This window comes from Leeuwenhoekiella aestuarii (assembly GCF_004104055.1).
GTDB lineage: Bacteria > Bacteroidota > Bacteroidia > Flavobacteriales > Flavobacteriaceae > Leeuwenhoekiella > Leeuwenhoekiella aestuarii.
In genome coordinates, this window is sequence record NZ_QOVJ01000007.1 from 57,672 (window position 1) to 115,342 (window position 57,671).

Sequence of the window (57,671 nt, forward strand, 5' to 3'; positions counted from 1 at the left end):
AATACAAAAAAAGGGAGCTTTTTAAAAGAAACCAAAGTATCAGGCAATCCTGAATTCACCTTAGATACAGATACAAATGTTTTAAATGTTTCCGATTTTATACTAACACTAGATGAAGAGCAATTTAGGGTGAGTTCTAGCTTTGATTTAATAGAACCTTCCTACCACCTTAGTCTTTCGAACGACAAGCTTCAATTTGATTCTTTACACAAATTTCTTTCTGATAGCATTGCAACAAAGATAGCGCCGTATGCAATCAAAAAACCTATTAAAACAAGTCTCACCCTAGATGGGTTATTTCAATTTAGAAATACACCAGAGATCAATGCCGATTTTAAAAGCACAGATAATACGGTAAGTTTTAGCGATAATTATACGCTCTCAAATACCAATTTTGAAGGATACTTAACGAATAAGATATATGAGTCTGATAGTCTTCAGAGCTTAAAAGGCACTAAAAAAGATATTAAAATAGTTTTCAATAAGGTCACTGGTAATCTCAAAGGGATGACTTTAAGCTTAGACAATAGTTATTATCAATCTACACCTGAGTATCATAATTATGTCGTAGCAAATCTTAATTTAGCTGGTAAAAACGAATCGATCGCCCAAGTATTAAACAATGAAAATTTTGATTTTAAAGGCGGAGATTTTACTTTAAATGCTAAGCTTAGTGGAGATATTGATCATCCTGAAAATCTATTCAACTTTGCAGAAGGAAACTTTTTACTCAACAATAGTCAGGTTGTTCTCAAGAAAAATGGATTGCAATTACCCGTAAAAACCATCAAGCTTAGTTTAGATAATAAAAAGTCATTTTTAGAAGAGCTAAACATTGAACTTGAAAGAAGTGAGAATCTCGTTTTTAAAGGGCATCTCAATAATATATCTTCTTTGATCTCAAATTATCCAGTGGAACCCACAAGTAGTTTTGTGGAGTTAAAATCTGAATATTTGAATGTAGATGAACTCATTGCTACAGCTAAAGAAATGATTCCGGAATCTGATAAAAGCAAGGACGACCGTAAAACCATAAATGAGGTCCTCACGACTATTTTTAATAAATTTCATCCCCGATTTAAGCTCAACTTAGACAATGTTGTTTACAACTCAATTCAGTATCAAAATGTAAGTTCAAATATAGAATTGACAAGTACTGAGAACATTAGCATTAATGATTTTCACATCAATTATCAAGGATCTGAAACCGAATTAAATGGAAGTCTAGTTATTCCTAAAACAGATAATGCTAAAAGCCAACCTATTCATCTTAACGTTATAGCAAAGTCTCAGGGTTCACTTGCTGTTTTTCAAGACTTATTTGAGATAAAATTAGTGAATATCAATGCCGGTAACTTTGAATTTTCTGGAAGTGTAGCCGGAAATATTCAAAAATTCAATCAACTTCTGGATAATGCCAAGGGTACTTTAAAGCTAAAAAATGCAAACTTCTACTATCCTAGTGCTGGGTTTGATATCGACTTTGATTCGTTATCAGTAAAGATTGCAAATTCTAATATCATTTTAGATCAGGTAGAACTAGAAGTGGGAAGCTTGCATCCTTTTATTTTAAATGGAAATATTAAAAATTTCACCAATATCCTTTTAGACAATAATAATGCAAGAGGCAGTGTATATCTAAATGTGAAAGCTCCTTTTGTAGACGGTGATCAGTGGATGGAAATGGTAAATTCTTTAAGTAAAAAAGATGCTCCTTCTCCTAAGCCTAAATCAAGAGAATTATCAAAAGCCTTTAAAGATATAAACAGATTACAACCTCAGGTTTCTTTAAATATTGATTCTTTAAAATACAAGGGATTGATTACTAAAAACGTTGATGCTTTAGTCTATTTTCTGAACGATTCTGTTTTAAAATTAGATCATCTTAAGGTCAATTATAAAAAATCTCAGGCACACTTAAATGGAACTATTCATTCTTTAAAGAAGATAAAAAATACAAAAGAAAATCCCTTTGATTTAAAATTTGAGGCTAGAGCTTCGGGAAATACTACCGATCTCAATGATTATTTAAAAACAATCAACTTCATATTTGAGTCTGGTGAATTTGATTTTAAAGGTGATTATCAAGGAGAAGCTTCAGACTTAGCTATTTTCAATACAGATGCAAGGGGAAGTTTAAAACTGGTAGATTCTAAAGTTAATTTTCCGTTAGCAGATATTCAGATACCTATAGATAGTCTTCGCTTAGAGATCAATAACGATTTTGCTAATCTTGAAACTTTAAATGTAAACCTGCCCGGTAAAAGTGCATTGCGTGTTTCTGGATCTATTAATAATTTCTCTGATTTCATCAATAATTCAATAGAAAATGAAGAACACATTTCAACTTTTAATATCAGTTCTCCCTATCTCAACACTGCAGATCTTGTGACTCTTTTTGATACGAGTAAAAAAAATAAAGACACGTTAACTAAAAAACCCTTAAAGATTCAAAACCTGAAGGATATTCTGAATACCATTAATGACTCCTATTATCCACAGGGAAGCATTTCAATTGATACACTCATTCATAAGAATTTAAGGCTGACAAATTTTGACACTTACCTCCTTTTTGACAATAAAGAAAATCTGAAAATTCAAAAAAGCAATATTGACTTCTATGAGGGTAAATTACATATTGAAGCTGTTGCCAATATATCTGAACCCAATAATTTACCAGTAAATCTTACTATTGATGCAACTGATATAGATATTAAAAAGTTTGCTGAAGGTCTTGAGTATTTTGGGAATAAAAACTTAGAGAACATAGATAAACTGGGTGGAATAATAAACGTGAATCTTCTTGCAACAGGAGTACTCAATAATGATGGAACGCTAAATCCTAATAGTCTAAATGGTGAACTGCAGTTGAATATTCAAAACCTCTCGCTGCATAACTACAAGCCTTTGATGGAAAGTGTTGTTTTACTTAAAGAAGATCGCTTTAAAGAATTAGAGTTTAGACCTATTACTCAAACTTTTAAAGTGGTAAACGGTGAAGTAATTATTCCACGTACTGAAATTCAATCTTCTGCAGTTCAGGTTTTTGCTGAAGGAACAATCAAACTGGATGACTATGTCAATATTTGGTTTTCTGTGCCTTGGAAGAATTTAAAGTTAAATGACGGACTTTCATTACCGAAAAAGACCACTTTTGATGATGCTGGAGCTAAATTCTACATCAACCTCCTTCAAGATCAAGAGAGTGTGAAAAAACGTAAACAAAAACTTCACTTCAAAATCAAATTGTGGAATAGCAACTTGAAAAACTCTGAAAAAGAATGATATACTAGTTCTAGTACTAATTGATTTTAGCTGATAAAAAAAGCCTCAATAAAATTGAGGCCCCTTTGCCTGTTTAATAGTAAAATAACACACTTATAATTAACATTTAAACAGGTATTTTTATTTTTCGCTAGTTCATTCTGTATCTAGTATTATGGTAGTTACCGAACGTGATGGAATTCTTAACTCTTCTTGATTAAAGAGTTGCATTTTTTCAAGATCAGAATCCTCTGATGTCACATAACTTTCAACAGTAAAAGGTTTTACTTCTTCCTCAAAGTTAATGTTGATTATTTTGTTTTCTAAAGCAGAATTTATAAAAACAAGTACTGTTTTTGAATCATCAGGACTTTTATATGCTGAATAAACGAAATCTTCATTAAGTATATCTTGATCAAATCCTTTAAGGGCTACTCGTTTATATCCCGGTCTGATGAACCTGCTGTAATTACCTAAAGCCCATAACATTTTACTTTCATAAAAATTGCCGTCATATTTGTTCTTGTCAATATAAACCAAACCGTCTTTGTAGTCATAAGCAGAAATAGCGGTCCACCAGTGCCAGGCACTTGCGTTTGCAAAAACGAGATCACTATGAATCACCTGAGCCATATACAATGCTGAATCCATTCCTAAGTCTCTACCATTTCCATTTATTTCACCATTATTATCACCCAGAATACAGTATTCACTCATCCAAAAATGTAAGTCTGAAACATCTGCAATTGCATCACCCAAATCTTGACGTTGCTTCACCATATTTTTAAAAGGTGAAGTTGTAAAGTAGCTGTGTGCCGAAACTGCTGGATTCACGTGTGCCAGATGTCCCAAGTAATTTTCTGAAGAATTATCAAAAAATGAATTAATAACATCTCCTCTACCCGTTTTATTTCCAGATTCTGTTAGATAGTTAATTTGAGCCGTTTCTGCGATATCTATAAATGTATTATCTAAATTTCTGCTTTCTAATTCATAATCTAAAGCACGTACTAAATCTGAAATCTCATGATTCCAAAATGGAGTACCCTCCTGACCACCGTCTGCCCAGTCCCATTGTGGCTCGTTAACCGGACTTATATAATTTACTTCTAAACCATTTTTCTCTAATTGTTGAGCTACGTCTGCCAAGTACTTAGCAAAGTCACTATAATTCTTAGCTCGTAGATTAGATCTGTTTTTGTTACTGGTATAGGCCTTATTATTACGTGTAAATTTAACCGGCGGACTATTAGAAAAAAGCAAAAGATCTTTAACTCCTCTTTGTTTTGCAGCATTTGCAAACCACACTTGTCCTTGATGCTTATCCCAATCATAAGTATCACCTTCTCCGTAAAAAGATTCAGCTCTTCTCCACTCATCTTTTATACCACTTTCATCACCCTGTTCTGCGCTTCCTGCACCTAGGTTAAACCTCCAGAGACTCAAGCCTATTCCTTTAGGGTTACCAGAATTATCATTTTCTGTACTAAAAAGCAGATCTGCAATTTTCTCCCGTTTATACAAGGGCCAGTTTCTACCCACAAACTGTACAGACCAGGCATCAGATGCCCCAAAATTGTCTATATGCTGAAAGGTTGTTTTAGAATCTAAATATAGATTGATAGCAGTACTTTCACTTTGATCAAGGTTAAGGGATTTTTCCTTCCAGCTTATTAAAAATGTAGCGCTTGCTATAGATGCAAGAACAACTAAAGAAATGAATACTTTTAATTTCAAAATAATTCTTTTAATGAATCTTTTATAAAACTAATAGGTCTATTAAACATATTGATTTTTATCTTTAACAATTTTCACTATTTCGATTGAGTAAATTCGTGTACAATTTGTCTAAAATTGCGGTGTTAATTGTTCAACCTTATTAATATTGATGAATAGCTGGGATATTTTTATAAATTGGTTACAAATTACACACTATATAATATCATTTTTACATGAAAAGAACTTTAAGATTTATTCTATTTCTTTTTATAACAACGGTTGTATACTCTCAAAATGAAAAAGCAAATCTTAATGATCTCCATTTTCATTTAATAAATTCTCAAAATGGTCTTTCTAACAATGTCATAAATGACATTACACAAGATTCTCTTGGCTTTATTTGGATAGCAACTTATGATGGTCTAAACCGGTATGATGGTTCTCAATTTTTAAAATTCAGAAAAAATCTTGAAGATGATATAAATGGAGTTTCTAATAATTATATTCAGGAATTATTACTACTTCAAAATCAAAAATTACTCATTGCCACAGATGCCGGACTCAATGTTTACGATCTCAAATCAGAAACCTTTCATATATTTTCTACTGAAGAAGGTCTACTAGATAATAGTATTAGCGCCTTAGCTTTAGATAATAATCATAATCCTGTTATAGGTACGTATCGCGGTGGTGTACAAATCGCTTCAGATAATTTTACTTTCAACGAAATCAGATTTAAAGGTACTAAGAATCAGTTATCATCTAATGAAATTTCAGCTATTGAATCTCAGGGAAAATCTATTTATTGGGTAGGTACTTATCATAAAGGTCTCAATAAAGTAACTGTAACTGGTAATCAAGTAAAAACAGAAACTATTCAGCATCCTAAACTAAGTAATTCTACGATTACCGAACTGTATTTGGATTCTGAACAGAATTTATGGATTGCCAGTACAAATGGTTTGTTTGTAATACAACCCAATGGTGAGTTGTTATATTTAAACAAAGCAACAACTAAAAGTCAAGGCTTAAGTGATAGCAATGTACTAGCGATTCTTGACGATAACAAAGGAAAGCTTTACATAGGTACGCGCGATGGCGGTCTTAATATTCTTGAAAAAAAGACACTGCTAGATCAATCTTTACCATTAAGCATTAATTGGTTTTTACCTAAAGAAGATGGCTCTAGTGTTTACGACCGATCAATTACCAGCCTTTTTATTGACAAGCATAACGCACTTTGGATGGGCACTCCTACCGGTATAAACTATGTAGATTTAATGGGTGAGCCGGCTAAAAGGGTTCAAGAAACCGACGCTCAAAATTCTATAAGCAACAACAGGGTAAGTGCTCTCGCACTAAAGTCTGAAAATCAAATCTGGATAGGTACAGATGGTGAAGGTCTGGATCTCTATGACCTGAAGGAAGGTAAAATAGCTCATTACAGAACAATTGCTGGAAACCGAAACAGTTTAAGTAATAATAATGTTTTGACTCTATTACCTGAAAATAATGATATTATCTGGGTAGGAACCTATCAAGGAGGTATTAATAAAATAAATTATAAAACAGGCGAAGTCAAACATTACTTAGAAGGGTCGCAGCAAAATGGTAGTGATGTCAGAACTATTTTTAAATCAGAGAATAATACAATTTGGGTAGGTACAAACCGAGGAGGTCTTTTTAAATACAATAGATCGGCAGATGCCTTTGAGTTTGTGGATAGTTTAGGAAAGTTAGATATTAGAGGTATTGATGAGCGTGAAGGCCATTTATGGCTAGCAACCTTTGGTTCTGGGTTAATTAAATTCAATAAGTCTAATGGCGAAGCAGAATACATCAATAGTAACAATGTAGAGGGTTTAAACACCGATATTTTTTTTGCAATCAAAATTAAAGCAGACGATAACATCTTATTAGGAACACGTTACAACGGTTTAAAACTTTATGATCCAATAAAAAACACTGTCGAAACTTATGGAGAAAAAGATGGGCTAAGTAATAATTCTATAAATAACCTGCTCATTGAAGATGATAAATATGTTTGGATTAGCACCTACAACGGGATTGACCGCTACAATCTAGGAACCGGTACATTTAGTGATTTTAACTTTTTAAGCAATATTCAAAATGAAGGTTTAGGTTCTATTTTAAGCAATGGCAATGGAAAAATTTTTATAGGAGGTTTAGAAGGATTACAAATTATCAATACTGCTGAATTAGATCGTCTGCAACAGAAAAAAGACATCGTTCTAAAACGACTTTCTGTTTTAAATAAACCAATATTACCTGGATGTAAAACCATACTAAAAAATGCGTTGCCATACGAAAATGAAATAGCACTCAGTTATTTTCAAAATTCATTTTCGTTCTATTTTACAGCTTTGCAATATCCTGTAAATAAAAACATTTTGTATTCTTATAAATTAGAAAATTATAATGATTACTGGATAGATACTCAAGAAGGTATAGCCAACTTCACAGACGTACCTCCGGGAGATTACAACCTTCAAATCAAAACCAAATCAGGTGCTGGAACAGAAACAACAAAGAATCTAGCGATCTATATCTCTCCTCCATTTTGGAAAACATCTCTAGCTTATATTTTCTATCTATTAGCATTTTGTACGATAATCTATTTAATATTTCGATATTATTCTGAACGGTTAAAACTCAAAAACAAATTGATTCTTGAACAAGAACAAAGACGTTTAGAACATAATTTAAATGAAGAACGATTACGCTTTTTTACCGCTTTTTCTCACGAATTAAAAACTCCTTTGACATTAATTCTGGCTCCTCTTGATAACTTATTGAGTGAAGCACACAGCAGAAGCCTTAAAAAACAGCTCAAACTCATTAACCGAAATGCTAAAAAACTCTCTGGAGCGATTGATAAACTATTAGAGTTTAGAAAATCTGAAGAAGGACTGAGCAAACTTATTATAGGAGCTCACAATATTTCCTATCATTTAAAGAAATGGGTTAAGAGTTACGCTCCACTTGCTATAGACAAGAATATCAAACTTAAAACCGACATCGAAAAAAGCACAACTCTTTTTGAAGTGGATATCGAAAAATTAAAGGTTATAATTAATAATCTACTTTCAAATGCTATAAAATACTGTTCTCCTAATTGTGAAGTTACTGTATGCTTCTATATTAATAAAGAGACCTTAGATATAACAGTAAGTGATAACGGTGCCGGTATAGCAGCTCAGGAATTACAGGATATTTTCAATTGGTATTATAGATCTGAAACCAGTATTCAAAAAAATGGGACAGGTATAGGTCTTGCCCTTTCTAAACGCTTTGCTGAGTTGCACAATGGTAAACTCACAGTTACAAGCATTCCTAACAAAAAAACCACATTTTCACTAGAAATACCTAAAGTTGTTTCTCAAGAAACTGTTACAGTAAGTGCTATTGCTTTAGAAGAAAATCACACCTATCAGACTTCAGAACTTAAACCAGATATAGACCACTCTGACCTACAGAAAGACAACAATAAATCTATCAATGCTTCTGAAGATAGACCCCTACTCTTAATAATAGATGACAACCCGGATATTCTTGATTTTTTAGATCAAATTTTAAAAACTGATTTTGATCTTATATTCGCTGAAGATGGTGAGAAAGGCATACAGAAGGCTACTAAGTTTATACCAGATCTAATAGTCTCAGATGTGATGATGCCTAAAAAGACAGGTATAGATCTGTGCAGAGCCTTGAAATGCAATTTACCTACAAGCCATATCCCTATAATTCTTCTTACTGCAAAAGGCAATTCTGAAAGTTTAAAGACCGGATATGAAGAAGGTGCAGATGATTATATAGCTAAACCATTTCAACCTCAACTATTAAAAACGCGCATCATAAATCTCATACGTAATCGTAAAGCGGTTCAACGTTTTATAAATAGTAAGCAAACCCCAGAAAAAGAAGAAGAAAAAACTTCTCCAGCTCTTAATAGAGAAAAAGAGTTTTTATCAAAACTAGATGCTATAATAAATGAAAATATAGGAGGTGATACTGAAAGCGTTTTTGATATTGCTCGCGATCTGGGAATGAGTCGTACTTCACTGTATAGAAAACTAAAGTCAATTACCGGTTATAGTATAAACGAATATATAAGAAACTTAAAGCTTGAGAAAGCCGCTGATTATATAGAAAATCACGGGTACTCTGTATCACAAGCAGCTTATGAAGTAGGCTTTAATAGCCCCAAGTATTTCAGGAAAATTTTTAAAGAAATGTACGGCAAACTACCTTCTGAGTTTAAGTCATAAAAAAAGGCGGTCAAAAGACCGCCTATTGATTAGAATATCTATAAAATTATTATTCTGCAACAACAATATCCCAAGATCTAACATTGCAAAAACGTCCTGGATCACCATCTGCCTGAGTGGTAATTTGACCTACTGTAATATTCATTGCTTCATCTACTGTAAAATTGAGTGTATAAGTATATTCACTTCCTAATGCAGTGTTGATTCTTTTATAAACCAGAACATCTTCAGAAGTATCTACATTAGAAACATCAGGCAAAGCTTCTCCTTTTGCAACAACAAAATAAGACCCACCTTCATCATCCAAGCTGTGATTTGTATCTCTTATAAGCACATTGAGTTTATATGATGCCGGTTCTACTGTAACACTTTGGTAAATTTTACCGTTGGTTATTGCTGGTGCACCCCAACCTGATTCAACATTAAATATATTTCCATTCCATTCATCCCAGCCTCCTTGACCGTTATGAATTTTAATGGGATCTGTAGTTGTCCAATCTTCAAGTACTCCCCATCTACCATCACGTGACTTAGCTTTAAAAGGAATTGATGCATTTGCTAGGATAGGTTTGGGTACAGGTTTAAAATCTACATATTCTGTATAAAAGGTATCTAATGCCTTTTCTTCTGGAAGAAAAAGGGTTCTATATTTATAAATAGATTTTGGCTTAAAATCTTCAACGATACCTGCTTCATTCTCAATAGGTATAAATATCGTCTTTTGCTCGTCTTCATTACTAGTATAAAGAATTTCGGTTCCTATAACACCCGTAGTCAAATCCATACTGGCATAGTTTACGGTTAAACTATCTCTTATAAGATTATTAGATATAACCGGACGGTTGAACAATGAATTTTGATATCTATCACCATAAACCTCGGCAGGTGCGAAAACAGCTATTGACGGATTATTTTTGCTATCAAAAGTTCGTACTTCAAAATTGTAAACATTTTCAGGCAGATTGTCTATTATTACAGAAACTGTATCAATACCTTCACCCCTAGTTATAGGTAAGACCACAGAGTCCTTTTTAATGTTCCAATATATACGTACCTCTGTAACTTTAGGATCAGCTATAATAAGCCCCTTAATACGAACACGATCACGACCTGAATAGACCTTTAAAGAATCTATTTTACCAGTGTATGACACCTCACCACCTTCAGTATATTTCAAATATTCATCCTCATCAGAACAGGACCATATAAACAGGCCTAGTACGAGGAATAAAAGACCTAAAAGCGTTTTATTTAATTTCATCATTATTCTAATTTTAAAAATTTGGATTTCCGTATACTTGTACTTCTGACACAGAAAAATATTCACCGCCTGCCCAGTTTTCTAAAGATTCTAGTCTAAGATATCTTACTGGTGGTGCGTCAATTGAAATTTCATAATCTGCACCATCTCTTGCTGCTATCAAGTCATCATTATTTTCTTGACCGTAAGGTAATCCCGAAGGTTTTACAACCTCATATTCTCCTATCAAAGTCCATCCAGATAAATCTCCATCATTCAGCTCATTAGCTCCCCATACTCTGAAATATCTCATTGCACCTAAATAATAGTACAAGCGTTGTCCTCCAATAGGTTCTGAGAAATTCCAAATACGTAACCTACTTAACTTTGTAACACTACCTATATCAAATGTGACTAAATGCGAAGGTAAATCTAAATCTCTTTCAGTGAAAAATGCATCTAGATATGAGAGATATCCACTATCCCATAAATTTTCAACAGGATACCCATTTTCAGCATCATTAGCTAGCCTTATTGCTCTAAAATCTGATTTTGGCATAAGCTGTTCAAAAAGTGGCTTAACGCTAGTAAATAAAGTATCGGTCACATTTAGCCAACGGTCTCTCACCGCAATTGCAAAATCTTGACTTGTTGTATCAAAACCTCTAATAGCTTGATCTACCTCACTTATAGAGGTATAAATACTATTAGCAAGAGGTTCGTAATCACCATTTTGATTTTTCTGCATTACTAAAATTGCTATGTCATCTGCATTAGGGTTATCTGCCCGTATGCGAATACCTCCAAAATCAGGTTGTACCGATAAAGATTCTGCAACTCCATAAACAGGAGCAAGATCTGGGCTTACAGTAATAGACACAGGCTCTGATTCTGTCTCACTTCTGTTAACTGCATATACATTTACTGTCGTTTCTTCTAGACCGGCAAAACCTTCAAGCAACATAGAATTGCTGTAATAGGAAGATTTTACTTCCATCGCTGTACCATTTTCTAACGTATACCGTGCAACGATATATAATAAATCTTCATCTTTAGGAACGGTATAGGTAAGCCGTGCTTTACCTGGAAGATTTTGAACACTTAGATTAGTTACCTTGCCAGGAGCAATGCCGTTATTTTCAAGTGGAGCATTATCTGTATCCTCAGAACAACTTATTGAAACACAAATAAAAAGCCCACAAATAACTAAAAACCAGTAATTTAATTTTGTTTTCATAATAATTATTTTTTGTTTACCACCCAGGAGCCTGAACTAAACTCGGGTTTTGAATTAAGGTGTTTTGATCTAAGGGCCAGAAATAATCTCTTGGAGCTATAAAGCGCTGCTGATATAATGTACGTATTTGATAATATGCCTGCTCAGTTGATTCAAAAACACTCCAACCTCTTATCGCTTCATTATATTCTGTAGCAGCCTTTTTCCATCTTCTTACATCCCAGTAATTCTTACCTTCAAAAACCATCTCAATATTACGCTCCCTATGAATAATTTCTCTCAAACCATCTTTTGTGGTGTATTTACTGGGGTTTGTTGAGTAGTTTGTCCAAGACTCTTCAACACCAGCTAAGCCAGCTCGTGCTCGTACAGCGTCTATATACTGAAACGCTTCTGGAGTTGGGCCATTTACCTCATTTGAGACTTCGGCAAAAAGCAAATACAAATCTGCTAGCCTTATTTCTGGCCAAGCATAGTCTTTATAAGGAGTACCACCACTAAAAGTTTGTTCCCAATTAATTAATTTTTTGATATAATATCCCGTTACATTAAAATTAAATGCATCCGTATTTCCACCATAGTCTTTATTCTTAGCTTCATAGTGCCAACGCGCATCATTAGAACCACTATCAAACTTATAGAACACTGAACCATCAAAACCAAGATCTGCATAGAAACGTGGTTCTCTATCAAAATTCAAAACTGAAGTCCTATAGCCCAAAGCAATATTATACTGATCATCTTCACCCGCTTCTCTAATAGTTGTTATGTTTCCAAAACTTATTGTTTTATCTTCTTCAATGGGTACTCCGTTTTTAGTATAAAACATCTGAGCAGTTTCTAAAGTAGGAGAAAGTGCTCTCCTGGCAACACCGGCATTAGTTGTATTATCAACTGCATTCATTGCCAATCGCTGAAGTTCGTACGTTCTACTATTAGGATTTGCCCAAATAATCTCTCTATTCCAGCGTTCTGTAACAGCTTGTCTGATATCTAATTTTGTTTGCGTAATAGGCTCAATATCAAAACTAACATCTTCCTTGTAAAAAATTTCAGCTCCATTTGCTTCAGCTACATCAATCGCTTGTCTGATCGCATCTAAAGCACGCTGCCATTTAGCAGTATCATAAGTGGTATTAAAATATGAACTACCGTCCTTACCCACAAAGCTAGCCATGTCCTCATTACCATTAAATAAAGGACTCGCAGCCATTGTTAGCAATTCAGCTTTAACAGCTAATGCAATGGGTCTTGTAATTCGCCCCAAATCTTCTTGAGTATCTGTGATCATTGGAGGTAATCCTACTGCTGCTTCGTCAAGAAGATTAGCTAAGTAGTCTACACTTGAATCTATAGGCTCTCTAGGAACTTGTATCTGATCTTCAGATGCATCTACTGGAATTACTTCTCTCATAATAGGAATTGGACCATACATTCTCATCAGATAGTAATGATAATAAGCCTTTAAAAACTTCACTTCACTTACCCAACGTAAACGCTCTGCTTCTCCTAAATCTGGAACCCGAGATATATTCTCTACATTTTCTAGAAATATATTACAGTGACGTATCCCGTCCCAAAGCTGGTACAAATCTGCAGGACCACCACCCTGATATCTGCCCTCCCAGGCATCCATATACGGGTTTGTAGATCGTTGCAAGTTGCGTGCAATGTCAAAAGCAAAGCTATTGAAGGAAGCATCTTGTGGAGGAATCCAAGTTTCATCCCCTGCTAGAAAAGCGATATTATAAATAGCATCTCCATTTTTAGGAATATATGCATAACAGGTAAATAAATATTTCTCTGCCTCATTTCTTAGTTTAAAGGCTTGCTCAATAGTTGCAACATTATCTGGTACAACATCTAAGAAGGTTTCTTCACAAGACTGAAATACGCCTGCGAATAACGCTATAACTGACAAGCCTAAAAATCTCAAAATCTTCAAGAATTTTAGTTGTAAAGTTTTCATTTCTATATTTTTTAAATTTTTCGACATAAGCAAATTTTTAGAAGTCTACGCGAAGACCTAGGTTATATACCGATTGAATAGGATAACCTAAACCGTTACCTCCCATTTCAGGATCCCATAATTTAAAAGAACTCCATACGGCAAGGTTCGTTCCGCTAAAATAAAAGCGAGCTGCTTTTAGCCCCAATTTGTTGGTTAATGATTCTGATAAATTATAACCCGCTTCAACCGTTTTAAGTCTTAAAAATGCTCCATCACGTTTCCACCAAGTAGAAACCTGATTATTGTTCTCAATAAACGTATCTCCAAGTCTTGGCCAGAAGGCATAAGAATCACGGTTAGATTCTGACCAGTAGTCATCTGCAATAACCTGAAGAAGGCCATTTTGAGCAGAACCATTAATTACAAATGGCGCGATATTCTGAGGATTTATAAAGAATGAAGTTCGTGCCGCTCCTTGGAAGAATATGCTCAAATCAAATGCTTTATATCCTACAGTTCCACCAAAACCGTAAATAATCTCAGGAATAGTAGGGTATCCAATAGGAACTTTATCATTTTCTGTAATCACACCATCTCCATTAACATCACGATATTTTATGTCTCCTCCGGTGTATTCCCCAAACTGAGTAGGAGAGTTATCAACCTCATTTTGATCAACAAAAAGTCGTTCTGCAATATACCCATATACCTGACTTACATTCTGACCTATTTGAGACCTGTAAGAGAGCTCATCAGGATAAGATACCTCATCATATTGTAAAATTTCGTTTGTAGAGTAAGTCATATTACCTCTGGCCTGTACAAACCAATTATTACCTATTTGCTTATTATAATCTAAAGACAAATCCATACCTCTACTCTCCACTTCGCCAAAATTGGTTTGAGGTGTAGCGGTTAAACCAATTACAGAACCGATATTAGCTCGGGTTTGTAATATGTTATCTCTACGTTGTCTAAAAATGTCTACTGTGAAATTCAGCGATTTGTAGAACTCTAAATCAAGCCCTATGTTAATTTGTTCTGATTCTTCCCATCCAATATTAGGGTTTGCATAACGAGAGGTGAATACCCCAGGTCTGTAATTTCCAAACTGCTCTCCAAAAGTGGCTCCATAATTCCCATCATTAAGGTTTACGTTAGAAAGGTAAAAGAACCTGTCATTTACGTTACCTATCTGATCATTACCTACAAGACCATAGGTACCTCTTATTTTAAAGTTAGTTACAACGTTTTTGATGGGTTCCCAAAATTTCTCTTGAGATACACGATAAGCTAAACCAAATGATGGAAAAAATCCATATCTGTTGCCCAGCGCAAAACGCTCTGAACCGTTATACCCAAAATTGACTTCAGCTAAATATTTAGCATCATATCCATAAGTAAATCTACCAGATATACCATGGTTCCGGTTAGCTAAAGAATTTTGTACACTACCTGCATTACCTTGCTCAAAACTTGATAATAAATTAATAAGCGTACCAGAAACTGCATGCTTTTCATTAAATGTACGATTATAGCTAATTGCAGCTTCCAGATAAATTCTTGAATCTAAAAGTTTATCTCCTTCTGAGTAGTTTAGAAATTCTGTACCGGTTTCTCCAATAGAATTTGGGCCTCCGTCATTTAAAACATTGATATCCAATTCACCTGTTTCAGGGCTTATCCTAGATTCATAAAAGAATGGATTATACTGTCTGGATACCTGATAAAAACTATACCTTCTCAAATATCCCATCGCACGAGCCGTAAGCCCTTCGGTTATAAAGCCAAAATCTTGTTTTATTTCTAGTTGGGGCTGAATAGTAGAAGCCTTAGATGTCTGATAACCTCTAACCATTTCTGCATAAGGGTTTATAAGTAATGTATTGTCTCCAGAACGCGTTCTTGCCCCACCAAAAAGAGGATGCTCAATAAAAGGCAATTGACTAGCTGGATAAATCTTTGGAAATTTAACAGGGTTAGACCATAACGCAAGATTAAATATACGACCTCCACCACCTACGGGACCGTTATAGTCATCAAATTGACCATAAACTCTAATTATTCCTGTGGTTGTTGGTGTTAAATCAATATCAACATTACTACGTATGGAGTAATTTTTAAGTTTTATATTACTATTGAAGTTATTGATCCCTTCAACATCAAGAACTCCGTTGTCAACATTATAGGTTCCAGATATGTAATATCTGGCATTTTCACCACCACCACTGGCGCTTAAATTAATTCCTTGGTTAATTGTATAGTCTGATATTAAATCATCTATCCAGTTATTACTAGGATATAGTAAAGGGTTATCCCCAGCTGCAGTACGCTCAATTTTACTCTGGCTATATGGCAAGATCGCATTAGGATTACGTGTCAACGCCGCTTCGTTTGCCAACTGCATATAGGTGATATTATCTGCAAAATTAAAGTTTCGAGCGTTTGAAGATACTCGGGTTTCAGATCTAAAGTGAAATTTAGTTTTACCAGACTTACCCATTTTGGTTCGGATAACTACAACTCCGTTTGCCCCACGTGCACCATATACAGCAGATGCTGCGGCATCTTTTAATACAGAAAATGACTCTATATCGTCTGGTTGTAGTCTTGCCATATCATTTGTCGTAGATTCAATACCATCTATAAGTATTAAAGGATTTCTTTTTCCAGAACCAAATGTTCCTAATCCTCTAATAAAGAAGTCTGAATTATCTGCGCCAGGCTCACCACTACGCTGAAAGGCAATCATACCAGAAACCCTACCTGCCATCATTGTTGTTAAGTTACTTGTTGGACCTTTCAACTCTGCAGGATTAATTGATGTAATAGAGCTTACAAGGCTACTCTTCTTTTGATTAGTGTTAAAACCAATAACTACTGTTTCTTCTAAAGATTCTAAATCAGACTGAAGATTAACATCCATAGTATTATTGGTCGAAACTTTTATCTCAATGGTTTTGAAACCAACGTATGAAAAAACCAAAGTCGCACCTTCAGAAACAGTAATAGAGTAATTCCCATCAAAATCTGTCGAAGCTCCATTAGAAGTACCTTTCTCTAAGACTGTAACTCCCGGAAGCGGGGTTTTAGAATCGTCGGCAATAACAGTTCCGGTTATGGTCTTCTGAAAATTGAAATTACCATCATCACGAACTGAATGAGCCGCAAATGTCATAAAACCAGTGAGGAAAAAAAATATTCCAGTTATAGCTCTAATGTGTGTGTAAATTTTTGTCATACTCCCCTAAATATTAAATTGTTTTTTGTTTAGTACCATTTTCATTGTTTGAGTATTTTTAAGTTAATAGAAGTGTGTGAAGTATTACGAAATCGATATAGTCAAATACCTATAGCTCTTATTTTATTAGCCTATTAGTTTTTAACTTATGAATTAAAAAACTGATGTTATTAAAATGATAACAACAACTAAGAAGCTGAACAAATTTTATAGAAAACCGATTTTTAGAGACTAAATCTGTATTAAAAAAAAACGATTTCGTAATACTATAGAGCAATGTTAAAAATTTTAACGTCTTGTTCTCGGGTAGTAATTGTCACAATAAGGGTACTAAATTGTCCAAATAGCATTAATAACTGTTTTTTAGACACTTATAAAATTAAAAGCTTATTAAACAGCGTATTTACTAAGCTTTTATCAAAAAAATGAATCTAAAATATGCAGGCTATATTAAACTTGATATACTAAAAATGAAATTGAAAATTTTCTTTTCCAAAATTTCTTAAAAAAATAGCCCTTACATTATTTACTGTAAGGGCTATTCTTAATTTTAATATTGAATCAACTAAACCACTTCATCTACTTTTTTGATTTGTTTATGAATTTTCACTCTCACAGATTTACTAATTGGTGTTTGACTACGTTCTGCAAAATGATTGTACGGGACCAAAATATTAGTTTCGGGAAAATATGAAGCGATATTCCCTTTTGGGATATTATAAGGTATCATTAGAAATTTATTCGCTTTCCGAAGTATGCCATCATATTCACTTGTGATATCAACCACATCTAATTTTTGCAAACCAAGTTTATCCATATCCTTTTGGTTCATAAAAACTATACGACGTTCATTATAAACTCCACGATATCTATCGTTAAGGCCATAAATTGTCGTGTTGAACTGGTCATGTGATCTAATGGTCATCAACATAAATTCATCTTCTGCTAAAGTATGCTGCGGTAACTTATTAACCGTAATTTGTGCTCTCCCTTCCGGAAGCATACTAAAATCAAGATTACGCACATTGTTAGGCAAATAATACCCGTGACCTTCAGAGCGCTTAGAAGTATCATTAAAGCCTTTAGCAACGAGGTCAATATATTCTCTTATAATCCCATAATCTTCTCCCATTGCCTTCCAATTTACAGGATGGTTACCTTTAAAATAGGAATCGGCTATCTCGGCAATTATAAGTGGTTCACTTTTTACATTTCCTGAAACTGGTTTTAGAATTCCTTTAGACTGACTCACTTTTCCCATACTATTTTCTACGGTAAAGTATTGCTGTTTTCCTTTCATATTATCTTTCTCAGAACGTCCTAGTGTTGGTAAGATCAAAGCCGTATTGCCAGTAACCAAATGGGTTCTATTAAGTTTTGTACTTATTTGTACTGAAAGCTCGCAGTTCTGTATGGCTTCAGCGGTATAATTTGTGTCTGAGGCGGCCATCAGGAAATTCCCACCTAGGCAAAAGAATGCTTTTGCTTTGCCGTCGTGCATCGCTTCCATAGACTCAACCACATCTAATCCTTTTTTGGTAGGCGGATCAAAATGCATAAATTCTTTTATCCGTGCATTCATCGCTTCGTCAACAAAATGCTGAATACCCACACTACGGTCACCTTGTACATTGCTATGACCTCTTACCGGACAGGTACCGGCCCCAGGTTTTCCTAAGGCTCCTTTTAATAATAACAGGTTTACAAACTCTCGTATATTTTCTACACCATTCTTATGTTGAGTTAATCCCATAGCCCAGCAAACAATAATTCGTTCAGAATTACGAAGCATTGCTACGGCTTTGTTTACATCAGATTCCTTTACACCGGCACGGGCTAACAGATCTGCTTCATCGTATTGCATTATACCCTCTAAAAAAGCATCATATCCCGCGGTATATTTTTCTATAAAAGCATGGTCAAAAACCTTGTGATCTATAGAATCTAAAGTGGCTAACTTTTTAAGAATCAATTTCATCAGCGGAATATCCTGATTAATATTTACAGGAAGATGCAAATCTGCCATCTGCACGCCACCACCAAGGGTGCCACTTAAATGCTGCGGATTTTTAAAATTCACCAACCCTGACTCTTCCAGCGGATTGATACTAATTATCTTTCCTCCGTTATTTTTACATTTTTCCAGAGCAGACATCATACGCGGATGATTAGTTCCCGGATTTTGACCAGCAATGATGATTACTTCAGCTTCATATAAATCTTCTAAAACAGTTGACCCCTTACCTATTCCTAAAGTTTCACCCAGCGCTACACCACTAGACTCGTGGCACATATTGGAGCAGTCGGGCATATTATTAGTACCAAAAGCTCTAGCAAACATCCCGTATAAAAATGCAGCTTCATTGCTAGAGCGACCAGACGTATAAAAGATTGCTTCGTCAGGATGCTCTAATCTTTCAAGGTGTTTAGCGATTAAACCATAAGCTTCTGTCCAAGTAATTGGCTCATAGTGCACACTATTAGGCCTAAGAACTAATGGCTCTATCAAACGGCCAAATTTATTGAGTTCGTAGTCCGAAAGTTGAGATAATTCTTCAACCGTCCATTTTTTAAATAAACCAGCATCTGCCTTTGCAGTAGTTGCTTCATCAGCTAGTGCCTTGGCTCCATTTTCACAATATTCAGCTACCAGAGACCTGTTTTCAGGATCTGGCCACGCACAACTGGGACAATCAAAACCATCTTTCTGGTTCATTTTGAGCAATGCACCCATAGATCTTAAAACGCCCATTTCTTTAAAGCCGTGTTTCAGTGCTTCCTTAACCCCCAGCATTCCTGCTGCATCACGCACAGGTTCTCCTAATCTTATATTAGTAAATTCTTCAATTCCGGTTATAGATACATTTCTCTTAAAGTCGTTAGCCATTTTGATCTTTTAATTCGTTTACAATCAGAGAAGAAAGACGCTCTAATTCTCCCATTTATTTTCAATCAATTTAACCATAAAATATAGGGATGACTACTAAGAAAAAACTAAAAGCTTCAAAGAAAACAGTTCGCGATAAATTTGCGAGTTATTTCAAATTGATAAAAAGCTGTTAATAGCTGGTAATCCTTACCTAACTACTAAAACATATCGTTATATTCGCTAAGACATAACGCTTTAAATATATGATTTCAGTAACCGAAGCTCAAGAAATTATTATTAAGAATGCAAAACAACTTGATACTGTAACGGTTGATCTTGAAAATACGTTCGGATATTTTTTAGCTCAAGATCTAATGGCACCTATTAACCTTCCCTCCTTTAGACAATCTGCGATGGACGGTTATGCATTTATTCATACCGGTAAAACTCAATTAAAAGTTGTAGGACAGGTACAAGCCGGCGATACTGAAACCCCTGACCTAAAGGAAGGAGAAGCAATTCGTATTTTTACAGGAGCACCAGTTCCTGATGCTGCTGATACTGTTGTTATACAAGAACACACCACACGTCGTGGAGACGAACTCATTCTTGAAAGGTTACCAAATAGAAAAGCTAATGTCAGACCCGTTGGTGAGCAAATTACCGAGGGGACTCTTGTACTTAAAAAAGGGCATCAGGTTAATGAGGCTACAATAGGTTTTATAGCAGGTCTCGGTCTTACGCACATTGAAGTTTACCGCAAACCTTCAGTGACAATTTTAACGACGGGTAATGAATTGCAAAAACCCGGTACCCCGTTAAAACCCAATCATATTTATGAAAGCAACGGGATAATGCTTAAAAATGCTTTAAGCCGAATAGGTATTACTGAGGTTCAAATCTCAAAAGCTGAAGATACACTAGCAGCCACTCAAGAAGCAGTTAAAAAAGCACTACAACATTCTGATGTTCTCTTGGTTTCAGGTGGAATTTCAGTAGGTGATTATGATTTTGTGCAAGAAGCATTACTGAATAATGGCGTTAAAGAACACTTTTATAAAGTAAATCAAAAACCCGGAAAACCATTATGGTTTGGTACAATTGAAAGTAGATCAGTTTTTGGCTTACCTGGTAATCCGGCTTCTAGCCTTACGGCTTTATATATTTATGTATTACCGCATTTACATAGCAGAATGGGTAGTTTAAAACCCTTCCTAAATGAACGAAAAGCAGAACTTACTGAAGATATAAACAACAAGATTGGTAAAACCCTCTTCTTAAAAGCGGGTGTTTTAAATACTAAAATCACACCTTACACCGGGCAAGCGAGTTCTATGCTCAACACCTATGCTCTGAGCAATGCTTTACTTGTTGTACCAGAAACAGAAACTGCATTAAAGACAGGTGATCTGGTAAATTATATAGATCTAAGCTTTTAAATATGAAACAAGTGAGAAGCAGAATTTGGATTGAACAAGAAGGAGAAGTTTTCTTAGGCTATGGTCGAGTAATCTTACTAAAAAAAGTAGCCGAAACACGATCTATAAGTGCTGCGGCAAAAGCCATCGGTATGTCTTATAAAAAGGCATGGAATCTTATAAATACAATGAACACCAGCTCATCACAACCGCTCGTAATTACAAATACTGGCGGTAAAGATGGTGGCGGAACAGCTGTTACAGATTATGGCCACAAAATGATAGAAGAATTTGAAACGCTAAATAAAGCGTGTGAAGCATTTTTAAATGAAAAATTTAATACGCTAAAAGAGGTCAAAAGCTAGTTTTATGAATGCTTTAGCTAACATACCAGCTTATATTTTATGTGGAGGAAAAAGCTCCCGTATGGGCAGAGATAAAGGTTTAGTAACACTTCAAGATAAGCCGATTATCACAAACATTATCAGCTCTTTAGAAAAAATTACAATTAATATTTTTTTAGTTACGGATAATCAGGATTACTTGAGTTTGGGATTTCCATTACTTAGTGACAATTATAAAGGCAGAGGTCCATTGGGAGGTATTCAAACAGCGCTCAATCATACACAAACTGAAAAGGTTTTTATGCTGAGTTGTGATATTCCACTACTAACTGTAGATACACTATATACCCTTTTGAAAAAGGCAGAAAATGATACCAAAATATCTTTTGCAACCTCTGGTAAAAACTGGCATCCTTTAGTCGGGATTTATTCAAAAAGCCTTTTATCAGCTATAGAAAATGCTATAGAAAATGACCGTTTAAAACTTATAGATTTTATAAAAGAACACCCGTATCAGGAGATCGAAATAGAAGACTCTAAGTCACTAACCAACATTAATTCTCCTGAAGAATTGAAACAACTGGAGCAAATTGAATAGTATGAAAATTACTCTAAAATATTTTGGACAATTGGTTGACGTGATGGGTAATCACGAAGAAACCCGTGAGATTGAGGTGAAGAATTCTAATGAATTACTAGAGCAAATGAAACAGAATAACCCTATAAGTCACATTCCGTTTCAACTGGCAATAAATGATGTCCTGATAAATCAGGAAGAGTCCAAAAAATTGAATGACGGTGATGTGATTGCATTATTACCTCCTTATGCAGGTGGTTAACTAACTAATATGAGTAGATATCAACGCCAAATAATACTTCCTCAAATAGGAGAACAAGGTCAGCAAAAACTGACTGAAGCCAGAGTGCTTGTTATTGGCACTGGAGGTCTCGGTTGTGCTCTACTACCCTATCTGGTTGCCTCCGGAATTGGAAACTTAGGAATTGTAGATGGTGATCGTGTTGAAGAATCTAATCTACACAGGCAGATCTTATTTTCTAATAATTCTATCGGAAAGTTTAAAGCTGAAGAAGCTCAAGTTTTTCTAAACAACCAAAATCCGGCTTGCAACATAACTGTCTATACTGAATATTTAACGGCTGAAAATGCATTACAACTATTTGAAAAATATGATATTATTGTTGATGCAACAGATCGTATAGCGATTAGATACCTTATAAATGATGCCGCTGTATTAACAGGAAAACCTTTTGTTTATGGAAGCATCCACCGGTTTGAAGGCCAGGTTTCAGTATTTAATTATAGGAATGGTCCTACGTATCGTTGCTTATTCCCCAAAGCTGTTGAAGTGCCCAGTTGTGCTGAAGCAGGAGTTTTAGGAACGAGTGTAGGTTTGATAGGATTGATGCAGGCACAAGAAGTAATGAAAATCATTTTAGGCACTGAGAACGTGCTTTCAGGAGAATTACTGTTATATAATACGCTTACTGCCAGTCAGCACAAGTTTCAATTCTCTAAAAATGAACAGATTAAAATTACACACGCATTTTTAGATACTGAATATACTTCAGAAAAAATAGAACCAAAGCCATTCCATTCGAGTCTATTAGAAAAGTATAAATTGATAGATGTTCGGGAATTGAATGAACACCCACGAATACAATATCACAATATTCTTGAGCTGCCCCTATCTAATTTTAAAGAAACAATGAATCAATTGGATAAAGAGCAAGCCTATTTAGTCTTCTGCAAAAGCGGATTACGAGCAGCAAAAGCTGTCACTATTTTACAAGAATATAATTTTAAAAATACCAGAGCACTTCAAGAGAGTGCTTCTCAATTAGAAGTATTAATCACTAACTCTTCAGTTTTAAAACAGTAATAATGAAAAAAGTATTTATAAGCGGTCCCATATCCAGCGATTTTATAGGAGAATCTATTGCTAAACATCAGACAAAAACCAGTATAGGTGCGCATAACATATTTTTAGGTCAGGTACGTGCAGATGAAGTTGAAGGCAAAAAAGTAGCTGCAATTGAATATACCTGCTATGAAGAATTGGCAAATACAAAACTGCATGAGATTCGGGAAGAGGCTTTTGAAAAGTTCGATTTGATTTGTATGCACATTTATCACAGTCTGGGTACTATCAAAACCGGCGAAGTATGCTTCTTTGTTTTTGTTTCCGCAAAGCGTAGAAATGAAGTTTATGCCGCAACAGAATGGTTAGTCAATCAAGTAAAAGATCGTACACCTATTTATGGGAAAGAGATCTTTGAAGATGCAACTCACCAGTGGAAAGTGAACAGCTAATTTAAAGGATTTTGGTAAACAACAAATACAGAATAAGATTATGGTAGATATCACCCATAAAATAAACACGCTACGCACAGCAACTGCGCAAGCAACAGTCACGGTGAGCAAAATCGAAACGATTGAGGCTCTTCAAAAAAATTCAGTCCCAAAAGGCAATGTTTTTGAGATGGCCAAAACCGCCGGACTTTTTGCGGTTAAGAATACACATACCAGCATCCCGGATTGTCACCCGATACCTATTGAATACACTGCTGTTGATTATAAAATTGAAGGTTTAAACGTTTTTATAGAGATAACCATAAAAACGGTTTACAAAACGGGCGTAGAAGTTGAGGCTATGCACGGAGCATCGGTAATTGCGCTTACGATGTACGATATGCTAAAACCCATAGATAAAGGTATCGAGATCAAGAATGTAAAACTTCTCCATAAAAAAGGAGGTAAAAGCAGTTTTAAAGATCAGAATCCGTCGCGCTTGAGTGCACATATTATTGTATGTTCAGACTCTATTTCTGAAGGAAAAAAAGAAGATAAAGCCGGGAAAGCTATTATTGAAAACCTTCAGTCTCATGATGTGCAAATTCAGGGGTATGAGATTATTCCAGACGATTTGCAAACCATACGTGACAAAGCAATAGAACTTTCAGAGACCGTAAACCTACTTATATATACAGGCGGTACTGGCTTAAGCATTCGCGATGTAACACCAGAAGCTCTAGACCCTATTCTTGAACGACGCATTCCCGGGGTCGAAGAAGCCATTCGCAAATATGGTCAGGATCGCATGCCGTATGCGATGCTTTCGCGAAGCGTAGTGGGAACTTTAGGCAATTGTCTGGTACTTGCACTCCCCGGCTCTACTAACGGCGTAAAAGAATCTATGGATGCTGTTTTTCCGCATTTATTGCATGTCTTTAAAATCTTAAGGGGCGCTCAACACAACAAAAATGAATAACGTAACCTCAATATTAACAGATACACACGGCAGAACGCATAACTATTTGCGCATTTCGCTCAGCGAAAAGTGCAATTTACGTTGCACGTATTGTATGCCTCACGACGGGATACCGTTGAGTCCGCGGGCAAATCTTATGACTGCAGATGAGATCGAAGCATTTGCTAAAGTTTTTGTAGCAAATGGTGTTGATAAAATAAGGCTAACCGGTGGTGAACCACTTGTTCGTAAAGATTTTAGTGATATTCTCAGACGCTTATCAAACCTGCCCGTAAGACTATCTATTACTACAAATGCATTGTTAACGCATCGTTATATTGAGAATTTTAAACGTTATGGCTTAAATGATATCAATGTAAGTTTAGATAGCTTAGATGCTGAAAAATTCAAGTTAATCACTCGTAGAGATCAGTACAAAAAGGCTTTTGAAAATATTAACCAACTCGTAACGGAAGGTTTTCATGTAAAGATCAATGCAGTTTTGATGAAAGACTTTAACGAGGACGAGATTGTAGATTTTATCAAACTCACTAAAAATCAAGATATCAATGTGCGTTTTATTGAGTTTATGCCTTTTGACGGAAACGAATGGAACAAAAATAAATTGGTTAGTGAAGCTGAAATCATAAATCGAGTAACAAACTATTTTGGCATTGAAGCTTTAAAGCCGCTAGCAAATGAGCAAAATTTTACGGCTCGTAATTTTAAGATTGAAGGTTTTAAAGGAAGTTTTGGGATCATAAGTTCGGTGACCAATCCCTTTTGTGACAGTTGCAACCGTATCAGACTTACAGCAGATGGAAAATTAAAAAACTGTCTTTTTTCTAATGAAGAAACAAATCTTCTGAAAGCTTTCCGCAAAGGCGAAAAACTAGAAGATCTCATAGACCTAGCCCTCAATAATAAGAAAGCTGTACGCGCCGGGATGACTGATTTTAATCAATTGACCAATCCTGATTTGCACAACAATAACCGCAGTATGATCGCGATTGGCGGGTAAATTAAAACTTACTTTAATTAAGCTAACGCCCTATTTACTAATTCTAAAGTTTTATCATTTAGAGGAAGTTTTAAAGCTTCTGCCTGACCCCTTTTGGACATCTTTAACCAGGTTTTTTGAATGATATTTATGACTTTTTCTCCTTTATGTTTTGACGCAAAATCTTCAAAATAGTACTGTAGAAAAACCAGGCAGATCACATCTTCTAAAGTTTGAGTTTCTTCATCTTTTTTTATGAGTTTTTTCTTGATCAAAAACTGAACTCGATCAATAAAGTCTTTTTCAAAATCTAACTGCTCTAAGATATTGGTTGTAAGCTTAGCGTGCATTTTTTTTAGATCTTCCCGCCATTTTAAATAGCCTATACGATCCATAGGGTAATCTTCCCGTGGACTTTTCCAACGACAAATATGCTGTGCTCGTGCGGCAATTTGTAGTTCTTTTGAAGCTTTAGGCTCAAATAAAAGTAATTGCCGCGTCATTCTTTCAGAATATAAAAGCTCTTTAGGATAGCTTTTTCCTTCAACAAGTTCTCTATTAGAATCTTGAGAATTTTCTTTATCTATTGCCTTTATAGCTTGTTGAAATTTTGTCATGCTCAAATATATATTTTGGTTTTCGAATTGATTTAAAATCAAGACGTAATTGTTTAATAGCGCTGATATGGATCAAAGTTATTCATTGTTAAGTAAAGAACTAAATAAAGCTAAAAATCAGAAGAATATTATTATCTATAACTTCTCATTTACTTTTTATAGGTTCTAGTTGCCGAATATTATTCTAAAATTAAAACCTGTTAATCTATTACTAAACCTGCTTACTTTTATAGAACAGCTTTAAGATGTTGTATTTTTAATCTGTTTAAAAATCAATATTCGCATGTCAAAGAAAAAGCTCAATCAACTCGAAGCAACTGCAATTTGTGGTAATGATATTAGCTCCTCTTGCCTTTATGTATCTGCATTGGCCATTGTTTATGCCGGACAATATGCATGGATATCTCTTTTAATAGTTGCGGGAGTTCTTTTCTTTTTTAGAAAAATTTATGGGGAAGTTGTTGGCGCATTACCTTTAAATGGCGGCGCATATAACGCCCTTTTAAATACAACCAAAAAATCTACAGCTTCTCTTGCTGCAGCACTCACCGTGCTAAGCTATATGGCAACCTGTGTCATCTCTGCAACCGAAGCGATCAAATATGTTCATAGCATCTGGGAATTTATCCCGGTTATCCCGGTAACCATAGGCCTTATGCTGATTTTTATGGGACTTGTAATTCTGGGAATCGGGGAATCTTCTAAGGTAGCTATCGCAATCTTTCTGTTTCATCTTACCTCACTTACTTTACTTTGTGGTTTCTGTATTTATTTCTTTTTAACCGAAGGTTTTGACACCCTAATTCAAAATTTTAATCATCCTATTAAAACTAGTATTACAACAGCATTATTCTTAGGTTTTTCTGCAGCGATGCTGGGTATAAGTGGTTTTGAAAGCTCGGCAAATTATGTGGAAGAGCAGAAAAAAGGGGTCTTTCCAAAAACGCTACGCAACATGTGGATTGTGGTAACCATCTTCAATCCGTTGATTGCGTTTTTAGCATTAGCGATTATTCCTATCAATACAGTAGTAGATAATCAAGATGCCTTACTATCGTATTTAGGTAGACTTTCTGGTGGAAACTGGCTATCTCTAATTGTAGGTATAGATGCGGCTCTGGTACTTAGTGGAGCGGTGTTAACATCATTTGTAGGTGTTGGGGGGCTGATGGAGCGTATGGCATTAGATCGAATTCTTCCTAGTCCTTTATTAAAGAAAAATGCGAAAGGAAGCTCCTATATTATTTTTATTCTTTTCTTTGGTCTTTGCGCTTCAATACTGTTAGTTACCGGTGGAGACCTTGCTCAGCTTGCGGGTATTTACACCATTGCCTTTTTGCTTGTAATGGTCTTGTTCGGTATAGGTACGGTACTTTTAAAGATAAAAAGAAGTCAGCTTCCCAGACCAGAACGCTCTTCATGGATAGGTCTTTTTATTGCAATTGCAGCTGTTACTGCAGCAATTATAGGTAACGTCATTCTCAATCCCGGTTATCTCATTATATTCTTTGAATACCTCATTCCTACATTGTTTGTAGTGTTTTTTATGCTGTATCGCGTAAGTATATTCAAGGCTTTTTTAAAACTATTGGATTATGTTTTTCCTGACGGCGGAAAGCTTTTTGCTCGTTTAAACCGAAAAACAAAAGAACTTCTCAAGAAAGTAAATAGTCAGCAATTTGTGTTTTTCACAAAAAACGATAACATCGCTACGCTCAACAAGGTTATGCAGTATGTATCTCATAACGAACCTACAAAACGACTAAAAATAGTAAGTGTAGGAGATTCTGAAGAAATAGAAGCTTCAACGCTGCCCGGTGACATTAAGGTATTAGACCGGGCCTATCCTGAAATTGATATTGAATACATAGTAGAGCCCGGTACATTTTGTCCTGAAAAAATAAATGAATTATCAAAACGCTGGAATATACCAACTAATTTTATGTTTATAGGCTCACCTAACGAAGATTCCGTCTTTTCAGTCGAAGAATTAGGAGAAGTTAGGCTGATAATCTAATAGGTGTATAATTTACTGTAGTACTCCTTAATAGAATTTTCCCAAGAAAAACGTACCGCTTTCGCTTTGCGTCTCATTTTATTCCATTTGACTCTATCCTCAAAATAAACATCCATACAACTATCAAAAGAGGCTACCATATTTGCAATTGTATCTGTAATGTTTTCACCTTTAAATGAAAAGCCATTCTTACCCGTATCTATCGTATCAATCAAACCGCCGGTGTGATGTACTAAGCATAAAACTCCGTTACGCATGGCGAGCATCTGGCTTATTCCGCAAGGTTCAAAAAGACTAGGCATAAAATAAAGATCAGATTCCAGGTAGATAGAATCTATAATATCTTCAGATTGGCCGTTTATAAAAATAAAATTAGGGTGCTCATAACTAATCTCTCGCATAAGCATTTCATATTCTGGTTCTCCAGTTCCCAACAAAATAAATATACCGTTACGCGCTTCTAGTTTTGTTAAGATCTCTTTGAGTGCTTCGGGTTGTTTTTTGAAGAAATAGAATTTTTGCTCGGTCATTCTGGCAACACTAGAAACCACAAAACTAGGTGGGTTCTCAATAAGGTTTACTACCTTTTCGCCTGTATTCGCAAGAATATCTGCTTTGTATTTTTTAGACTCTTCCTGTATCCATTTAAATAATTGACGAAGAATATTAGGATATAATTTTCCCTTTTGAGCGACGCGCATATTGTGATAATTTACACCATTTAGTATTCCGTGTAAGCGTCCTTCTGCAAAAGCCCTCTTCAAGTCTTCTTCAAGACTTTCACCTCCAATAAATTCTGGTTTATGGCTGGGCTTCATAATATCTTGCATATACGATGGGCTCACCGTATGTACTTCATCAGCAAGGCGAATGCCTACTGCCATCAGGTTGATGCAGTCGTTATAACGATCATCTTTTACAATCTCATACTCGTAGCCGACTTCCGGAAAAAAATTATTTAAAGATGCAAAATTGTCATTCAGCGGACGTATGCCTTGCAAGCTCAAATTATGTATACTGTAAACAAACCAACTCTGTTTTAATATAGCATAATCTTGATGAAATTTCCTATGAAACAATAGCAACGCCGTGTGCCAGTCGTGTAAATGAATAACATCTATGTTATCAAAAATATTCTGTTTAATAGCCTGTGCTACTGCTGTATTAAAAATGAAATACTTAATGGTGTCTGTAAAAAAAGGCTCTTCAGGATCATCGTTGTAAATATGAGCGATATTACCTTCTACAATTTCTGGATGATGTATTACATAATGTGCAATGCCAATAAATTCTTTCTTAGGCTTAACCTCATAAAGTTCTGCTACAGTCTCTTCCCCTCTAATATTGAATTTAAGTTCTGTTATTAAACGCCCATTTTTATGGAGTCTATTATAGGCTGGCACAATAACATGTACCTGATCTTCAGTTGCAGCAATTTGCCGGGGTATGTCTCTTACAACATCTGCCATACCTCCCGCTTTACAATCTGCAAGGGCGTCATTTTCAGCAGAAACAAATAAAAAATTCCTCATTAGTTGATTTTGATCTGTTAGAAATTTTCATATCAAAAATTTGGGCCTTTGATATATTTTTAATTTACACCCTTAATAATTAATAATTAATAAATCGATACTCAATTATTCATTATTCTTCATAATATTCATTTTATATTTGAATTTTAGAATATGTATTTCAAAACCTTTCTTTAACTATATAAACTTTATAAAATTATTATTTATAATATTAATTAAAGGTTAATTCTAAATTTAAAATCAACAAAAACATCACATATTTTATGCTTGTATAAAAACATTCTTATTAGATGTGGTTTTTGACTAAGAATAGTAGATTTTATGAGTCTAACTAATGATCTTTACAGCTGAAAAATTGAGTTTTAACGAAACGCTAATACCTCAATTTATATTTTGAGTGTAAATTTCAAAATATGAAAACTAACCAAAGCAGCTTTCTCCTTATCCTATTGTTAAATCTTTGTTTTCTAAGTGGTATTGCCCAAGATTCTACACAAACAACATCTGGTAAAGATTTACCCTCAAGTAAGCCCACAGTACCAGAAGACGGGCGGTATTTACCCAATGCAATTAAAGAATACAATGAAGCTTATTTCGTTTTAAACAGACTCAATATACCTATAGGCTTACCTCCTAATACATTCAATTTTCAGTCTCCACAAGCCACTTTAGAACACTTTATAGTAAGTTCTCGCAATGGTAATTTTGAAGATGCCGCATATGCCTTAAACCTTAATCTATTACCAGATAACTTAACTAAAGAACAAGCTGAAACACTAGCTGAAAAATTATATTTTGTACTCAATCAACGTGTCAAAATAGACTGGGGAGGTTTGTCTGATCGTCCAGATGGTCAAATAGATATGAGTACAAACACCAATCAAGCTATCGCCGGTAAACCAATGCGTAGTGTAGTTTTTGGTGAAATTGATCTGGATGGAAAAGATGTTGTTTTGCGTATGCAGCGTGTAAAGTATAAAGAGTTTGGAGCCTTCTGGTTGATCTCTGCAAACACTGTTGAAAATATAGATAGCCTATATGCTGTTTACGGTCCACGTGAATTAGACCGAATGATGCCAGACTGGGCACGTATACGGTTTCTTAATATGCCTATTTGGAAAGTTGTAGGAACGCTGATTCTTATTATACTAAGTTACTTTTTGGGTAAATTGAGTTTATTTATTTTACGCAGAATGTTTAGGAAATCTGATAAAGTCTGGGTAAAAACCATTGCAAAACGTTTGGCTACTCCAGCCGGCTGGGCAATTGGCGTTTTATTCTTTTACATAGCTCTAAATAAGCTCATTTCTTTTGGAGGTTCTTTTGCAAGCACCCTATACGCAATTCTTTTAATTGCTGTAATAGGTACGATTACCTGGTTTATTATGCGCTTTATTGATTCATTTATGGTCTATGTAGCCGAAACCAAAATAGGCGACGCAAACCCCGAGGAAAATAACGAAGCTAGAATGATGATGACTTATATATCTGTAGCGCGCAGAGTGATCACGTTTGTAGTAATTATTGTGGGAGCTTCAGTTATACTATCTCAATTCAGGTCTTTAGAAAAACTGGGGATTTCTTTAATAGCTTCCGCAGGTTTAGCAACAGTAATTCTTGGTGTGGCTGCACAAAGCACTTTAGGTAATATTATTGCGGGTATACAAATCGCAATTACACGCCCCGCACGTATAGGTGACACTGTAATAATAAAAGACGATTGGGGCTATGTGGAAGACATTAGATTTACTTATATGGTCGTACGAACCTGGGATTTGAGACGCTTAGTTGTGCCTTTGAAATATGTAATTTCTAATACTTTTGAAAACTGGTCGATGACCAGCGCACATCAAGTAAGACCAATTGTTATCTATGCAGATTATAAAATTAATGTGGAAGATGTACGCAGTAAATTTTATGAATTGTTAGAAGATGAAGAAGATTGGGATCGCGATACACCACCCAGCGTTCAGGTTGTAGATGTTACCGAAAATTCAATCAAGTTAAGAGCGTTATGTAGTGCTAAAGATGCTTCTGCCACGTGGGATTTACACTGTATCCTACGCGAAAAGCTTATTAAATATATTTCTACATTAGAAGACGGTAGGCACCTTTCTAAATCGCGTATTCAGTTTGAAAATAAGTTGGTAACAAATATAGATTCTAAACCTAAAAAGAGAGCGAAAAACGAAAAAAAGGACGAGCCATCTAAAGATTAGTAAACTTTATTAGGAAAAGGTAATAACATTATCTGAAGAAAAAATTTTATTATTCTTCTTCATCATTTAAAGCAAACTCTAATTCTTCCGTGAATTCTAAGGTGTGGAAAACATTTTGTACATCATCATCTTCTTCAAATTTCTCTATGAGATTCAATATTTTCCGTGCTTGATCAACTGGTAATTCAATTGTATTTAAAGGAATACGTTGCAATTCGGCATTTTTAGTTTCGATATTCAGTTCTTCAAGATGTTGAGACATTTTGCCAAAATCTGTAAACTGCGTATATACTACAAATACTTCCTCATGATTTTCAAAAGACTCCGCCCCGCCTTCAATAAGCTCCAATTGAAGCATTTCAAAATCCCGTTTAATTTTAGTCTTATCTAATGTGAAAACTCCTTTACGACCAAATAGAAATTCAAGCGAACCATTAGTTCCCAAACTTCCTCCATTTTTAGAAAAAATCGAACGTATTGATGCTATAGTTCGATTAGAATTATCTGTGGTGCATTCTATAAAAAATGCGATTCCGTTGGGACCATAACCTTCAAAGGTGAGTTGCTCATAAGAATCAGCATCTGTGCCAGATGCTTTCTTTATTGCTCGTTCTATAGTATCCTTAGGCATATTTACTCCCTTAGCATTTTGTATAGCATTTCGCAAAGTCGGATTAGAATCTGGATCCCCGTTTTGATTATTTTCCTTAATAGCTACCGTGATCTCTTTGATCGCTCTGGTAAATTCTTTTGCTCTTTTTTTATCCTGAGCTCCTTTGCGGTGTTTTATATTAGCCCATTTACTATGTCCTGCCATTTCAATTATATTTTATGTCTAAAATCAATATAAAAGATTGTATACAGATCGCCAGTATTTTAACCCTTTTTTAAATTTTATAGGGATGGATATAGCTTATATAACTCTTCGGGGCAAGCCCGGGAAGCATTAAACTGAACACTATATTTTTAACATGAAATAAGTCTCGAAGCATTTAAATCTCGATTATCGAGTAATAAACATTTTTAACGCTATTTTTAAGCTATGGAAGAATTACTGAATCTCAATTACGCACATCTTTTTGAAACAGAACTTTTAAAAGAAATTTCTGAAGCTGGAATCTTAAAAGAGGCTAAAGAAGGAGAAATGCTTATGGATATTGGTCAGTATATCACGGCTATGCCCTTACTCATTAGTGGTGCTATTAAAATACTGAGAGAAGATCAAAACGGTGACGAACTTTTACTCTATTTTCTTGAAAAAGGAGATACCTGTGCACTCACGCTCTCATTTACCCGTGGTCAAAGAAAAAGCGAAATACGCGCCATTGCAGAATTAGATACGGTACTGATTATGATTCCTATTCAAAAAATGGAAGAATGGAGTTCTAAATATAAATCCTGGCGCAATTTTATTTTTGACAGCTATCAGAACAGACTTGAAGAAATGCTGGACACCTTAGACAGTATCGCATTTATGCGTATGGATGAGCGCTTATTAAAGTATTTAAGAGATAAGCAAAACCTTACCCAGCTTGACGAAATACACAGCACACATCAAGACATTGCTTATGAGATGCATACCTCTAGAGTAGTAATCTCACGATTACTTAAAAAATTAGAATTAGAAGGAAAGCTAAAAATTAACCGAAATAAAATAGAATTACTAGACTTAAACTAGCTGTCTAAAGCCTCCCGCATTGCCTTAGCTTTAAGTAAGCACTCTTCATATTCATTTTGAGGTAACGCCATTGCCGTGATCGCACTCCCCACAGAAAAAGATACGTAAGGTTTTTCAGAATTATACAAAATACTACGAATTACTACATTAAAATCAAAGTCACCTTCTGGAGTAAAATATCCTATAGAGCCACTATACAAACCCCTTTTAGAATTTTCTAATGCCTCTATAATTTGTAATGCAGAAATTTTAGGTGCGCCAGTCATACTTCCCATAGGATATGCCTTTTTTATAAATTCAACAGGTTCTACTTCTTCATCAATTATTGAAGTTATAGTTGAGATCATCTGATGTACTTGCTTGTAAGAGTATACCTTGCACAATTCTTCAACTTCCACACTACCTTTCTTAGCAAGCTTAGACAGATCATTACGTACCAGGTCAGTGATCATAATATTTTCGGTACGCTCTTTTGGATCTTTAGCAAGTTGTTCGGCGAGTTTTAGATCTTCAATAGGATCGATACTTCTACGCGCTGTTCCTTTTATGGGTTGGCTGATGAGTTGGTTTCCTCTTTTGGCCAAAAAGCGTTCTGGAGAAGAGCATAACGCGTAGTGCCCGTTAAGTCTCATATAAGCTGCAAATGGTGCCCTAGAAAGTGAATTGAGTTTTTTAAAACAAGAAATAGGATTGATTTTTTCTTCTGTATAAAATTCCTGGCAAAAATTAGCCTCATAAATATCTCCACGTTTGATATGATCTAGCATTTTAGATACCTGCTCACAATACATTTTTTTGCTGAATCGCCTTTTTATTTTAGGGGCAGGTAAAGGCTTTACTACATTTTTACAAGAAGGAGATTTGAAAATATTTTGAAAATCTATTTCTATTTCACCCACATAAAGAGGTAAATATAAAAACTCAATAATCCCCTCTTTTATTCGTATCAATTTTTTAGGTTGAAAGAAACAAAGGTCCGGAAAACCGAGTTCATCATTATTTTGAGAATGTAGATCTTCCAGTTCGTTTTTTAGATCGTAAGAAAGGTATCCTAGTATCCAATCCTTACGTTTATTACGAAAGTTAGCGAGTTGTGAAAATGCATTTCCTACTGAAGCCTTAAGTAAATGCTCTGCTCCTATACCCAACAAAACATCAAAACTTCCGTAAATATCTTTATGTGTATTTGCGGTAAATAAGCAACTTACCGGCTCATCTTCAATCCAATCCAGAAGAAGATTGATTATGTCACAATTCAGCGGAAGCTTTTTAGATTTTACAATTCGCATAGATTTGCGAAATTACAGTTTAGCGCATAAAAAAACCGCTAATTTCTTAGCGGTTCTGTAATTAATTGAAAAACAATTACTGCTTGTCAATCCAGTCTTTAAGTTCTTCTTTAGTTTTTCCGGTTTTTTCTTGAAGCTTACCAAGCATCTGGTCAAATTTACCTTCAGCGTGTGTTGTATCATCATCAGTCACATCACCGTACTCTTCTTTAAATTTTCCTTTTACTTGTTTCCATTTTCCTTCTAATTGATCACTATTCATAGCTTTGACTTTTTAATTATTAATTATACCTAAAATTAGTCTGAAGCATAGACTATTTGCGCCAATAAAACGCTAATCTTTGCTTGACAAGCGTTAAATTTGCTTAAAACTATTATCTCATGATCAAATTGCTTTTACCACTGCTCGCCATTTTTATCCTTTCTTGTAAAGACAAGCCGAAGGAAACTGCGATGGCCAATAGTGATCCTCAGGAAGCTATCTATTACCTTATAAGACATTCCGACAAAGAACGAGGCCCAAATGCTGGTGATGATCCTGCTCTAACAGAAATTGGAGAAGCACGAGCAAAATTCTGGGCAGATGAATTAAAAGATGTTGATTTTGATGCGGTTTATAGCACTAATTTTAAAAGAACAAAAAGCACTGCCCTACCTACAGCAAATCAAAATGATTTACAAATAAAGCTTTATGACCCTACCAATCTATATAACACAGAATTTCAACAGGAAACAGCAGGGAAAACTGTTTTGATCGTAGGTCATAGTAATACCACTCCAGCTTTTGTAAATGCTATTGTGGGTGAAAACAAATATGATGAGATTGATGACTCTAAATATGGTTATCTATATGTTGTAAAAGTAGATAATGGCAACACCGAAGTTGAAATAAAAGATTTTAACAGCTGGAGCCAAGAGTAAATCACCTTTGGGAAACCCTCCCTATTTATTTTTGATTTTCAGAAACGGTAACATCTTGTAGTTCTATTTTAGAAAGCAAATCAAGCTCACCATTTGCAAATAAACTATCAAGGCTTTCTAATGGCGGAAATTGTTCTTTAGGTTTAAAATTGCGGTAATCCACAAATCGAATTCCTTCGATTTCTCTTATGTTGTATGCTTCTCTAAAACGCGTTCCTCCTTCATTTACGTGATAGTTATAAGCTAAAAAATCTACAGTAAAATGTTTGGTATTTATCCAATACATATATTCATCTTCAAAATCCTCTCCACCACCTTCTTGACTAAAGGTTACTTGAATCTCATAATAGGTTTTTCCGTTTATTGTAGTCTCTCCAATCTTTTTAGCATTTACCGCTTCGGCATCTAAGCCATACGGTAGCACCGAAAAATAATGCACAGAGTTTACATTTCCGGAAAGTGAGCTGATTAGCGAGTCTGCAACAGGCACTTCTTTTTCATTAATAAAACGTTTAAAATCAGAATTGGTAAGTTGATCCAACGTATCTTTAAAAGCGGGATCGGTACTACGTTCTAAACGGTATAAACCGTTATTGCGTTTCGCTCTGTAGTATTTATCCCTAAATTTAAATGTAATTGTAGACGTATCAATAGTTTTACCCCCAACTTGAGAAATTGCTTTTTGTATGATGGTATCTGCATCAAGTTTTTTAGGGTCTTCTTTACAGGAAAAGATAAATAAAGCGCTTAATATATAAAGAATTCTATATTTCATTTTTAATTGATTTAAGGGTAGCGACAATAAATTTATTGCACGTTTTAGGGTTATTTAACCACAAAATTAAAGCAATTAAAAGCAATAGCAGTCCAACTAAGAAATTAGTATTTTTGCAGTGTTATGAAACAGACCAATACAATTAATATCAAAAACAAGAAGGCTCGATTTGAATATGAGATTCTTGATAAATATATCGCCGGTATCAAACTTGCCGGCACCGAAATTAAATCGATTAGAGAAGGTAAAGCTTCTATCGCAGAAAGTTTTTGCGAGTTTGAGGGCGATGAACTTTTTGTGATCAATATGACCATTCAAGAGTATTCCCACGCAACCTATTTTAATCACAATCCTAAGAGTAGTCGTAAATTATTACTCAACCGCCGTGAACTCAATAAACTGCTTAAAGAAGTGCGTAACAGCGGTCTCACAATTGTACCATTACGTTTATTTATAAACGATCGCGGTCTGGCTAAAATGCAAATTGCACTAGCTAAGGGTAAAAAATTATACGATAAGCGTGAAGCTATTAAAGATCGGGACTCTAAGAAAAGATTAGGTCAAATTAAAAAAGCTTTTAACAATTAGTGCAACACTTAAAAAGTAGTGAGCGTCTTTAAAGAAAATTACTTCGGAAAAATTAAAGAATAATATACTAGCTTTTAGCTAACTGTAATTTAATCTCCGAGCAAAAACTTCTCTTATGACCCAAAAGCTACTTGTTTTCTTAGCGTTATGTTTATGTTTTAACGGTTACTGCCAAATCACCGGGCTAGTCACAAATAATGACAACGAACCTCTACCCTACGTAAATATTTATTTAAAAAATTCTGCTACCGGAACGACAACTAACGGTGACGGAAACTACTCACTATCACTTTCTAAAACCGGAAAACACACAGTAATTTTTCAGTTTTTAGGATATAAAACAAAAGAAGTTGATATCAATATTGATCAATTTCCATATGAACTCAATACAGTTTTAGCTGAAGAAACTACTTCGCTTGATGAAGTAGTTGTAGATGCAAAAGGTAATCCTGCAGATCGTATCATCAGAGAAGTAATCAATAAAAAACCTGAAATCTTAAAAAAGCAAAATGCTTATAGAGCCGACTTTTATTCCAGAGGTTTGTGGCGTGTAGAAAATGCTCCTGAGAAGTTTTTAGGTCAGGAAATAGGTGATTTAGGTGGTGGGCTTGACTCTACTAGAACCGGTATAGTTTATTTGAGTGAGACTATTTCTAAAATTGCATATCAAGCTCCTGATGATTTTAAAGAAACGATTACTGCGAGTAAAGTGAGCGGTAACGATAATGGTTTTAGCTTTAACAGTGCTCAGGAAGCTGATTATTCTTTTTACAATAATACGCTTGAGATCAATTCTCAATTGGTCTCTCCTATAGCTGATAATGCGTTTAATTACTACAATTATAAGCTCTTGGGTGCTTTTCGCGAAGGAGAGAAACTCATCAATAAAATTGAAGTCACACCAAAACGTAAAAATGATCGCAATTTTGAAGGAATCATTTATGTTGTAGAAGACGATTGGCAATTGTATGGTGCAGACCTTAAAACTACAGGAGCTGCGATACAAGTACCGTTTGTTGAGGAATTGGTTTTTAAGCACAATTTTAAATACGATGCCGATAAAGAACTCTGGGTTAAAATTTCACAAAGTATAGACTTTAGCTTTAAACTTCTAGGTTTTGGTGGTAACGGAAGATTTACTGCTGTATACAGCAACTATAACTTTGAACCCCAATTTGAAAAGTCGAGTTTTACTAATGAAGTGTTGAGCTTTCAGCCTGAAGCCAATAAAAAAGACAGCTTATTTTGGCAAAAAATACGTCCGGTGCCTTTAACTTTAGAAGAACGCTCTGATTATGTAGTAAAGGATAGTCTGCAAGAAATACGCGATTCTAAACCGTATAAAGATTCTATTGATGGGGTAAGTAACAAATTCAGCTTAACAGACCCTTTGTTGGGGTACTCATACACCAATACTTATGAGCGCTGGCGTGTGGGATATAAAGGTCCGTTACCAGAACTTCGTTTCAATACCGTACAGGGATTTAATGCCTCTACAGGTTTATTTTATAGTACCTGGACTGAAGATTACAAACAAGTTACTTATGTTAGTCTAGATGCCAATTATGGAATAGATGATGGCCGTTTACGTTTTACGGGGAGTTTAACGAAACGTTTTAATAGAATTTCAAACAGAAGTATAGGCATCTCGGGAGGTACAAAAGTTCAACAGTTTAATGCAAGAGAACCTATTTCACCTTTAATAAATAGTATTTCTTCATTATTTTGGGAGCGTAATTATATGAAAGTATATGATCTTGATTATGCCCGACTATTTTATAGTGAAGAACTTTTTAATGGATTCAAATTCTATGCAAACGCTTCTTATGAAAAGCGTTCGCCGCTCTTTAACACGACAGATCAGGTGTGGATCAAAAACCGTGTTGACTATACCTCAAACAATCCATTAGCACCTGAAGATTTTAATACTGTAGCAATACAAACACATCAACTAGGTAAATTCAATGCACGAGCTGTTATTAATTTTGATCAAAAATATATGAGTTATCCAGATGGAAAATTCAATATTGATGAATCTAAATATCCAACGCTAACCCTCGATGTCGAGCAAACCTTTGCAGCTTCAAATAGTGATTATAATTTTACACAGTTTGCGGCACAGCTTAAACAAGAGTTTGATATATCAAATAAAGGAAGTTTTGGTTATAATTTACGGGGTGGTACATTCTTAAATTCAAATAACATTAGTTTTGTAGATTACCAGCATTTCTCAGGCAATCAAACCCGACTTAATCTAGAAGGGCGACATCTTAATAGTTTTAATCTGTTGCCCTATTATGATTTTAGTACAAACAACAGCTATTTTGAAGGACATCTGGAACATAATTTTAAAGGTTTTGTTCTTGGTAAAATACCTGGAATACGAGCTTTAAATGCAAATCTTATACTTGGAGGTCACAGTTTATTAACACAGGAAAACAAACCCTATTATGAGTTTTCTGCGGGTATAGGTAATCTTGGTTTTGGTAAGCTTAAATTTTTAAGAATAGATTACGTTCGCTCTATTAACGGTCCCAATAAAGACGGTGCATTTATGTTCGGGCTGAGTTTTTAGCATTATTAGAATTTGTAATTTTAGACTTCAAAAACAATAAAATGCGTTACTTCTTATCTCTATTAACCTGTAGTTTGTTACTCTCTTGCAAATCAGATAAAAGTTTAGAATTAAGCGTTATTGAGGGGTTTCCGTCTGAAATTTTGGGATGCAGTTGTTATTATGCCACTTCAGAAGAAAACTTCAAAAACCAGCGCTTTATTTACTTAGATAGCTATGAGGCCACGCCGGCTTTTATTAGTATTGCAGATACGCTCGTTCCTATTGATCCCAAATCTAACTTAAACTATAAAGTTGAATTTGATATTGAGAAGGAAGTTCAATTAGATCAAGAGTTATTTCACAGAGAAGGTACACTTAAGGTAACTGCTGCTGACGGTTCAATTTATACAACTCCTATTTATGGGGAATGTGGTTGCTAATTACTTTCTATGGAAAAATTAAAACAACCTGAAGTATGGCTAAGAGGTCCAGTTGAAAATATTCCTGTATTACTGCAGCCTGTTGCCTTTGCTTTATTGCAAACAAAAGAAGAATTGCATTTTTGGCTTAGTGAATTTCCTCAGGAAAAACTTTGGAAAAAGCCTTCAGGACGTGCAAGTGTTGCGTTTCATTTACAACATTTAACCGGTGTTTTAGATCGAATGCTTACCTATGCTAAAGCAGAAAAATTAAGTGAAGATCAATTTCAATATTTAAAACTCGAAGGAGTTCAAAATAATGCATTATCAATAAAAGAACTTTTGAAAGCTTTTGAAGATAAAGTTGAAGAAGCTATAAGCTTTTTAAAAACTATAGATTCAGAAACTCTCACGGAAACCCGAATTGTTGGAAGAAAAGAATTACCAACCACTTTATTTGGTTTACTCTCTCATGCCGGTGAGCACAGCCAGCGCCATCTTGGCCAGCTACTTGTAACGGTGAGTTTTTTAAAATCAGACTAATTGTTTACTATTTTATTCTTTAAAGCATACAAAACCAGACCTATTCTACTACGAACTTCCAGTTTTCTAAATAAAGTATCCCGGTAATTATCTATTGTTTTAGGACTTAGACACATTTCGCTAGCAATTTGCTTGTAAGTCTTATCAGAACAGGCAAGCTCCATAAACTCTAATTCCCGCTGAGAAAAATTATCTTGAAGTTCGTCCTCATCTTTCCTGGAAACCCCTTTTAATAAAGCCGTAGTTACGTTGTCTGTATAAAAGTGGCCTTTACTTATCACCTCTTTAAGAGCCAAGTGTAAAGTATCTGGGTGAATGTCTTTTAATAAATAACCCTTGCTTCCTGCCTTAAGCATATTGATAATGGTTTCTTCTTCATCATCCATAGATAAGGTTATCGTTTTTATGTTGGGATGATTTTCATTTAGCCAGTTCAAGGTTTCAAAACCATTCATTACTGGCATATTGATATCTAATAAAATAATATCAGGTTCTTTAGACGTCTGGCACATTTTACCAATTAGATCATTACCATTACGAGCCATAAAAGCTACCTCAAACCCCTCAAAACTATTAATGAGCCCCTGCAGCGATTGAGCAAAGAGTATGTGGTCATCAACAACCCCCACTACGTAATTATTCATAATAAAATTTGGTTAGTTAATACTTGTATTTTACAAAGGTAGTTATAATTCTTTCATGTTTCGCTTTAAATACCTGATTACTAAAATAGTACCTTTTTCTTTTACAGAATGCAGACTATATTCAGCGTTAATAAGAGCTGCCCTACTTTTCATATTTACCAAACCCGAACTAACAGCTATCAAATTTATGTCAAAGCCGATACCATTATCTTCTGCTTTTATCAAAATTTCGTGTTCACTGAACTCAAAATCTATATTTAAAAGAGATGCTTTAGCGTGTTTTATGACATTGTTTAAAAACTCCTGTATAATTCTAAAAAGTATAAGCGCATCGTCTTGGGGTGGTTGCCAAATCGCACCTGAAGTATTAAGAGTAGTATCTAGAATCTTTAAACGTTCTAATCTGTTTAGTTCATTTTTTGTGCTTTCAATCAGCCCTATTTGATTAATTACCTCTCTATTTAAGTTGCGAGATAGCGATCGTATTTCTTGCAACGATTTACCTATTAAACCTTTAATTTCAATTAACCGTTCTTCATCTCTATAATTAGATGTATTTGTGAGAATATTGAGTTCTAAGTTTGCAACAGATAGCAATTGCCCTATGTTATCATGCAATTCCCAGCTTACATTCTTTAGCGTGGTTTCCTGTATCTCAAGCTGTGTACGTGCAACCTCTTCCTGATATCTCAAAATTGCTTCATTACGCTCTGTGATGAATTTTATTTTTCGCTTTTGAAAAACTGTAAATAAAATGAAAACTAAAATTAAAAATGCAAGCAGCACCAGTGAGCACACAAAAATGAGTAGCTCAAAAGATTCTTGTAAATCATAAAATTTTATAGGATTCATCGCTTAAAGTGAGTTGTTATCAACAGGATGCTCTATCGTAAAACGATCTGCCCTAACAAAAGCAATAGCAAAGCAACAATATTGAATACAATTGATTAAAAATAATACGATGCTTAAAATTATAGGATTCTCTTGAAGAAAAAACAAATAAGTTATATAAAACGGTAAGAATGTAACACAGTAAACTAATATGCCAAACGAAACCCAGAAATAGGGAGACTTTGTTATGTGCATCACGACTTCTCTATTGAGCATTTCAACAAAATAAAAAGAAACTGAAATAATAAGAAATAGAGTTCCTAAAGAAAAAGAATATGTCAAATAATCTACAAGAAACTGTTCTAAAAAAACAGCATCTATAAGCCAGAATGAAACATAAACAAAAAATAATATCTTGATTATTCTTTTGCGTATAAGAGACTTTAGTACCGAATGATACCACGCAATAAAAAATGCAAAGTTTACTAATACATAAACATTATAGACCGGTGTGTTTACAAATCCAAAAAGATCATAACACACACCGGCAAAAATTTCTGTTATTAGAACATAAATCAGGAAGAATAAAACATACTTAAATTTAAAATCTTTAATCTCTTTATATCTAAGAAATCCTATCACGATCGCAATAAACTCTAAATACTGAGAATATGAGCTCAATTCCTGCATATGATTCTAGCTTCTATTGGTAATCTTCTGGAGGTGGCTTTCTCAAGTGCCCCATATTAAGCGGTGCAATCTCTAGATCTTCATTACTTTGTAAAAAGGAATTGTAATTTATCAATCCGGCTTTTTCAACTGTTTTCATTCCAGTAGGAACTATAAACAGTGTTGAGTAGCCTGCTACTTCCTCATTAGAATGGTCTTTAGGATAAGCACCATAATATACTCTCAATCCATTTACTTTTGATCCTTTTTCTGCTGCTTGTGATTTAGCATAAGCTATATATTGCTCCAGATCTTCTATAGACCACCAACTCGATCTACTATCAGGCATTCCTATAGTTTTATTAATGGCATCAACTCGAGTCTCAGTAAATGTTCGGTCTAGTATTTTTGCTTCTTCAATTGAAATTACTCCCTTAGGAGGCTTTGCAGACTGGTCTTTTTGATCCATACAACCATTTGAAAGAACCAAAGTAAATGTTACCAAAACAAGCCATGTTCTGTTTAAAAGTTTACGATTCATAATTAAAAAATAATTTAGATTTCTAAAATAAACTATTTTAAATATAAGAACCTACTATTCAATAAAATAGGGTGAAAACCCCCTTAATTGAGAGGGGGTTCTCAGGAATAAAAAAAAAGGGTTTTTAAGCAACCTTTTTCAGGTTTTTACTTCTAATTATCAGTTACTTATAAGCATATATTTGGGTAAGACAAAAAATCAAATTCTCCATTTGTATGCTTTACGAAGCCCTTGAAATATTACGTGAGCAAGTAGCGATCTATATAAATGATTCTGGTCTGGGCTCAGACAAGGTTTCTCTAGATTCTATTACTCATTTTATAGATAATCCTAATACGGATGATGAAGAGTTAGACAACAAGGTCATCTTATCACTTCTCAATCTACAGGAAGAAAGTTCTCTTAAAAATCAACGCAATTTTGCGGTTCAAAATGGGAATCCTGTCTATAAGAACAATCCTGTACACCTTAATGCATACGTACTTTTTACATGCAATCGCAATGATTATGCATTCTCTTTGAGATCTCTGGCTGCGGTTATAGAATACTTTCAGGGGAAGAAAATATTCAACCACAAAAACACAGTTTTTACACGCAATACCCAAATAATGCAGGCTGTAAAAGAGTTTAATTTTACCATAGAACTTTATACTCCATCTTTTGAGGAATTAAACTACATCTGGAGTATGCTAGGTGGTAAAGCCTATCCTGCAGCAGTTTACAAAATCAATTTAATCAATATTGAAAGAGAACATATTGCAAATCAAGGCGCATTACTTACACAAATTAATACGACTTATATAGATATCAATTAATGAGTGTTCAAATGATATATCGTCCACTTTTTAAGATTGATATTTATCATCACTATTTTCTAGATGATGGTACAGTTTCTTTTGATGAAAACTCTATTCTTAAACAAAAGCAACTTGCTAAATATAACTGGCAAACATTTGGTCATGTAAAACCTACTAAATAGGTGATGCTCAAGTAGAACAACGGGTATTTGCTTGGCAATATTTTGATGCCGAAGCTGTACTCATCAAAAATCAAGTTATTCAATTGAAAAAACCTCTTCAGGAAGAACCTATAATGAGTGGACAACTCGTTTTAGAAACAGACTATGTACAGCTTCTAATTACAGGAAAAATACCAGACCCTGAATTGAGTATAGAATTCCCTGCTAAAAAATTAGAAACAACGCTCACGTGGGATGATCTTATTTTAGCTGAAAAAACAAAAAGGGAGATTGAAGAATTAGAGATCTGGTTAAAACACAATCAAACACTTAGCGAGAAACACGATAATCGTAAAAAATTTAAGCCTGGTTATACTGCTTTATTTTATGGCCCACCGGGAACAGGAAAAACTCTAACAGCAAGTCTCCTTGGGAAATATACCGGTAAGCCGGTATATCGTATAGACCTCTCTGTTGCCGTTTCTAAGTTTATAGGAGAAACCGAAAAAAACCTTTCTAAACTTTTTGACCGTGCACGCTACAAAGAATGGATCCTCTTTTTTGATGAAGCTGACGCTATTTTCGGAAAACGTACTCAAGTACGTGACGCTCACGATAAGTATGCAAATCAAGAAGTTTCTTATTTGCTACAGCGACTTGAAGAACACCCGGGATTAGTAATTTTAGCTTCTAATTTTAAATCAAACATAGATGCAGCCTTTACACGCAGGTTTCAGTCTATAATACACTATACCACGCCAGATTATATATCAAGACTTAAACTTTGGCAAAATTCTTTACCTAACAAGTTGAGTTTTAGCAAAGAAGTAGATTTATCACTAATGGCTAAAACGTATGACATCACCGGCGCTAATATTAATAATGTTATGCACTATTGTTGTCTTCAAGCTTTAAACAACAAAACAAGTAAGATTACTCATTCAAACATTATTAAAGGTCTTAAACGCGAATATCTTAAAGAAGATAAAATGTTTTAAGATCAATAAAACTTTTAAAGTCTAGTAGTATATATACAGTTTCAAAAAAAGCTCCATTAAAACTGAGATTTTAAATAAGTAATTATAGTATACTAAAAAATATATTGATGAATGTGTAGCTAGGTGTATCGCTAGATAAAAAAAGAATTAGCATTCTCCTTTAAAAAGTGAAGGGCTTTAGACATTTGATTTTCTACAGTCTTTATTGAAATCCCCAAGTCAACAGCAATTTCTTTATACTTTTTTTTCTGAATCTTATTTTTAATAAAAACCTCTTTGCACCGTGGTGGTAGCTTATCTATAAGATTATTTAGCTTTTCTAAATCGCGATCTCTTTCACTAGTATCCTCTTTTTGCGCACTTGCGATAACCTCCCATCGAATATTATCAAGAAAATCAAACTTTATCTTTTGTTTTCTTATATGTTGTAAGAATTGATTGTGACAAGAACGGAATAAATAGCTCTTTAATGAAGTCGTTATTAAAATTGTGTCTCTTTTCTCCCAAAAATTAATCATCGTCTCCTGTACTATGTCCTCTGCCAGACTGGGATCATTACAAAGTTTTAATACGTAATTACACAACCATGTATAATATGTTGAAAACAAATATTTATACGCAGCAGTATCTCCTTTACGTAACTTTTTTAATAATTTTTTATCGTCCATTTAGTATATCATAATTTCTAAATTAATAAAAATTTAAAATAGATAGGGGTTTTTTGTCAAAATTGTATCATATAGTTGACAAACTGACTATATCAACAATGAAATCAGAAATAATACTTATCGATAAGTTTTTAAAAGGGACTATTTCCAGTAAGGAAAAGCTTGAATTAAAAAAATGGGTTCTTGAAGATCCTGATCATTTAGAGCTCTTTAAAAAGAAGATAGAAAAATATAATCCGGATAGCTCGATAAATTTTGACGCCGAAAAGGCTTATCAAAAATTTATAACAGCTACAAAAGCTAAGAAGCAAACACCTAGATTAGCGTATCGCATACTAAAGTATGCTGCCATCTTTGGTTTGTTATTTACAATAGGTTATCAAGTGAATGAGTACACTAACGAAGAATTTGTAAATGGGCAAGTGGCGAAACCTGAAAATGCTTTTGATTCAACAGATCAAATTGTCATAACACTTGCTGATGGTTCCCAAAGAGTGCTGAGTGCAAAAGATGAGAACCAGATTAGAGATAAAAACGGAAACATCGTTGCTAAGAATAACAATAATTCCCTGTCGTTCGTATCAAATGAATCTTCAACTTCAGAAGAGTTAATTTACAACGAAATATATATTCCCTACGGCGAAAAATTTAAGATCGTCTTGTCAGATGGCACAACAGTACATCTAAATTCTGGTTCCAAGTTGCGTTTTCCGCAGCAATTTGTGAATTCAACAGCAGAGCGAAAAGTATTCCTCGAGGGCGAAGGTTTCTTTGAGGTGACCAAAAATGCTAAAAAGCCTTTCATTGTTAATGCGAATGATATAGACGTTAAAGTTTTAGGAACCAAATTCAATCTTTCATCATATGATACTAACGAGTCTGTAACTGCGACGTTGGTGGAGGGAGCCGTAAGTGTTTATAGAAATAGTGCTCCGGAAGAAGAATTGAGATTATCCCCAAGCTATCAGGCTTCTTATAATAAAAAGGATGGCAAGCTTGATAAAGCCGTGGTAGATACAGAAATCTATACCGCCTGGATGCAGGACAAATTAATTGTAAATAATCTAAAATTTTCAGAAATCCTGGTAAAACTGGAGCGCCTTTACGATGTGAAATTCATCAATAAAGCTAAAAATCTGGATGATGAAGTTTTTAAAGGAGAATTTAATAACGAGGACTTGGAAACAGTCTTAAAGACCATTGCGTTAAGCACACCGTTCAACTATGAAAAAAACAATAATGTTATAACAATATCTAATTAGAAAAGAAAAAGGAAGTGCTGCGAACACCCCCTTTTTTATAATAGATCATCAGTAATAATTCTAACAATCTAAACACACCTAAAATTATGAAAAATCATGGAAGAAACCTTGTTCTTCTAAAACAGGAACTTGGAAAAAAAATGAACTTTAAAATGAAAATAAGTTTAGTCTTAACATTTTTTGCTTTATTTCAATTATCTGCAAATACGGTTTTATCACAAGATAAAATTGAATTTGATGTCAAAGAGGTTCAGCTGCAAAAAGTATTGGATGAGATTGAGTCACAATCTGATTACAGTTTTTTTTACAACGTCAACGAAATCGATGTAGCTAGGAAAATTTCTTATTCTGCTAAGAAAGAGAATATTGAGAATGTGCTTAAAAATCTTTCTGATATAGCCCATTTTAATTTTGTCTTCAACGGAAAGCAAATTGTCCTGACCAAAAAAGAACAGTTCAGTTCTAATCCTGTTTCAATGCAATCTGTTGTAAATGGAGTAGTCAAAGACGATGGAGGATACCCGTTGCCTGGAGCTAATATCCTGGTTAAAGGAACCACCATAGGTGCTACAACAGATTTTGATGGAAATTTTACAATTGAGGTTCCCGCAGATAAGAATATTCTGGTAATATCTTATGTAGGCTTTAAAACAACTGAAGTAGACATTACGGGTAAAAACACGATTGATATTCAATTAGAAGCCGCTGCTGCCCAACTTGACGATGTTGTTCTTGTAGGATCAAGAGGTAAACCCAGAACAGATGTTAACCGTCCGGTACCGGTAGACGTGGTAGAGGCTAAAGAATTGGCTCTGACAGGTCAAACAGATTTAGGTCAGCAAATTCAATTCTCTTCCCCATCATTCAACTCTGCAAAATATGGTGTTAACGGTACCACAAACTATGCAGAACCTGCAACTTTAAAAGGGATGTCTCCTGACCAATCTTTAGTATTAATCAATGGGAAAAGAAGACATCAGTTTTCAACACTGAATTTAAATGTTTCTCCAGGTTTAGGTACCATTGTTACAGATATCAACTCCATCCCATCTGGTGCGCTTAGCAGAATTGAAGTATTGCGTGACGGTGGAGCTGCACAGTACGGTTCAGACGCAATATCAGGTATAATCAATTTAAACTTAAATAAATCAGTAGGAGAAGGTACGTATATTGGTACAGCTGGTATTCATAAGGAAGGCGATGGTGTTACTTTTAAGCACAGTATCAATTACGGTTTTGGTTTAGGTAAAGAGGGTAGTTATTTAAACACAACCTTAGAGATGTTTACCTTTTCTGGAACTAACAGGTCTGATACTTATACAGGAAGAATATATCCCGTTACACCAGATGACTACGATCAAACGGGCCCTACTCCAGACTTTCCGTATGATACAGCTAATCCAAGAGAAGATAGAGGTTATTACCCACAGGGAGATGTTGTTGTAGGTAATTATGGTTCAAATGAGAATGATACTTATCAGGCATTTTACAACGCAGGATTGCCAATAGGTACAAAAGATTGGAAATTATACAGTTTTGGAGGAGTATCAAGAAAAGATATTTTAGCCTACGGTTTTTTTAGAGCACCTTCCAATTTTGGAAATTCGGCTTTAGGTATTTTTCCTGATGGTTTTGTACCAGAACTTCCAGGTTCTTCTGTAGATGTTTCAACCGTGGTAGGTGTAGATAGAGTTACACGAGAAGGTTGGAACTATGACTTAAGCCTTAGTTACGGTAGAAACTATCTGGATCTTTTTGCTAATAACACGGTGAATCCCTCGATGGGTACTGCATCACCCACAGAATTTAAAGTGGGAAGGTATGACTTTAGACAAACAATAGGTGAATTCAACATGTCTAAAGCGCTTAGCGAAACCTTTAACTTAGCCTTTGGAACACAGTATCGTACAGATAGATTTTTGTTAAAGCAAGGTTCTCCCGAATCCTTTGAAGTTGGACCGTTAGCAACAGAAGGTAAAGCAATAGGATCAAGTGCAAGACCAGGTATCGCAGATATTGATGAAAATGATTTATCAAGAAGCAATTTTGCTATGTACGTTGACGTCGAAAAAGATTTTTCTGAAAAGTTATTAGTTGCAGCAGCTGTTCGTTATGAAAATTACAGTGATTTTGGAGGTAACTTATCCGGTAAACTGGCAGGGCGTTATAAATTAACTGAAAACCTAGCATTAAGAGGTTCTTACAACAGAGGTTTTAGAGCTCCATCTGTAGCACAGATAGGTAACCGGGTAAATACGTCTACAGTACAAAATGATGTAATCGTGATTACTAAGCAAGTATCTAGTGACGACCCTAGATTGGCTCAATTAGGTGTTAAAGATCCAGAGGCAGAAATTTCAAATAACTATAACGTAGGTGTTACTGCTAAATTACTTGGAGGTAAGTTACTGTTTACTGCAGATGCTTTCCGCATAGATATTAATGATCGAATTGTTATTACCGAAAGATTGGATACAGGTGATTTTCCAGCAGTTGCTGCGCTGTTTCCCGAAGCGAGTGAAATTCGTTTCTTCACAAATGCAATTAGTACCAAAACAACCGGTGTAGATATTGTAGCAGCTTACAAAGAGCGATTTTCAGAGAAAAGTAATTTCTCAGGGAGTTTAGCTTTGACCTTAAACCAAACAGAGGTTGTAAGTCAACAAGCTGCACCTGCTGAGCTTACCGCTGGCGGTGATCCTGATTTTAAACTACTAGGTGAGGTTGCAACCCAATTAATAGAAGTAGCACAGCCACGATACAAACTTTTGGCCAGCCTTAATTACAATACAGGTAGATTTGGTTTTATAGGTCGTATGACACACTTTGGAGAAGTTCAGGCAGCAAGTGGTGGTTTATCCCTGGAAGATCCTAACGTAATTGAAAGTGATTCGGGAGATAGACTAGTACAGGTATTTAGTGATAAAGCGCTAGTCGATTTATCAATCTCATTTAGATTTAGTGACAATTTCACATGGTCTATAGGTAGCAACAATATTTTTGATACGTATCCAGATAAGTGGAATAACACAAGAGATGGTGCTATAGGTCAGGCCTCTAACTATTCAAGTGGTCAGATCCCATATTCTAGAAATTCAAATCAGTTTGGATTTAATGGAGCATACTATTATACAAGTTTGAACATTAATTTTTAAAAATTCTAATTGCGTTGTTTGAGTTAGATTGTTTGTAGAAAGTGGCTCCTACGGGGGCCACTTCTTTAAAATTATGGAAAAAACAATATTCCTTTTTGCATTTTTACTAATAGGCATACTCTGTAAAAAATACAGCGTAACGCCCAAAGGCCTAGGCGGAAAACTCAACAAACTGCTTATTCATTTTTTTATACCTATACTAACCTTACGATATCTACCGGAGATTGAATTTTCTAAAAAACACATCTGGCTAATTATATCGCCCTGGATTATATACGGTTTTTCCTTTCTCTTTTTTGAACTGATTAATTTGTTTAAGCCTATTGAAAGAAAAACTCGAGCCGTGCTCATAATGACTTCCGGAATAGGAAGTATTTCATTTGCAGGCTTCCCTATTTTTGAGATGTTTTTAGGATCAAAAGGTCTTGCAATGGGTATTATTCTTTCTCTTGCAGGTACATTTGTGGTCTGTAATACGATAGGTGTTTTTACCGGTTTTTGGTACGCCCAAAAACAAACAAGCCCTGCGAAGCTCATTAAGGATATTGTTGTATTTCCACCCTTTTTGGCAATGGTGCTGGCATTTATACTGCTATTTACCAATACCAAATTTGCTGATTTTATAAATGAAACACTTACCATACTAGCAAAACCGTTTTCATTTTTGGCTTTGTTCACCATTGGGCTTAACGTCAGTATGAAATCTGTAAAACGCAATAAAAACTTTTTCCTTTTGGGACAATCTTATAAACTTATAATAGCTCCACTTCTAGTATTTTTACTTTTCCTTTTTTTGGGAGAACATAATACGTTAGTTGCAAAGGTATGTGTACTTGGTGCCGGTCTTGGATCTATGAATACAATTGCAATCGTTGCTGCAGAACTTGGTTTAAAACCAGATTTATCATTTTTAATGCCCGGCCTGGGTATACCCATATCTATTTTGACCGTAATTCTAATTTACTTTTTAATCTACTAACATGAATACAAAGAAAATAATTGGACTCATTCTTGGTCCACTCGCCTTTTTTCTGATTTACTTTTTCATCCATCCTGAAGGACTTTCTAAGGAGGGAGTTGCAATTTTGGCAGGTACTGCTTGGGTGGCTATCTGGTGGATAACCGAGGCTTTACCCATTTCAATAACAGCTTTGTTACCCTTGGTACTGTTTCCGCTATCTGGCGGTTTGGACCTGGAAACAACGGCAGCTTCCTTTGGACATAAATATATATTTCTGTATATGGGTGGCTTTATAATTGCCATTGCTATTGAAAAATGGAACCTCCACAAGCGTATTGCGTTAAATATCATCAATATTATAGGCTCCAACGTGCGTATGATCATTTTGGGATTTATGTGTGCTACGGCCTTTTTATCTATGTGGATTTCCAATACTGCAACATCGGTCATGATGCTGCCTATAGGCGTTGCCATAATAAAGCAATTGCAGGATAACCCTGATACTGTTGAAGATGAGAACCAGACTTTTGGTAAGGCGCTTATGCTTGCCATCGCTTACAGCGCATCAATTGGCGGTGTTGCGACACTCATAGGTACGCCTCCCAATTTGGTGCTAGCCGGGGTTATTTCAGATACCTATGGGTATGAAATAACATTTATGCAGTGGTTCATGTTTGGCTTGCCCATTTCCCTAATACTGTTATTTATTTGTTGGGTATATCTTACGCGGTCTGCTTTTACTTTCAAGCAAAAGAAGTTTCCGGGAGGCAAAACAGAAATTAAACGCTTATTGAATAATTTAGGTAAGATCAGCTATGAAGAAAAAATGGTCGCCTTGGTTTTTGGACTTACTGCTTTCTGCTGGATTACAAGATCTTATCTGTTACAGGCAATTTTCCCCGCTCTTGATGATACAATTATAGCGGTATTTTTTTCTATAGTATTGTTTCTTATTCCTAATAAGAAAAGAACCAGAACTTTGATTAATTGGGATGAAGCGGTAAAAATGCCGTGGGGAATCATCTTACTTTTTGGAGGTGGCATGGCTCTCGCGCAAGGTTTTGAATCCAGTGGGTTAGCTATATGGATAGGTTCTCAAATGGGAAGTCTTTCCGGGCTTCATCTATTTTTATTGTTACTCATCCTGATAGCAGCCGTTAATTTTTTGACCGAGATTACTTCAAACCTGGCCACTACGGCCATGTTGTTGCCCGTTTTGGCACCTATGGCTTTAAAAATAGATGTACATCCTTTTGTGTTAATGGTAGGTGCGGCTGTTGCAGCTTCCTGTGCATTTATGTTACCCGTTGCCACACCGCCTAATGCGGTAGTTTTTGGTTCGGGTTATCTGAGAATACCGGATATGGTGAATAAAGGGTTTTTAATGAACATTATTTCTATAGTTATACTCACGCTATTTACGTATTTCCTGCTTCCGGAATTATGGGACATGGCAATAGATAGTTTCCCTAAGCATTTGGAGAAATAAAAAGTTATGATATTCAAAGCATTTAAAAATCATATTAAACAGGTTAACGGTGTTGAAATAAACTATGTTATTGGTGGTAGTGGTCCGCCTTTACTTTTATTGCATGGCTATCCGCAGACGTACTGCATCTGGCATAAAATTGCAGACCAACTCGCAAACGCGTTTACGGTTGTTGCGTCAGATTTAAGAGGTTACGGGGATAGTGGTAATCCACCGACTGAAGCCGATCATTCCCCCTATTCAAAACGCGAAATGGGCAAGGATCAGATTTTATTGATGCAATCTCTTGGGTTTGATCAATTCTATTTGGCCGGTCATGACCGTGGCGGTAGAGTGGGTCATCGTATGGCTTTAGATTATCCTGAAGTTATATTGAAAATGGCGGTTCTGGACATTGCACCTACTTATACTATGTACAAAACAACCGATATGGGATTTGCAAAGGCCTACTACCATTGGTTTTTCCTGATTCAACCTTATGATATTCCAGAAAAAATGATAGGCGCAGACCCTGAGTATTTCCTGAACAAAAAATTGGGTCAATGGGGCAGAGATGAAACGGCAATAACTAAGGAAGCAAGACAACACTATTTACGCTGCTTTACTCCTGAGACTATACATTCCAGTTGTGAAGATTATAGAGCTTCGGCAACAATAGATCTGGAGCTGGATCAATTTGATATTGATACGGGTAAAAAATTAGTCTGTCCTGTTCTCTGTCTTTGGGGCGAAAAAGCGTTTGTTGGCCGAAAATATAATGTTATCGAAGAATGGAAAATCTGGTCAGATGATGTGACTGGATTGGGTTTGCCCTGTGGTCATTATTTGCCCGAAGAAGCTCCTGCTGAAACAACGAACGCTTTGATTAACTTTTTTAAACCTTTAAAACCGAAGAATTAGCATGAAAAAGTATGAAGTTGCAGTAATACCGGGAGATGGAATAGGAAAAGAAGTCGTACCTGAATCAATTAGACTTCTCAATACCGTAGCGGTTCAGTGTGGTTTTGAAATTTCATATAAACATTATGACTATTCTTGTGAATACTATAAAAACCACGGAAAAATGATGGATGATGACGGCCTGAAAAAACTGAGAGATAGTGATGGTATCTTTCTCGGGGCTGTTGGTTATCCCGGAGTTCCGGATCATGTTTCCCTTTGGGGCTTACTTGTTCCTATTCGAAGAACCTTTCAGCAATATGTAAATCTCAGACCTGTAAAACTGCTCAAGGGAGTTGACTCTCCGTTGAAGAATCCCGGAAACATAGATTTCTACATTGTTCGGGAGAATAATGAGGGTGAGTATTCGTCAATTGGAGGAAGGTTGAATGAAGGTACTGAACACGAATTGGTCGTGCAGGAAAGCATATTCACAAAACGAGGAGTTGACCGGGTAATGAAGTATGCGTACGAATTAGCAAACAAAAGAAACAAGAAATTGACCAGTGCTACCAAGTCTAATGGTATTATTCACACCATGCCCTATTGGGACGAGCGCTTTAAGGCCATAGGTAAATTGTATCCAGACGTAGTACAATCGCAGTTTCACATTGATATTCTGACCGCTCATTTTGTAACAAGGCCTCACGAATTTGATGTAGTTGTAGCAAGCAATCTTTTTGGTGATATCCTTTCCGATTTAGGGCCGGCTGTTATAGGTGGTATGGGCATTGCTCCTGGGGCTAATTTAAACCCGGAGAAAGAGTTTCCGAGTATGTTTGAACCCGTACACGGCAGCGCACCAGATATTGCCGGTAAGAATGTTGCAAATCCCATCGCTTCTGTTTGGACTGCGGCGATGATGTTGACGCATTTTGGTGAATATGAAGCTGCTGCATTAGTCGAAAATGCGATAGAACAGCTAACGGCTGAGGGTAATGTTTTAACACCTGATTTAGGCGGAAATGCTTCAACCGTAGAGGTAACTGATGCGTTAATTCAAAATATAATAACTAAATAATTTTAGTTGTTTAGTAGACATCTTGCATTAATACTCCTTTGCCCAACCTGAATTTTGTGCTGCAGTAGAAAAGTGTTGATACTGATTTTATGGTTGGTAAAAATAATCAAAACCCGTCTTGCAGGATGCGCTTCCAGAAGACTTATTTAGAGATTCCTTCCAAAATGAATAGGGGTATTTACCAAAAACTGCATCCTATAATAAAGAGATGAACAAAGAATATTGGGTTTAGCAAACGATTTCGCTAATCAACTATACCTGAATAATTAAAAACACTTCTTATGATAGATCAAGTAAAATCGAATAAATCTCCATCTTTAGTAGAATATGGAATTACACACAAAAATATACACTATCAATTAAGTGCTGAGCAACTGCATGAAATCACAATTGACAAGGGTATGGGCAAAGAATCCTCTCTTGGAGCTCTTGCTGTAAATACGGGAGAGTTCACCGGTAGATCACCTATGGATCGTTTTATTGTGAAAGATGATATAACTGCAAATAGAGTGTGGTGGGGCGACATTAATATTCCTTTTAATAGTGATGCTTTTGATGCGCTGCATGAAAAAGTAATTCAATATCTGAATGAGAAAGAACTCTTTGTTCGAGATGCTTATGCCTGTGCAGAAAAAGAATATAGATTAAACATTAGGGTAATCAATGAATATCCGTGGTCTAACATGTTTGCGTATAATATGTTTTTAAGACCCACTGAAGACGAACTAAAGGATTTTGACCCGGAGTGGACGGTTATCAATGCTCCCGGTTTTATGGCTGATCCCGAAGTAGATGGCACCAGACAACACAATTTTGCGATATTAAATTTCACCAAGAAAATTGCATTAATTGGAGGAACCGGGTATACCGGTGAAATCAAAAAAGGTATTTTCTCAGCATTGAATTTCATTTTACCCGTTTACAGGGATGCACTGCCCATGCATTGTTCTGCAAATGTGGGAGAGGATGGCGATACCGCAATCTTTTTTGGCCTTTCGGGTACCGGGAAGACTACGCTGTCTACAGACCAAAACCGGAAGCTAATCGGTGACGATGAGCACGGCTGGACTTCAGAAAACGGTGTTTTTAATTTTGAAGGCGGTTGCTATGCAAAAGTGATCAATCTTTCTAAAGAGCAGGAACCCGAGATATATGGTGCGATTAAGAAAGGTGCTATTTTAGAAAATGTAATTATGGATGAAAATGGAGTAGTCGATTTTGAAGATACATCGATTACTCAAAATACACGTGTGAGTTACCCTATACATCACATTGACAATATTCAAATCCCCTCTGTAGCAGGAACTCCAAAAAATATCTTTTTCCTGACCGCAGATGCTTTTGGCGTTTTACCCCCGGTTTCTAAACTGACCGCGAGTCAGGCTGCTTATCATTTTATTTCTGGATACACAGCGAAAGTTGCCGGAACAGAAGCTGGAGTTGTTGAGCCACAGCCCTCCTTTTCAGCATGTTTTGGTGCCCCGTTTATGCCTTTACACCCCACGAAGTATGCTGAAATGTTAAATGAGAAAATCAAGCGCAGTGGTGCAAATGTTTGGTTAATCAATACCGGATGGACCGGGGGTGCCTACGGCGTAGGTACTCGTATAAAACTAAAATATACACGAGCTATGATTAATGCAATTCTTGATGGAAGCATTGATCCTGAATATAAATATGAGAATTATCATATTCATTCCGTATTTGGAGTTGCGCAACCCAGAACCTGTCCCGGAGTTCCGGATCTTTTATTGAGTCCCCGTAAAACCTGGGATGATGATGCAGCATATTATAAGGCCGCATTTAAACTGTCAAATGCATTCCGTAAAAACTTTGAAAAATTTGAATCCTACGCTAATGAAGACATTCGACGAGGAGGTCCGCAGCGTTTTGATTTTTGATTTGAATTTTCTTTCATCCCTTGATAATTTTTAGAAAGAGGTAACCTAAATTATTTTAGACAGCCTGTTTCTTTCTATTATTATTATTATTATTGAATAACTGCTTTTAGTGAAATCACAAATTATTCAGGACAGACTATACCTCTTTTAAGTTAGTAATATCGTGACCTTGTAGTGGCAAACTGTTTATAGACAGGTATGGTTTAGAAAGCTAATTATGATATTTAAATAGCTCTGTAGGGTCTTGATCTACACGTAAAAAAGTGAACATCGATTTATGGTAGGTCTATCAAAATAATCTAAAACAGTACCAAAGTAGCAGGCTTATCTTAGAGAACACCAACCGCCTGTGCTTATGGTATAGGAAAAAATCGATACGTACTTTCTAGAAAGTGATACCTTAGGCTTTTAAAATAAATATTTCTTTACACTATGCATCTGCTCACTTAACTTCAAAAAAAGCCCTTTGAATAGCTATTCAAAGGGCTTTTTAATTTTAGGTTAAAGACTGTATCTAAAGCTTTACCTCAACAGCAGCCCCTGAATAATCTACGATTTGAGGTGTAGAAACCGAACCGTCTGCTCCTATTTTTACAATTTGAAATTTACGCTCCTGAAGCATTCCGTCAAAATTCCCA

46 protein-coding genes (2 of these 46 cut by a window edge) are annotated in these 57,671 nt (G+C 35.3%); 28 read left to right on the plus strand and 18 right to left on the minus strand.

Going from position 1 to position 57,671, the window contains the following annotated elements; translation table 11 throughout:
- On the plus strand, positions 1-3,285 hold the 3' portion of the coding sequence (locus tag DSM03_RS15175; RefSeq protein WP_128762602.1) for an AsmA family protein. The gene continues 660 nt to the left of window position 1, outside the view; 3,285 of the gene's 3,945 nt are visible here — the last part of the coding sequence; its start codon lies off the left edge, out of view; the stop codon is at positions 3,283-3,285.
- A gap of 135 nt (positions 3,286-3,420) precedes the next feature.
- Here DSM03_RS15175 and DSM03_RS15180 read toward each other — a convergent pair whose 3' ends face one another.
- Positions 3,421-5,001 (minus strand): glycoside hydrolase, encoded by a 1,581-nt coding sequence (locus DSM03_RS15180; protein WP_236638929.1) that lies wholly within the window; start codon positions 4,999-5,001, stop codon positions 3,421-3,423.
- 215 nt (positions 5,002-5,216) lie between these two features.
- Here DSM03_RS15180 and DSM03_RS15185 point away from each other — a divergent pair, with 215 nt between their 5' ends.
- Complete coding sequence (locus tag DSM03_RS15185; RefSeq protein ID WP_128762603.1) at positions 5,217-9,272, plus strand: two-component regulator propeller domain-containing protein; 4,056 nt, start codon at positions 5,217-5,219, stop codon at positions 9,270-9,272.
- Between the two features lie 49 nt (positions 9,273-9,321).
- Here DSM03_RS15185 and DSM03_RS15190 read toward each other — a convergent pair whose 3' ends face one another.
- The 5 genes from DSM03_RS15190 to DSM03_RS15210 all read right to left on the minus strand — a co-directional run bounded on the left by DSM03_RS15190 (position 9,322) and on the right by DSM03_RS15210 (position 19,828).
- Positions 9,322-10,536, minus strand: a complete 1,215-nt coding sequence (locus tag DSM03_RS15190) for a DUF4998 domain-containing protein (RefSeq protein WP_128762604.1) — start codon at positions 10,534-10,536, stop codon at positions 9,322-9,324.
- Positions 10,537-10,546: 10 nt separating this feature from the next.
- The gene (locus DSM03_RS15195) at positions 10,547-11,749 is read right to left on the minus strand and encodes a DUF4959 domain-containing protein (RefSeq protein ID WP_128762605.1); all 1,203 of its coding nucleotides are present in this window, start codon (positions 11,747-11,749) and stop codon (positions 10,547-10,549) included.
- Between the two features lie 16 nt (positions 11,750-11,765).
- Complete coding sequence (locus tag DSM03_RS15200) at positions 11,766-13,718, minus strand: RagB/SusD family nutrient uptake outer membrane protein (protein ID WP_236638930.1); 1,953 nt, start codon at positions 13,716-13,718, stop codon at positions 11,766-11,768.
- 37 nt (positions 13,719-13,755) lie between these two features.
- Positions 13,756-16,941, minus strand: a complete 3,186-nt coding sequence (locus DSM03_RS15205; protein ID WP_236638931.1) for a SusC/RagA family TonB-linked outer membrane protein — start codon at positions 16,939-16,941, stop codon at positions 13,756-13,758.
- 565 nt (positions 16,942-17,506) lie between these two features.
- Entirely contained in the window at positions 17,507-19,828 is a 2,322-nt protein-coding gene (locus DSM03_RS15210) for an FdhF/YdeP family oxidoreductase (RefSeq protein WP_128762607.1), read from the minus strand.
- Positions 19,829-20,073: 245 nt separating this feature from the next.
- Here DSM03_RS15210 and DSM03_RS15215 point away from each other — a divergent pair, with 245 nt between their 5' ends.
- From DSM03_RS15215 to moaA, 8 genes are read left to right on the plus strand one after another with little or no spacing between them, the layout of a single operon-like run.
- Positions 20,074-21,249: a molybdopterin molybdotransferase MoeA gene (locus DSM03_RS15215; RefSeq protein WP_128762608.1), complete on the plus strand. Its 1,176-nt coding sequence runs from the start codon at positions 20,074-20,076 to the stop codon at positions 21,247-21,249.
- A gap of 2 nt (positions 21,250-21,251) precedes the next feature.
- Positions 21,252-21,593, plus strand: coding sequence for a winged helix-turn-helix domain-containing protein (locus DSM03_RS15220; RefSeq protein ID WP_128762609.1), 342 nt, complete (start codon positions 21,252-21,254; stop codon positions 21,591-21,593).
- Between the two features lie 4 nt (positions 21,594-21,597).
- Entirely contained in the window at positions 21,598-22,170 is a 573-nt protein-coding gene (gene mobA, locus DSM03_RS15225; RefSeq protein ID WP_128762610.1) for a molybdenum cofactor guanylyltransferase, read from the plus strand.
- 1 nt (position 22,171) lies between these two features.
- Positions 22,172-22,411, plus strand: a complete 240-nt coding sequence (locus DSM03_RS15230; RefSeq protein ID WP_128762611.1) for a MoaD/ThiS family protein — start codon at positions 22,172-22,174, stop codon at positions 22,409-22,411.
- A 9-nt stretch (positions 22,412-22,420) separates the two neighbouring features.
- A complete protein-coding gene (locus tag DSM03_RS15235; RefSeq protein ID WP_128762612.1) occupies positions 22,421-23,473 on the plus strand; it encodes a HesA/MoeB/ThiF family protein in 1,053 nt (350 codons plus the stop codon).
- A gap of 2 nt (positions 23,474-23,475) precedes the next feature.
- The gene (locus DSM03_RS15240; RefSeq protein WP_128762613.1) at positions 23,476-23,904 is read left to right on the plus strand and encodes a molybdenum cofactor biosynthesis protein MoaE; all 429 of its coding nucleotides are present in this window, start codon (positions 23,476-23,478) and stop codon (positions 23,902-23,904) included.
- 40 nt (positions 23,905-23,944) lie between these two features.
- Positions 23,945-24,862, plus strand: coding sequence for a bifunctional molybdenum cofactor biosynthesis protein MoaC/MoaB (gene moaCB, locus DSM03_RS15245; RefSeq protein ID WP_128762614.1), 918 nt, complete (start codon positions 23,945-23,947; stop codon positions 24,860-24,862).
- The gene (moaA, locus tag DSM03_RS15250; protein WP_128762615.1) at positions 24,855-25,862 is read left to right on the plus strand and encodes a GTP 3',8-cyclase MoaA; all 1,008 of its coding nucleotides are present in this window, start codon (positions 24,855-24,857) and stop codon (positions 25,860-25,862) included. Before moaCB ends, moaA begins: the two co-directional genes overlap by 8 nt.
- Positions 25,863-25,879: 17 nt before the next feature.
- On the opposite strand, the gene DSM03_RS15255 is transcribed toward moaA, so the two are convergent.
- Positions 25,880-26,458: a DUF4202 domain-containing protein gene (locus DSM03_RS15255; RefSeq protein WP_128762616.1), complete on the minus strand. Its 579-nt coding sequence runs from the start codon at positions 26,456-26,458 to the stop codon at positions 25,880-25,882.
- A 283-nt stretch (positions 26,459-26,741) separates the two neighbouring features.
- On the opposite strand from DSM03_RS15255, the gene DSM03_RS15260 reads away from it, so the two are divergent.
- Positions 26,742-28,475, plus strand: coding sequence for an APC family permease (locus DSM03_RS15260; protein WP_128762617.1), 1,734 nt, complete (start codon positions 26,742-26,744; stop codon positions 28,473-28,475).
- On the opposite strand, the gene DSM03_RS15265 is transcribed toward DSM03_RS15260, so the two are convergent.
- Positions 28,472-30,007 (minus strand): glycogen synthase, encoded by a 1,536-nt coding sequence (locus tag DSM03_RS15265; protein WP_128762618.1) that lies wholly within the window; start codon positions 30,005-30,007, stop codon positions 28,472-28,474. The genes DSM03_RS15260 and DSM03_RS15265 overlap by 4 nt on opposite strands.
- Before the next feature lie 413 nt (positions 30,008-30,420).
- Here DSM03_RS15265 and DSM03_RS15270 point away from each other — a divergent pair, with 413 nt between their 5' ends.
- On the plus strand, positions 30,421-32,226 hold the full coding sequence (locus DSM03_RS15270; RefSeq protein ID WP_128762619.1) for a mechanosensitive ion channel family protein: 1,806 nt from the start codon (positions 30,421-30,423) through the stop codon (positions 32,224-32,226).
- Positions 32,227-32,275: 49 nt separating this feature from the next.
- On the opposite strand, the gene DSM03_RS15275 is transcribed toward DSM03_RS15270, so the two are convergent.
- Entirely contained in the window at positions 32,276-33,043 is a 768-nt protein-coding gene (locus DSM03_RS15275) for a YebC/PmpR family DNA-binding transcriptional regulator (RefSeq protein ID WP_128762620.1), read from the minus strand.
- 225 nt (positions 33,044-33,268) lie between these two features.
- Here DSM03_RS15275 and DSM03_RS15280 point away from each other — a divergent pair, with 225 nt between their 5' ends.
- On the plus strand, positions 33,269-33,904 hold the full coding sequence (locus DSM03_RS15280) for a Crp/Fnr family transcriptional regulator (protein ID WP_128762621.1): 636 nt from the start codon (positions 33,269-33,271) through the stop codon (positions 33,902-33,904).
- Here the strand turns inward: DSM03_RS15280 and DSM03_RS15285 are convergent.
- A complete protein-coding gene (locus DSM03_RS15285; RefSeq protein ID WP_128762622.1) occupies positions 33,901-35,193 on the minus strand; it encodes an anthranilate synthase component I family protein in 1,293 nt (430 codons plus the stop codon). The two genes, DSM03_RS15280 and DSM03_RS15285, sit on opposite strands and share 4 nt — an antisense overlap.
- A gap of 76 nt (positions 35,194-35,269) precedes the next feature.
- Entirely contained in the window at positions 35,270-35,455 is a 186-nt protein-coding gene (locus DSM03_RS15290; RefSeq protein WP_128762623.1) for a CsbD family protein, read from the minus strand.
- Between the two features lie 119 nt (positions 35,456-35,574).
- Between DSM03_RS15290 and DSM03_RS15295 the strand changes: the two genes are divergently transcribed.
- Positions 35,575-36,114, plus strand: coding sequence for a SixA phosphatase family protein (locus DSM03_RS15295; protein ID WP_128762624.1), 540 nt, complete (start codon positions 35,575-35,577; stop codon positions 36,112-36,114).
- Between the two features lie 25 nt (positions 36,115-36,139).
- Here DSM03_RS15295 and DSM03_RS15300 read toward each other — a convergent pair whose 3' ends face one another.
- Positions 36,140-36,889, minus strand: a complete 750-nt coding sequence (locus DSM03_RS15300; protein ID WP_128762625.1) for a DUF6503 family protein — start codon at positions 36,887-36,889, stop codon at positions 36,140-36,142.
- A gap of 123 nt (positions 36,890-37,012) precedes the next feature.
- On the opposite strand from DSM03_RS15300, the gene smpB reads away from it, so the two are divergent.
- From smpB to DSM03_RS15320, 4 genes are all read left to right on the plus strand, one after another.
- On the plus strand, positions 37,013-37,477 hold the full coding sequence (gene smpB, locus DSM03_RS15305; protein WP_128762626.1) for an SsrA-binding protein SmpB: 465 nt from the start codon (positions 37,013-37,015) through the stop codon (positions 37,475-37,477).
- 115 nt (positions 37,478-37,592) lie between these two features.
- Complete coding sequence (locus DSM03_RS15310; RefSeq protein ID WP_128762627.1) at positions 37,593-40,052, plus strand: DUF5686 and carboxypeptidase regulatory-like domain-containing protein; 2,460 nt, start codon at positions 37,593-37,595, stop codon at positions 40,050-40,052.
- A gap of 41 nt (positions 40,053-40,093) precedes the next feature.
- The gene (locus DSM03_RS15315; RefSeq protein WP_128762628.1) at positions 40,094-40,474 is read left to right on the plus strand and encodes a hypothetical protein; all 381 of its coding nucleotides are present in this window, start codon (positions 40,094-40,096) and stop codon (positions 40,472-40,474) included.
- Between the two features lie 9 nt (positions 40,475-40,483).
- Positions 40,484-40,996: a DinB family protein gene (locus DSM03_RS15320; protein WP_128762629.1), complete on the plus strand. Its 513-nt coding sequence runs from the start codon at positions 40,484-40,486 to the stop codon at positions 40,994-40,996.
- On the opposite strand, the gene DSM03_RS15325 is transcribed toward DSM03_RS15320, so the two are convergent.
- From DSM03_RS15325 to DSM03_RS15340, 4 genes are read right to left on the minus strand one after another with little or no spacing between them, the layout of a single operon-like run.
- Positions 40,993-41,640, minus strand: coding sequence for a response regulator (locus DSM03_RS15325; protein WP_128762630.1), 648 nt, complete (start codon positions 41,638-41,640; stop codon positions 40,993-40,995). The two genes, DSM03_RS15320 and DSM03_RS15325, sit on opposite strands and share 4 nt — an antisense overlap.
- A 42-nt stretch (positions 41,641-41,682) precedes the next feature.
- Positions 41,683-42,492: a sensor histidine kinase gene (locus DSM03_RS15330; RefSeq protein ID WP_128762631.1), complete on the minus strand. Its 810-nt coding sequence runs from the start codon at positions 42,490-42,492 to the stop codon at positions 41,683-41,685.
- A 3-nt stretch (positions 42,493-42,495) separates the two neighbouring features.
- The gene (locus tag DSM03_RS15335) at positions 42,496-43,161 is read right to left on the minus strand and encodes a hypothetical protein (RefSeq protein WP_128762632.1); all 666 of its coding nucleotides are present in this window, start codon (positions 43,159-43,161) and stop codon (positions 42,496-42,498) included.
- A gap of 13 nt (positions 43,162-43,174) precedes the next feature.
- Positions 43,175-43,681: a hypothetical protein gene (locus tag DSM03_RS15340; RefSeq protein WP_128762633.1), complete on the minus strand. Its 507-nt coding sequence runs from the start codon at positions 43,679-43,681 to the stop codon at positions 43,175-43,177.
- Between the two features lie 215 nt (positions 43,682-43,896).
- Between DSM03_RS15340 and DSM03_RS15345 the strand changes: the two genes are divergently transcribed.
- From DSM03_RS15345 to DSM03_RS15350, 3 genes are all read left to right on the plus strand, one after another.
- Entirely contained in the window at positions 43,897-44,496 is a 600-nt protein-coding gene (locus DSM03_RS15345) for a Pvc16 family protein (protein WP_128762634.1), read from the plus strand.
- Positions 44,496-44,660, plus strand: a complete 165-nt coding sequence (locus tag DSM03_RS18995; protein WP_161567108.1) for a hypothetical protein — start codon at positions 44,496-44,498, stop codon at positions 44,658-44,660. The genes DSM03_RS15345 and DSM03_RS18995 overlap by 1 nt, the downstream gene beginning before the upstream one ends.
- Before the next feature lie 83 nt (positions 44,661-44,743).
- On the plus strand, positions 44,744-45,637 hold the full coding sequence (locus DSM03_RS15350; RefSeq protein ID WP_236638932.1) for an ATP-binding protein: 894 nt from the start codon (positions 44,744-44,746) through the stop codon (positions 45,635-45,637).
- A gap of 131 nt (positions 45,638-45,768) precedes the next feature.
- Here DSM03_RS15350 and DSM03_RS15355 read toward each other — a convergent pair whose 3' ends face one another.
- Entirely contained in the window at positions 45,769-46,305 is a 537-nt protein-coding gene (locus DSM03_RS15355; protein ID WP_128762636.1) for an RNA polymerase sigma factor, read from the minus strand.
- Positions 46,306-46,403: 98 nt separating this feature from the next.
- Here DSM03_RS15355 and DSM03_RS15360 point away from each other — a divergent pair, with 98 nt between their 5' ends.
- From DSM03_RS15360 to pckA, 7 genes are all read left to right on the plus strand, one after another.
- Positions 46,404-47,567, plus strand: a complete 1,164-nt coding sequence (locus DSM03_RS15360; RefSeq protein WP_128762637.1) for a FecR family protein — start codon at positions 46,404-46,406, stop codon at positions 47,565-47,567.
- Positions 47,568-47,719: 152 nt separating this feature from the next.
- Complete coding sequence (locus tag DSM03_RS15365; RefSeq protein WP_161567109.1) at positions 47,720-50,722, plus strand: TonB-dependent receptor domain-containing protein; 3,003 nt, start codon at positions 47,720-47,722, stop codon at positions 50,720-50,722.
- 73 nt (positions 50,723-50,795) lie between these two features.
- Positions 50,796-51,701: an AEC family transporter gene (locus DSM03_RS15370; RefSeq protein ID WP_128762639.1), complete on the plus strand. Its 906-nt coding sequence runs from the start codon at positions 50,796-50,798 to the stop codon at positions 51,699-51,701.
- 1 nt (position 51,702) lies between these two features.
- On the plus strand, positions 51,703-53,172 hold the full coding sequence (locus DSM03_RS15375; RefSeq protein WP_128762640.1) for an SLC13 family permease: 1,470 nt from the start codon (positions 51,703-51,705) through the stop codon (positions 53,170-53,172).
- 6 nt (positions 53,173-53,178) lie between these two features.
- A complete protein-coding gene (locus tag DSM03_RS15380; protein ID WP_128762641.1) occupies positions 53,179-54,072 on the plus strand; it encodes an alpha/beta fold hydrolase in 894 nt (297 codons plus the stop codon).
- Between the two features lies 1 nt (position 54,073).
- Positions 54,074-55,132 carry a tartrate dehydrogenase gene (locus tag DSM03_RS15385; protein WP_128762642.1) on the plus strand — a complete coding sequence of 353 codons (1,059 nt, stop codon included), beginning with the start codon at positions 54,074-54,076 and terminating at the stop codon, positions 55,130-55,132.
- Between the two features lie 281 nt (positions 55,133-55,413).
- Entirely contained in the window at positions 55,414-57,033 is a 1,620-nt protein-coding gene (pckA, locus tag DSM03_RS15390; protein WP_128762643.1) for a phosphoenolpyruvate carboxykinase (ATP), read from the plus strand.
- Between the two features lie 514 nt (positions 57,034-57,547).
- On the opposite strand, the gene DSM03_RS15395 is transcribed toward pckA, so the two are convergent.
- Positions 57,548-57,671: the 3' portion of a glycoside hydrolase family 31 protein gene (locus DSM03_RS15395; RefSeq protein ID WP_128762644.1), read on the minus strand. Its footprint extends 2,330 nt past the window's final position; 124 of the gene's 2,454 nt are visible here — the last part of the coding sequence; its start codon lies off the right edge, out of view; its stop codon occupies positions 57,548-57,550.

Bases quoted from the DNA above. Each gene is read 5' to 3' on its own strand.
- DSM03_RS15185 (WP_128762603.1), top strand. From the start codon at position 5,217: ATGAAAAGAACTTTAAGATTTATTCTATTTCTTTTTATAACAACGGTT.
- DSM03_RS15190 (WP_128762604.1), bottom strand. From the start codon at position 10,536: ATGATGAAATTAAATAAAACGCTTTTAGGTCTTTTATTCCTCGTACTA.
- DSM03_RS15195 (WP_128762605.1), bottom strand. From the start codon at position 11,749: ATGAAAACAAAATTAAATTACTGGTTTTTAGTTATTTGTGGGCTTTTT.
- DSM03_RS15200 (WP_236638930.1), bottom strand. From the start codon at position 13,718: ATGAAAACTTTACAACTAAAATTCTTGAAGATTTTGAGATTTTTAGGC.
- DSM03_RS15205 (WP_236638931.1), bottom strand. From the start codon at position 16,941: ATGACAAAAATTTACACACACATTAGAGCTATAACTGGAATATTTTTT.
- DSM03_RS15210 (WP_128762607.1), bottom strand. From the start codon at position 19,828: ATGGCTAACGACTTTAAGAGAAATGTATCTATAACCGGAATTGAAGAA.
- DSM03_RS15215 (WP_128762608.1), top strand. From the start codon at position 20,074: ATGATTTCAGTAACCGAAGCTCAAGAAATTATTATTAAGAATGCAAAA.
- DSM03_RS15220 (WP_128762609.1), top strand. From the start codon at position 21,252: ATGAAACAAGTGAGAAGCAGAATTTGGATTGAACAAGAAGGAGAAGTT.
- mobA (WP_128762610.1), top strand. From the start codon at position 21,598: ATGAATGCTTTAGCTAACATACCAGCTTATATTTTATGTGGAGGAAAA.
- DSM03_RS15230 (WP_128762611.1), top strand. From the start codon at position 22,172: ATGAAAATTACTCTAAAATATTTTGGACAATTGGTTGACGTGATGGGT.
- DSM03_RS15235 (WP_128762612.1), top strand. From the start codon at position 22,421: ATGAGTAGATATCAACGCCAAATAATACTTCCTCAAATAGGAGAACAA.
- DSM03_RS15240 (WP_128762613.1), top strand. From the start codon at position 23,476: ATGAAAAAAGTATTTATAAGCGGTCCCATATCCAGCGATTTTATAGGA.
- moaCB (WP_128762614.1), top strand. From the start codon at position 23,945: ATGGTAGATATCACCCATAAAATAAACACGCTACGCACAGCAACTGCG.
- moaA (WP_128762615.1), top strand. From the start codon at position 24,855: ATGAATAACGTAACCTCAATATTAACAGATACACACGGCAGAACGCAT.
- DSM03_RS15255 (WP_128762616.1), bottom strand. From the start codon at position 26,458: ATGACAAAATTTCAACAAGCTATAAAGGCAATAGATAAAGAAAATTCT.
- DSM03_RS15260 (WP_128762617.1), top strand. From the start codon at position 26,742: ATGTCAAAGAAAAAGCTCAATCAACTCGAAGCAACTGCAATTTGTGGT.
- DSM03_RS15265 (WP_128762618.1), bottom strand. From the start codon at position 30,007: ATGAGGAATTTTTTATTTGTTTCTGCTGAAAATGACGCCCTTGCAGAT.
- DSM03_RS15270 (WP_128762619.1), top strand. From the start codon at position 30,421: ATGAAAACTAACCAAAGCAGCTTTCTCCTTATCCTATTGTTAAATCTT.
- DSM03_RS15275 (WP_128762620.1), bottom strand. From the start codon at position 33,043: ATGGCAGGACATAGTAAATGGGCTAATATAAAACACCGCAAAGGAGCT.
- DSM03_RS15280 (WP_128762621.1), top strand. From the start codon at position 33,269: ATGGAAGAATTACTGAATCTCAATTACGCACATCTTTTTGAAACAGAA.
- DSM03_RS15285 (WP_128762622.1), bottom strand. From the start codon at position 35,193: ATGCGAATTGTAAAATCTAAAAAGCTTCCGCTGAATTGTGACATAATC.
- DSM03_RS15290 (WP_128762623.1), bottom strand. From the start codon at position 35,455: ATGAATAGTGATCAATTAGAAGGAAAATGGAAACAAGTAAAAGGAAAA.
- DSM03_RS15295 (WP_128762624.1), top strand. From the start codon at position 35,575: ATGATCAAATTGCTTTTACCACTGCTCGCCATTTTTATCCTTTCTTGT.
- DSM03_RS15300 (WP_128762625.1), bottom strand. From the start codon at position 36,889: ATGAAATATAGAATTCTTTATATATTAAGCGCTTTATTTATCTTTTCC.
- smpB (WP_128762626.1), top strand. From the start codon at position 37,013: ATGAAACAGACCAATACAATTAATATCAAAAACAAGAAGGCTCGATTT.
- DSM03_RS15310 (WP_128762627.1), top strand. From the start codon at position 37,593: ATGACCCAAAAGCTACTTGTTTTCTTAGCGTTATGTTTATGTTTTAAC.
- DSM03_RS15315 (WP_128762628.1), top strand. From the start codon at position 40,094: ATGCGTTACTTCTTATCTCTATTAACCTGTAGTTTGTTACTCTCTTGC.
- DSM03_RS15320 (WP_128762629.1), top strand. From the start codon at position 40,484: ATGGAAAAATTAAAACAACCTGAAGTATGGCTAAGAGGTCCAGTTGAA.
- DSM03_RS15325 (WP_128762630.1), bottom strand. From the start codon at position 41,640: ATGAATAATTACGTAGTGGGGGTTGTTGATGACCACATACTCTTTGCT.
- DSM03_RS15330 (WP_128762631.1), bottom strand. From the start codon at position 42,492: ATGAATCCTATAAAATTTTATGATTTACAAGAATCTTTTGAGCTACTC.
- DSM03_RS15335 (WP_128762632.1), bottom strand. From the start codon at position 43,161: ATGCAGGAATTGAGCTCATATTCTCAGTATTTAGAGTTTATTGCGATC.
- DSM03_RS15340 (WP_128762633.1), bottom strand. From the start codon at position 43,681: ATGAATCGTAAACTTTTAAACAGAACATGGCTTGTTTTGGTAACATTT.
- DSM03_RS15345 (WP_128762634.1), top strand. From the start codon at position 43,897: ATGCTTTACGAAGCCCTTGAAATATTACGTGAGCAAGTAGCGATCTAT.
- DSM03_RS18995 (WP_161567108.1), top strand. From the start codon at position 44,496: ATGAGTGTTCAAATGATATATCGTCCACTTTTTAAGATTGATATTTAT.
- DSM03_RS15355 (WP_128762636.1), bottom strand. From the start codon at position 46,305: ATGGACGATAAAAAATTATTAAAAAAGTTACGTAAAGGAGATACTGCT.
- DSM03_RS15360 (WP_128762637.1), top strand. From the start codon at position 46,404: ATGAAATCAGAAATAATACTTATCGATAAGTTTTTAAAAGGGACTATT.
- DSM03_RS15365 (WP_161567109.1), top strand. From the start codon at position 47,720: ATGAAAATAAGTTTAGTCTTAACATTTTTTGCTTTATTTCAATTATCT.
- DSM03_RS15370 (WP_128762639.1), top strand. From the start codon at position 50,796: ATGGAAAAAACAATATTCCTTTTTGCATTTTTACTAATAGGCATACTC.
- DSM03_RS15375 (WP_128762640.1), top strand. From the start codon at position 51,703: ATGAATACAAAGAAAATAATTGGACTCATTCTTGGTCCACTCGCCTTT.
- DSM03_RS15380 (WP_128762641.1), top strand. From the start codon at position 53,179: ATGATATTCAAAGCATTTAAAAATCATATTAAACAGGTTAACGGTGTT.
- DSM03_RS15385 (WP_128762642.1), top strand. From the start codon at position 54,074: ATGAAAAAGTATGAAGTTGCAGTAATACCGGGAGATGGAATAGGAAAA.
- pckA (WP_128762643.1), top strand. From the start codon at position 55,414: ATGATAGATCAAGTAAAATCGAATAAATCTCCATCTTTAGTAGAATAT.